Below are 56,608 nucleotides of genomic sequence, written 5' to 3' on the forward strand. Positions count from 1 at the left end.
GCATCGGTGCGCCGGCGGTGGTGGTGAGACGCTTGCTCATCTTGGGTTCCCCTCGGTTACTGTCTGACCGGAAGATGATCGATTCCGACCATAATTTCCAATTGCAGTTTTATAAAATTGCGATAGGTAAAAGTTATGAACTTCACCCTGAAACAATTGGAATACTTTCGCGCGCTGGCGACTTTGGGCAACTTTGGCCGGGCGGCAGAGGCGAGCAATATCTCTCAGCCCGCGCTGTCGGTGCAGATCCGCACCTTGGAGGAAACGCTCGGCGGGCGGCTGATCGAACGGCAAAGCCGGGCGTCGGTGCTCACGCCCTTGGGCCGCGAAGTGCTGACTCGCGCCGAGGATATCCTGCGCGGTGCCAAGCTGCTGGAGGCCACGGCGCGAGAGCAAGTCGGGCTGGCAGGCACGCTGAACCTTGGGCTGATCCCGACCGTGGCGCCCTATCTGTTGCCGGGCGTGTTGGCCGCGCTGCGGGCGCAGGATATTTCGCTTCGGGTCGAGGTGCGCGAGGCGCAGACGGATCAACTGCTGGCTGATCTGCGCGCCGGGGCGCTGGATGCGGCGGTGATGGCGGTGCCCTCGGGCGAAACGGGTCTCGCCGAGGTGCCGCTTTTCGAGGATCGCTTTCTGCTGGCGGGATCCGCCGACCGGATGGCGGGCGCGGATGTCGCCCGCCCGACCGATCTGGCCCGCACGCCGCTGATGCTGCTGGAGGATGGCCACTGCCTCACTGATCAGGCGCTGGAGGTTTGCCAGCGCGACCGCACGCAGGCGGGCATTCACACTGGCGCCTCCTCACTCGCCACCCTGTCGCGGCTGGTGGAGGCGGGGTTTGGCATGACCCTGATGCCGGAAATTGCCGCCAAGACCGAGCTTGACGCCGCGCCGGGGCTGCGGCTGCACCGTTTCGGCGCGCCGGAACCTGCGCGGCAAATCGGGCTCGTCCGCCGGGCGGGCACGCCGGGCAGCGGTTGGGCGGCGCAATTGGCCGAGACGCTGAAAGAAGTGGGGGAGGGGCTGACCGGAGAACTGCGCGCAAGATACTAGGCGCGGTGGGGCGTGATGGGTCAAAAGGATCGGGCCGATGGGCCCGATCCGATCCTGCAATGGGCGCTTAGGCCGCTTCGGTTTGCTTTTGGTTCTGGAGGTATTCCAGCAGGGTCTCAGGGCTGGAAACGCCATAGGGGTCTTCGTCGTGGTTGTCACGGATGCCGGGCTCTTCGAACCATGCTTCGATTTGACCATCGTTGATGATCGCCGCATAGCGCCAGCTGCGCGGGCCAAAGCCGAGGTTGTCTTTGGCAACCAACATGCCCATGCGGCGGGTGAATTCGCCAGAACCGTCGGGGATCACGTCGATGTTCTGGACGCCTTGCATCTCTTTCCACTTGTTCATGACAAAGCTGTCGTTGACCGACAGGCAATAGATCGCGTCGATGCCATGCTCTTGGAAAGCGGCGAAATTGTCTTCGAACCCGGGCAGTTGGTAGGTGCTGCAGGTCGGGGTGAAGGCACCGGGGAGGGAGAACAGCACAACGCGCTTGCCCTTGAAGAAATCATCGCTGGTCTTGTCTTCCCAGCGGAAGGGGTTGGACCCTTCGATGCTTTCGTCGCGCACGCGCGTCTTGAAGGTGACATTGGGGACATTGATACCGGGTTTCATCGCGTCTCTCTTTCTCGGATTGGAATCTTTGTGGCTTGGTAGCCCATATAGGAAGGCTCGGCAACTCTCGCAATGCTGCAACTGCACTGTAATTTTCCAGTTATATATCAACGCGCTAAATCAAGTATTCAGGGCGATGCCGCTGATGCATGGCTGCCTTGTCGCGGGGGCGTATGCAGTAGGTGGTCATCGGGTTAAGGACTGTGATAAACAAGGCGCGACACAATGATCAGAGGCCCCCGATGCGCGATCTGAAGATACCCGAACAGCGCCACCCCGAAAAGGCGCGCAAGCCCGACAACGCCCAGCCGAAAAAACCGAGCTGGATCAGGGTCAAAGCGCCCGGCGGCAAGGGCTATGCCGAAACCGCGCGGATCATGCGCGACAACAAGCTGACCACGGTCTGCGAAGAGGCGGGCTGCCCCAATGTCGGTGAATGCTGGTCTCAGGGCCACGCCACGATGATGATCATGGGCGAGGTTTGTACCCGCGCCTGTACCTTCTGCAACATCGCCACGGGCAAGCCGCCCGAAGCGCTCGACGTGTTCGAGCCGGGCCGCGTGGCCGATGCGGTTGCCAAATTGGGGCTGAACCATGTGGTCATCACAAGCGTTGATCGCGACGATATCGAAGACGGCGGGGCAGAGCATTTCGCCCAGACGATCCGCGCCGTGCGTCACCGCAGCCCCGACACGACGATCGAAATCCTGACGCCGGATTTCATCCGCTGCGGCCCCGAAGCTCTTGAAAAGGTTGTCGAAGCGCGGCCGGATGTGTTCAACCACAACCTTGAAACCGTGCCGGGCCTCTACCCGGAAGTGCGCCCCGGCGCGCGCTACTTTCATTCGCTCCGCCTGCTTCAGCGGGTCAAGGAGTTGGACCCGTCGATGTTCACCAAATCGGGCATCATGGTGGGCTTGGGCGAAGACCGCCAAGCGGTCATTCAGGTCATGGAAGACATGCGCGCCGCCGACATTGATTTCCTGACCATCGGCCAGTACCTACAGCCGACGCCCAAGCACCATGCGCTGGATCGGTTCGTCACCCCCGAAGAGTTCACCTCTTATGAAAAGGCGGCCTACGGCAAGGGCTTCCTCATGGTCTCGGCCACGCCGCTGACGCGGTCGAGCTACCACGCGGGCGACGATTTTGCGCGTCTGCGCGAGGCGCGGAACCGCAAGCTGGGTATCGCCTGATCGAAAAGACGCGCCCGGCGTTAACCGCCGGGCAGGGCTTTGAGGTAGGCCGCAATCGCTTCGCGGTCACTCTCGGGGAGCTGCGCGAGGTTGCTGACCACTTCGGCCATCTCTCCGCCCGCGCTGTCGTATTCCGGCGTGAAGCCGGAGGTGAAATAGGCCACGAGATCGGCCTTGGACCAATCAAGCTGATCCGGTGTGATGCCGGGAATGCGCCCCTTGCCCGAAGGGTTCGGCGCGCCGGTCAGCCAAGCGCCCCGATCGAGCGCGCCCAAGGCATTGCGCGGCGTATGACATTCGCCGCAATGGGCAAGCCCTTCGACCAGATAGCGCCCGCGTTCGACCTCAGCATCGGGCGCGTCGCTCATCACGAAATCATCATGTGAAAACAGCGCCTTCCATGCGCCAAGCCCGCGACGGATGTTGAAGGGGAATCTCACCTCATGCGGCAGGCTCGGCGTATCCGAGGCAGGCAAGGTCTGCATATAGGCGAAGAGGTCCAGCACATCCTGCGGGGCGAGGTGTTGGTAGGCGGTGTAGGGGAAGGCGGGGTAATAATGCTGCCCCTCGGGCGATACGCCGCGCGTCACGGCGCGGGCGAACTCCGGCAGGGTCCAGTCACCGATGCCATGATCTGGTTCGGGGGAAATATTGGGCGCGTGGAAGGTGCCGAAATCACTGGCGAAGGGCAGCCCCCCGGCCAGCACCAGCTTCTCATCCTCTTCACCTTCGGGCGCAGCGTGGCAGGACACGCAGCCGCCGGCGGCGAAGACCAGCGCGCCCGCCTCGGGGTCCGGTGTCAGACCGGCCCCATAGGACGGCTCAAGCGTATCGGGCCGGGTAAGCGCCCAGCCGAGGGCCGCGCCGAGGGCGGCACAGCCCAGCAGTACAGGAAGGATCCGTCGCAAGGATCAGTTCTTGGGGCCGCGGTAATCGTCATGGCAAGCGCCGCAAGCCTTGCCGATTGCGCCCATCCCCGCTTTGAGCGCGTCAAGATCGGTGCCCGCGGCGTCGATCATATCCGCGCTGGCGGTTTCCAACGCCATCATGGCGTCGTTGAACCCTTCGGAATCGCTCCAGATTTCGGCCTTGGCACGGGAACCTTCGACGGCGCCTTGCTCGGTCCCTTCAAGCCAGAGGGTGCCCGGCGCGAAACCGGCGGCGGCGTTCAGGTTGGTCGCGGCAGCGGTGGCCATCTCGGCGTTATACTCCGTCTCGCCCTTGGCCATGCCGCCCAGAATGCCGGTATGATAGGCAATCAGCTGCATCTGCGCGTGGCGCGCGTTCACGGCGGCACTGGCGGCTTTCTCACTATGGCTGGCGGCGAAGCCTGCGGTGGCAATCAAGGCGGCGCTGATACCAATGGCGGTAATGCTTTTGGTCAAATGCATGGTCATCTCCCTTTTCTTGCCGTAGCGTAACATGGCAGAGGCAGGTCGCAAAAAACAAAAATGTGATCAGCGGGATAAGGCTGCGGGCAGGGTCAGAACCGGCGGGGGAGACGTTCGGCCGTGGCCCAGTCGGGCCAATAGCCCAGCCATTCGACAAGCCCCACGGCCAAGGCCGCAGCGATGATCGCAAAGACCAAGATCACCCGTTTGCCCGAAGGTGGATGGCGCGCCCATTGGGACATGCGCAGCAGCCACCGCGGGTCCATCACGTAAAGCGGACCTTCCCGATGAAGGGCAGGTTGCGGTTGCGTTGGGCAAAATCGATGCCATAGCCCACGACGAATTCATCGGGGATTTCAAAGCCGGTCCAATCCGCCTTGAGGTCGACCTCACGCCGGGTGGGTTTGTCGAGCAGGGCGATGGATTTCAACCGCGCAGGCTCACGCGAGCGCAGCAGGTTGGTGACATGGTGCAGCGTGTGGCCGGTGTCGACGATGTCTTCGACAACCAGCACGTCGCGCCCTTCGATGGCACCGCGCAAGTCTTTAAGAATGCGCACCTCTCGGCTGCTTTCCATGCCGTCGCCATAGCTGGAGGCTTCGAGGAAATCGACTTCGATGGGCAGGTCCAGCTCGCGCACCAGATCGGCGATAAAGACGAAAGAGCCGCGCAGCAGGCCGACCACGACCAATTTGTCGGTGCCGTCAAATTCACCGTGAATCTCACGGCAGAGATCTTCGATCCGCGCCGCGATGGCCTTGGCCGAAATCATTTCGTCGATGACATAAGGCCCGTGTGCCATGGTTTTGCCCTTGAATCTGCGGGGTTGAGACGTGAAATAGGGGGTTAACCCGCAACGCTACGGAACGCAATGCCTACGCACTCAGAGACCCGCCAACTGCCCTATAGCGCGCAACAGATGTATGATCTTGTCGCCGATGTGGGCCGCTACCCTGAATTCCTGCCTTGGACCGCCGCCGCGCGCATTCGCAGCGACGAGGACCGCGGCGACCATCGGGTGATGGACGCCGATCTGGTGATCTCGTTCAAAGTCTTTCGAGAGCGGTTCACAAGCCGCGTCGTGCTTTGGCCCGAGGCCAAGAAGATCGACACGGAATATCTGGACGGCCCTTTCAAGTACATGAAATCAAACTGGCATTTCGAGGATAATCTCGAAGGCTGTCAGGTGCATTTCTTTGTCGATTTCGAATTCCGCAACGCCATCCTGCAAAAGGTCATCGGCGTGGTTTTCAATGAGGCGATGCAGCGTATCGTGCGCGCTTTTGAGAACCGAGCGAAAGAGCTTTACGGCCCCAAGGGTTAAAGCGCCGCATAGCCTTGCAGCAAGAGGCCGAGCGCGTGGTCGCGGGCGGCCAAACGCACGGCATCACGGCCCTTGGCGCCAAATTCCACCGTTTCGGTCCGAACCCCGGCTGCCGTGGCAAGTCCGAAACAGACGCGGCCCTCGGGCTTGTGCTCTGATCCGCCGGGGCCTGCGATGCCGGTGATGGAGACGGCGATCCGCGCCTCGGACCGCGCCAGAGCGCCCGCCGCCATTTCTTTTGCGACCTGTTCCGAGACCGCACCCCAGTCCGCGAGCGTCTCTTCCGACACGCCCAGCATCGCCATCTTCGCCGCATTGGTATAGGTGACGAAACCCCGGTCCAGCAGCGCCGAGGAGCCCGGCAGATCGGTCAGCGCGGCGGCGAGCATGCCCCCGGTACAGCTTTCCGCACAGGCGACCATCGCGCCGGTTTCGCGGGCCTTTTCCAAGAGTTGCGCGGCAAGGCTCATTTACAGGACCCCGTGATAAAGTGCGGCCAGCGCCATGACGCCGAGCGCCGCGAAAACCCCGGCAAAGATATCGTCGAGCATCACGCCCCAAGGCCCGCCCAAACGGTCGGCCCAACCGATGATCAGCGGTTTGGTGATGTCGAACAGCCGGAACAGCGCGAAGGCGGCGATCCAACCGGGCCACATAGCAAGGATCGGGATTTGCATCGACCAAGCGGCATAGGACAGCGGCAACAGCGCGATCCACTGGCCGACCAATTCATCGACCACCACCTCTCCGGGGTCATGATCCGGCCCGCCTGCGGTGTAGCGCCCGGTGGCCCACCAGCCCAAGGGGATCGCTATGACGATCCCGATCACAAGCAGCGGAAAGCCCCCCAACACATGCAAGAGCCAAGCATAGGGCAGGGCGATGAGCGACCCCCAAGTGCCCGGCGCGGGGCGGATGTGGCCAACGCCCAGAAGTGTCGCGATCAGATGTGCTGGGGTCATGATTTCACCAATGTTGCCGTGGCCATACAAGCGATGCCTTCGCCCCGCCCGGTAAAGCCGAGGCGCTCGCTCGTAGTGGCTTTGACGGAGACGCGGTCGATCTCAATCCCCAGCATCTCGGCCATCGCGGCGCGCATCGGCTGCACATGAGGGCCGATCTTCGGGGTCTCACAAATGAGCGTGCAGTCGACATGGGTGAGGGTGAAGCCCATGTCGCGCGCCAGTTCTACGGCATGACGCAGGAAGATATCGCTGCGCGCGCCTTTCCACTGTGGATCGCTCGGCGGGAAATGCTGGCCGATGTCGCCGCGTGCCAGCGCGCCGTAGATGGCATCGGTCACCGTGTGCAGCGCCACGTCGGCGTCGGAATGGCCGACCAGCCCGTTGCTATGTGGGATGTCGATGCCGCAAAGGGTCACGTGATCTCCGGGGCCGAAAGCGTGCACGTCAAATCCATTGCCGGTGCGAATGTCCATGCGGGTCTCCAATATGCGGGCGGCGCGGGCGAAATCCTCGGGCCGGGTGATTTTCAGGTTATCGGCGCTGCCTTGCGTGATGGCAACGGTCAGACCAGCGGCGCGGGCGACTTCGACATCATCCGCCGCTTGGCCGTCATAGGCGGCATGGGCCGCGCGGATCGCGGTAAGGTCAAAGCCCTGCGGTGTCTGCGCGGCGAAAAGGGCGCTGCGGTCTTGGGTGCCGGTGACGCGGCCCTCGTGCCCCTGCCAAAGCGCGTCACTCACCGGCAGCCCCGGCGCGGCGGCTTGATGGTAGTCGAGCGCGTCGATCACGCCCGAGATGATCTGCGCCGAAACGCAGGGCCGTGCCGCATCATGGATCAGCACCTTCGTCGCCTGCCGGATCGCCGCAAGCCCGCGTTGGACCGAAGCCGCGCGCTCCGCCCCGCCGGTGGTGACGGTGATGCCATCCGCCGAAAATGCCGCTGCCTGATCCATGTCGTCCGCGTTCAGCACCAGCACGATCTCGGTGATCTGGGGCAGGGCGCGAAAGGCGGCGAGCGTGTGGTCGATCACCCGTGCCCCTGCCAGTGCCTGCCACTGTTTCGGCTGCGGACCGCCGGCGCGGCTGCCGCGTCCTGCGGCAACGATCAGAGCTGCGATACTCATTTGGGCAATCCGGAAAAGCTGGCGAACATGACCCTGTCTAGGCAATGCGGCGGCGGGGTGCAATCTGGGGTGGCTGCCTAAAAAATGGGCAGCGGCTTGGCGCATAGCTGCTTTTCCGGGTAGTTTTATTGAGGTCACCCCGTGGCAGAGCTACACAGCAAGGGACCGCACAAGGATTAAGCATGTGACCGCCGACCCCCTGACATTCGACCCGCCGGTATTCCTCGCCCCGATGGCCGGGATCACCGATCTGCCCTATCGCAGCCTCGTGGCGCGATTCGGGGCCGGATTGGTCGTGTCCGAGATGGTCGCCAGCCAAGAATTGCTCAGCCGCCGCCCCGGCACGCGAGAGAAGGCGGAACTGGGGCTCGATGTCATCGGCACCTCGGTTCAGCTTGCGGGGCGTGAGGCCGAACCGATGGCCGAAGCCGCCCGCATGGTCGAGGCAATGGGCGCGCGGATCATCGACATCAACATGGGCTGCCCGGCCAAGAAGGTGACCCAAGGCGCCTCCGGCTCGGCATTGATGAAAACGCCGGACCACGCGCTGCGGCTGATCGAAGCGGTGGTCGGCGCGGTCAAGGTGCCGGTGACGCTGAAGACCCGGTTGGGCTGGGACGACAATATGCTCAACGCCGCTCCAATCGCCAAACGGGCCGAGGACGTGGGCGTGCAGATGATCACCATCCACGGGCGCACGCGCTGTCAGTTCTACAAGGGCCGCGCCGATTGGGCCGCGATCCGGGCGGTGAAAGAGGCCGTGAATGTCCCCGTCATCGCCAATGGCGACATTATCGGCAGTGACGCCGCGCGCACGGCGCTGCGGCTGTCGGGGGCGGATGGCGTGATGGTGGGGCGCGGTGCGCAAGGAAAGCCCTGGCTGCTGGCGCAGATCGCTCATGATCTGCACAGACGGCCCATGCCGGTGATCCCGCGAGGGCAGGCGATGGCCGAGATGGTGGCCGAACATTACGACGAGATGCTGCGTTTCTACGGCACAGACCTGGGGGCCAAGGTCGCGCGGAAACATCTGGGCTGGTATATGGATCACTGCGCCACCCCTGCCAATCTGCGCCGCGCGCTGCTCACGGCGCGGGAGGTGAAAACCACCTTCAATCTCATCGCGGAGGCCATGCACTATGACGCCGCCACCGCCCAACCCCGGGCCGCAGCATGAGAGGCGAGACCCCGGAGCGGCAGGTTTGGACCTCTCTGCCGGTGCCTGCCTTCATCGTCGGTGCCGATGACCGGGTCGTCGATCTGAACCCCTCAGCCGAAGGCTTCCTCAATGCCTCCGCCCGCGCCACCATCGGCCAGTCGATCTGGCAGTTGATCGCGGTGGATCACCCGCTTGAGGCTGCATTCGCCCGTGCACGGCTGCAAGGCACGCCGCTTTTCGTCAATGACGTGGATGTGGGCGCGATGCAGCGCGCGCCTTTGCAATGCGGGCTGCAAATCGCTCCGCTGGTGGGCGGCGCAGGCGAGATGGTCTTGATGATCACCCCGCGCGAACTGGCCGGGCGCATCACCCAAGATCACAGCGTGAAATCCGCCGCCAAATCCGCCATCGGCATGGCCGAGATGCTGGCCCATGAGATCAAGAACCCGCTGGCCGGGATCACCGGCGCGGCGCAGCTTTTGTCGATGAACCTTTCCAAGGCTGATTTGGAATTGACCGACCTGATCGTCGCCGAAAGCCGGCGCATCGTGAAACTGCTGGAGCAGGTCGAACAATTCGGCAATCTGACCGCGCCCGAGCGCAGGCCGGTGAACCTGCATGACGTGTTGGATCGCGCCCGCCGGTCGGCTCTGCTGGGCTTCGGCTCGCACATGAAAATCACCGAGGATTACGACCCCTCACTGCCGCCCGCGCTTGGCGACAAGGACCAGCTTTTGCAGGTCTTGCTCAACCTCATTCGCAACGCGGCTGAGGCGGCGGGCGAGGCGGGGGGCACCATCCGGCTGCGCAGTTTCTATGAACACGGCTTTCAGCTGCGCCGCGCCGATGGGGATGGCCAGCCGCTGCCCCTCCAGATCGAAGTGATCGACGATGGCCCCGGCCTGCCGGACCATATCCGCGCCGATGTTTTCGATCCCTTCGTCTCGGGCCGCGAGAATGGCACCGGGCTGGGCCTCGCCTTGGTGAGCAAGATCATCTCAGACCATGGTGGCTGGATTTCCGTCAGTTCCGCCCCCGGTCGAACCGCATTCCGCATTTCGCTGCCGCGCGCAGGCGCCGCTGCCCTCAAGGAGAATTGACATGGATGGCACCATCCTCGTCGCCGATGACGACCGCACGATCCGCACCGTTCTGACCCAAGCGCTGACCCGCGCGGGCTGCAAGGTACACGCCACGTCAAGCCTGACCACCCTGATGCGATGGGTCAGCGAGGGCAAGGGCGACGCGGTGATCTCGGACGTGGTCATGCCTGACGGAAACGGGTTGGAAATGCTCCCGAAAATCGCGCAGGACCGACCCGGCCTGCCGGTGATCGTGATCTCGGCGCAGAACACCATCATGACGGCAATCAAGGCGGCAGAGGCCGAAGCCTTTGACTATCTGCCCAAACCCTTCGACCTGCCGGACCTGATGAAACGCACCGCCCGCGCCTTGGAACAGCGCACGACGCTTAGCCGTAAGGCCGCCGCCGATGACAGCGCTGAGATCGACGCAGAGCGTGACGATCTGCCGATGATTGGCCGCACCCCGGTGATGCAAGCGCTCTACCGCACCGTGGCGCGGGTGATGAACACCGACCTGCCGGTGCTGATCTGGGGCGAGAGCGGTTCGGGCAAGTCATTGATCGCGCGGGCGATACACGACTTTTCGGACCGGCGTAGCCTGCCGTTCGTGACGGTGACGGATGCCGATCTTGCCGATATCGAAGGCCCCTCGCGGGTGTTGGCGCGGGTCGGCGGCGGCACCCTGATGATCGACGAAATCGCGGATTTCCCCCAAGAAATCCAAGCCCGTTTGGTGCGGATGATGGATGCGCCGGGCGATGACGCGCCGCGCTTCATGGCCACCAGCCAAAGCGATCTGGACGCCGCGATGCAAGAGGGCAAGCTGCGCCGCGATCTCTATTACCGTCTGTCGGGGGCAACCCTCGAAGTGCCTGCGCTGCGGGATCGGGTCGAAGACATCCCGCTTTTGGCCGACCATTTTCTGGCCCGCGCCAATCCCGGCCCAGCCTCGCCGCGCAAACTGTCGGACAAGGCCGCGCAGATCCTGCTGAAATTCCCGTGGCCCGGCAATGTGCGCCAGTTGGAACATGCGATGCGACAACTCGCGCTCGCCAGCCAAGCGGCCGAGATCACGGCGAGCGAGGCCGAGCAACTGCTGGGCGCGCAAAGCGGTCCGGCACCGATGCAGACCGAGGCCGACACCGAACGCCTGGGCGCCTCGGTCGAGCGGCATTTGCAACGCTATTTCGATCTGCACGGCTCCATGCTGCCGCCGCCGGGCCTCTACGCGCGGATTCTGCGTGAGGTTGAGCTGCCGATGATCGAAATTGCCCTTGCCGCGACGGCAGGGAACCAAGCTAAATGTGCCGCTTTGCTGGGAATTAACCGAAATACTTTGCGTAAGAAGATCACCGACCTCGATATTGAGGTGACACGGGGCCGCAAGATGATGTAAAAGAGCCACATAACCGTGGCCATCGGGGAACTCCCCTGTTCAGGACCACATAATATGGCGGTTGATGCAGCGATGCATCACAACATCGGTGAGGTATGCGGGTGGCAACCCGGTCACGCAGGTTCAAGCTCGAGCGGTTGGGGCGTCTCAGGCGGGTCAAACGGCTGCGCAATTGGTCCACCTTCGGGCTGGTGGTGCTGGGGCCGGTCTTGGCGCTGGCCACCTATTTGGCACTCGGGCCGTTAGGGCAGGGGGCGGATACGCTCAACCTGCGGCTCATTCTTTTGACCGATCTGGTTTATGTGCTGCTGGTGGCGGCGCTGGTGCTTATCCAGGTCGGGCGGCTGATCTCGGCGCGGCGCGCCAAATCGGCAGGCTCGCGGTTGCACCTGCGGTTGACGGGGGTCTTTGCGCTGATGGCGCTGATCCCCACGGTCACGGTGGCGATTTTTGCAGGGCTGACGGTGAATGTCGGGCTCGAAGGCTGGTTCTCTGACCGGGTGAGCGGCGTGGTCGGCTCATCCCTCGCGGCGGCAGAGGCCTATGAGGCCGAGCAGCGCGAAGCGCTGATCTTGGACGCGCAGACCCTTGCCCGCAGCATCGACAACGCCCGCGCGCAGGGCATCAACCTGAGCGACAGCGAGCTTTTGGGCGAGGGCCAGCGGCAAATCCAACGGGGGCTGCGCGAGGCCTTTCTGATCGACAGCACCGCGCAGATCCGGGCGCGGGGGGATCGGTCCTATCTCTTTGATTTCGAGGCCCCCACCGAGGCGCAGCTTGAAGCTGCCAGCGACGAGGGGCTTTTGGTCATCGAGGACTGGCCCAACAACGAATTTCGCGCACTGGTGCCGATGGACGCCTATGTTGATCGTTTCCTCTATGTCTCCCGCGCGGTGGATGGCGAGATTCTGGCGCTGCTGGACGAAACCAAAGAGACGGTGCGCCTCTACCAACAGCTTGAATCCGAACGCGGGCGGCTGCTGTTCGAATTCGCCCTTGTCTATCTGGGCTTTGCGGTGATCCTAATTCTGGCCGCCGTCTGGCTGGGCCTATGGTTCGCCGAGCGTCTTTCCGGGCCGGTCGGGCGGCTCACGGGGGCCGCGCAGCAGGTGGGCGCAGGCGATTTGAACGTGCAGGTCCGCGAGGAAGAGGGCGATGACGAGATCGCCATGCTGGGCCGTTACTTCAACCAAATGACCCGGCAGTTGAAGGGCCAGCGCGAGACGCTGTTGGAGAATACTGATCAGATCGAGCGCCGCCGCCGCCTGTTTGATTCCGTGCTAAGCTCGGTGACTTCGGGCGTGGTGGGGCTTGACCCCGAGGGGCGCGTGACCTTCGTCAACCGCTCTGCCATGCGGCTGCTGGATTGGTCGGAAGATCAGCAAAGCCTGCCGCTGACCCTTGCCGTGCCGGAGTTTGGCCCGCTGTTCGAGACGGTCAAGGCTGCCTCGGACGAGGTCGCGCAGGCCGAGGTCAAGGTCTCGCGCCAAGGGGCGATGGAGAACCTGCTGGTCCGTATGGCGACCCGCCGGTCCAAGGACGGCGATCTAGAGGGCTATGTGGTGGCCTTTGACGATGTGACCGATCTGGTCTCGGCGCAGCGCATGGCCGCATGGGGTGATGTCGCACGGCGCATCGCGCATGAGATCAAGAACCCGCTGACGCCCATCCAGCTAAGCGCCGAACGCATCCGCCGCAAGTTTGGCCCCAAGATGGCCGAGGGCGATGACGACGCGCTGGAGCAGATGACCGGTGTGATTATCCGCCAGACGGGCGACCTGCGGCGCATCGTCGACGAATTCTCGAAATTCGCGCGGATGCCCGAGCCGGAAACCAGCCGTCAGGACATCCGCCAGTTGCTGCGCGACGCGGTGTTGCTTCAGCAAAGCCGGCAGGAAGAGGTGGCGATCAAGCTCGACCTGCCCGCAGAGCCGGTCATGGCCAATATTGACGGCACCATGATTTCGCAGGCGCTGACCAATCTGATCAAGAACGCAGGCGAAGCCATTGAAAGCCTGAAGAATGAAGGCCCGCCCGCAGGGCATGTGCCGCAGATCCGCGTGACGCTGACGCCCGAGAATCGGCTTTTGCGGCTGACCATCGCCGACAATGGCATTGGCCTGCCCGAAGACCGCGCGCGGCTCTTCGAGCCCTATGTGACCACGCGCAGCGAAGGCACGGGGCTGGGCCTGCCGATCGTCAAAAAGATTATCGAGGAACACGGCGGCAGCCTGACGCTCGAAACCGCGCCTGCATTCGACGGGCAAGACCATCACGGTGCCATGGCAGTCATTTCGCTGCCATTGGCCATCGACGCAACGACAGACCAAGGGGATAAGGCAGATGAGTGACATTCTGATTGTAGACGACGAACGCGACATCCGTGAGTTGATCTCGGATATCCTTGAGGATGAGGGTTTCGCCACGCGATTGGCCAGCAATTCGGATGAGACGATGGCCGAGATCAATACCGAGGCACCGGCCCTGATCATCCTTGATATCTGGCTGAAAGACAGCCGCATGGACGGGATCGACATTCTCAAAACGGTCAAGCGCGACAACCCGGATGTGCCGGTGGTGATCATTTCGGGCCACGGCAATATCGAGATTGCCGTGGCGGCGATCAAACAGGGCGCTTACGACTTCATCGAAAAGCCGTTCAACATCGACCAGTTGCTGGTGGTGATCCGCCGCGCGATGGAAACCTCGCGCCTGCGCCGGGAAAACCAGAACCTCAAGCGCCGCGATGTGGCGACCTCCGAGATGATCGGCACCTCGGCGCCCTATCGGGCGCTGCTGGGCCAGCTTGACAAGGTGACCAAATCCAATGGCCGCGTGATGCTGACCGGCCCCGCCGGATCGGGCAAGGAGGTGGCCGCGCGCTATATCCATGCCCATTCCGCCCGCGCCTCGGCGCCCTTCGTCACCGTCAACTGCGCCGGGGTGGCGCCCGACCGGATGGAAGAGGTGCTCTTTGGCCGCGAGACGCCTGATCGCGGGGTCGAGCCGGGGTTGCTCGAGCAGGCCCATGGCGGGGTGATCTATTTCGATGAGGTCGCCGACATGCCGCTTGGCACCCAGTCCAAGATCCTGCGGGTCTTGGTCGATCAACAATTCACCCGCGTTGGCGGGACGGATAAGGTCCGGGTCGATCTGCGGGTGATCTCTTCGACGAACCGCGATCTGGATCAGGCGATCAAGGCCGAAACCTTCCGGCAGGAACTCTATCATCGTCTGAACGTCGTGCCGATCGCCGTGCCCTCGCTTGAAGAGCGTCGCGAGGATATCCCGCTGCTGGCCGAACATTTCATCGCCGAATTCAACGCCTCTCAAGGGCTGCCGCAGCGCGCGCTGACTGAAGACGCCGTGGCGCTGATGCAAACGATGGTCTGGCCGGGCAATGTGCGCCAGCTCAAGAACCTTGTCGAACGGGTGCTGATCCTCGGAGATGGGACCGGCCCGATCGAAGCGCGGGAACTGCCGGGCGAGGAAGAGAACGGCGGCGATGAGGGGCGCGTGGTGCTCTCAGGCGCCTTGGCGACGCTGCCGCTGCGCGAAGCGCGCGAGGCATTCGAGCGGGAATATCTGCTGACCCAGATCAACCGTTTCGGCGGCAACATCAGCCGCACCGCGAATTTTGTGGGGATGGAGCGCAGCGCCCTGCACCGCAAGCTGAAATCGCTCGGCGTCGTGACCTCGGCCAAAGCGGGCGTGCGCGTGGCCCATGTGGACGAGGAAGTCGAAGCGGCGGGCTAAGCGCCGCCGGTCGCGCGCGGGGGGCTGCGCCCCGCGCGTCCGCGTCACCCTTGGGTGACGATCTGGAACGACCCGTCGTTGTTGCGGATCACGCAGGACTTGGGGTTGAGCGTGGGCAGGGTGGTCGTTGCCCGCGTCGGTGCCGCACGGGCCACATTGCCGGGGCAAGCGGGGATCGACACGGGCGCAAAGCCCTGGTCGGCCATACATTGCGCCTCGACCCGGTTGCGCAGGTCTTCGTTCGGGTCAAAGGTCACCAATTCCCCCGGCACGTAAAAACCGCCCCGCGTGGTGCAATTGTTATCGGCATCGCAGAGGCGGCGCGCGGGCACGTAGCGCGGCGGCTCGCGGCGGATTTGTGTTGAGATCGGCACGTCGCGCAGGGCCTGAACCTCGCAAGCGGTGGTGGCGCGGTTGACCTGCGCGACACTCGCGCCCGGTTTGTAATAGGTGTTGAGCGGCGCACAGGCCGCCGCGGCCAAGCCGACAAAGGTCAGGGCGACAGCGGCGCGGGAGGGGCGAGGGAATATCGGTTTCATGGCCCCATCATGCCGCCGTTGCGGGGTAAAGACAATTGATTTGACCCTTGCCAACCCATCTGTCATGCCCTCTAACCGACCTAAGACAACCCTCACACGATCTTTGCTCAGGGTAAGGAAGCCTTCATGAAAATCATCATTTGCGGCGCAGGGCAGGTGGGTTGGCAGATTGCCCGGCACCTTAGCGGAGAGCGCAACGATGTGACCGTGGTCGACAGCAATGCCGAATTGATCCGCCGCGCCACCGATACGCTGGATGTTCAGGGCATCGCCGGATTTGCGAGCTACCCGGACGTGCTGGACCGGGCGGGCGCGCGCGACGCCGAGATGATCATCGCCGCGACCCATTCCGATGAGGTCAATATGGTGACCTGTCAGGTGGCGCATTCGGTCTTTGGCATCAACCGCAAGATCGCGCGGCTGCGCAGCCAATCCTATCTCGATGCGATCTACTCTGACCTCTACCGCCGCGATCACATGCCGATCGACGTGGTGATCTCGCCCGAGAAGGAGGTCGCGACCGCAGCGCTTCAGCGACTCAGTGCGCCCGCCGCTTTCGACACCGAGATTTTCATGGACGGGCAGGCGCAGCTGTTGGGCATCTCGATCGACAGCGATTGCCCGGTGGTGAATACGCCGCTGCGGCAGCTGACCGATCTCTTCTCGACCCTGCGCGCCGTGGTCGTGGGCGTGCGCCGCGACGGCACGCTGTTCGCGCCCGAGGCGAAGGACCAGCTTTTCGTCGGGGATGATTGCTATGTCTTCTCGCATCGCGACGACATCGCCCGCACGATGGAGATTTTCGGCAAGCAAACCACCAAGCAAGAGCGTGTCGTGCTGGTGGGCGGGGGCAATGTCGGGCTGACCGTGGCGCAGCATCTGGAAAGCGGGCCTCTGCGCGTGCGCACCAAGATGATCGAGAAGAACCGCAAATGCGCCGAACGCGCCGCCGAAGGGTTGGAGCGGACCATCGTGCTCAATGGTGACGGGCTCGATGCGGCCCTGCTGGCCGAGGCAGGCATCAGTCGCGCCGATGCGATGCTGGCGGTGACCGATGATGACAAGACCAACATGCTGTCTTGCGTCCGCGCCAAGGCCGAGGGCTGCCCCTATGTCATCGCGCTGATCAACGACCCGACGCTGGTGCCGCTGATGACCCACCTCGGCATCGACGCCTATATCAACCCGCGCGCCACCACCGTGAGTTCGATCCTGCGCCATATCCGTCATGGCCGGGTGCGGGCGGTCTATTCCATCGGTGATGCCGAAGCCGAGGTGATCGAGGCCGAAGTGCTCTCGACCTCGCCCCTCGCCGGTAAGAAAGTCTCGGAAATCGACTTCCCCGAGGGCGTTTTGATAGGCATGCTGCGCAAGGAAGGCAAGGTCATTCGTCCCCTGGGCAGCACGCGGATCGACGAGGGCGATGTGGTCGCCCTCTTTGCTCTGGCCGAGGATGTGCCGCGGGTCGAACAGCTTTTGCAGGTCTCGATCGACTTTTTCTAACCGCAGGAGCGCCTTTGTGACGCAACCGACCCGCATAGGCCCGACCGGCATCCGCCGAGAGATCGTGCAGCTGCCGTTGTTCTTGCAGTTGTTCGGTGTCTCCGCCCTGTCGATGATCCTGCCGTCGATCCACGGGTTGGTGATGAACGATCATTTGGCCAGCCGCGCCTTTCTCTATGCGGGGCTTCTGGGGCTTGTGGCCTTTACGCTCATCGCCATCGCCCATGCCGGGCGCAAACCCTTGGACGGGGCGCTTGGGCCGCTTTTGTCGCTGCTCTCGGCCTTTGTGCTGCTGCCGGTCTTCTTTGCGGTGCCTTTTCTTGAGGCACTGCCGACGACGCGTTTCGTGAATGTCTATTTCGAGATGGTCAGCGCCCTGACCACCACCGGGGCCACCATGTTCAACCCCGAACGGCTTAGCGACACGCTGCACCTGTGGCGTGCGCAGGTTGGCTGGATGGGCGGGCTGCTCATGTGGGTCACGGCCTCGGCCATTCTGGCCCCGCTGCATTTGGGCGGCTTCGAGGTCACGGCGCAGGCTGAGCCGGGGCGGCCTGATGACCGGATCAACACGCGGATGGGCCGGATCACCCCGCGCCAACGGCTGCTGCGCACCACGCAGGCGCTGCTGCCGATCTACTTCGGGCTGACACTGCTGCTGTGGCTCTTGCTGGTCATCGGGGGAGAGACGGCCTTGGTGGCGCTTTGTCACGCGATGTCGGTCATGGCGACGTCGGGTATTTCGCCCATCGGCGGCGTGGCCGAGGCGCAGGTCGGGGTGACGGGCGAGGCGGTGATGATGCTCTTCATGCTCTTCGCCCTGTCGCGGCTGACCTTTTCCAAGGATACCGTCACGGCGACCCAAGGCGGGCTGATGACCGACCCTGAGTTTCGCATCGGTATTCTGGTGGTGATCGGCGTGCCGCTGCTGCTGTTCGCGCGCCATTGGATCGGCGCTTTTGAGGTTGAGGTCGAGGTTGACGGCACCCGCGCCTTGCACGCGCTTTGGGGCGGGCTGTTCACGGTGCTGTCCTTCCTGTCGACCACCGGTTTCGTCTCTGAGCATTGGGCCGAGGCGCAGAATTGGTCGGGGCTGCGCACGCCGGGGCTGGTGCTCATGGGGCTTGCGCTGATCGGCGGCGGGGTGGCCACCACGGCGGGCGGGGTGAAACTGCTGCGGGTCTTCGCCCTGTATCAGAACGGGGTGCGTGAGATGGACCGGCTGGTCTATCCCAACTCCGTCAGCGGGGCGGGGGCGGCCGGGCGGCGTTTGCAAAGCAACGGGGCTTTCATCGCTTGGATCTTCTTCATGCTCTTTGCCATGTCACTGGCTGGGGTGACTCTGTTGCTGACCCTGACAGGCGCGTCCTTCGATGCGGCGGTGGTCATGTCGGTGGCCACGCTCTCCACCACCGGGCCGCTGATCGAACATGCCGCCGACAAGCCCATTCACCTGATCGAACTGGGTTTGGCGGCCAAAGTCATCCTTAGCGGTGCTATGGTGCTGGGGCGGCTGGAAACCTTGGCGATTATTGCGCTGATGACCCCGAATTTGTGGCGCGCTTGACACGTTTAGCGCTAGAACCGCTCTAGTCCTCTGATATTGGGGCTGGAAACTCACGCTTTCGCACTCCATACTTGAGGCAATGGGGGGGTCCGGTACGCGGACGCCAGCAAGAACAAAAGGCGAGACTACCATGGCGTCAGACAGACAGAACCTTCAGGATGCGTTCCTCAACCACGTGCGCAAGACCAAAGTACCGGTGACAATTTTCCTGATCAATGGCGTCAAATTGCAGGGCGTCATTACGTGGTTTGACAACTTCTGCGTTCTGCTGCGCCGCGACGGTCAATCGCAACTTGTGTACAAACACGCGATTTCGACCATCATGCCAAGCCAGCCGATCAGCCTATATGAGGGCGAAGACGCTTCTTGAGCCGTCCAGCATTTCAGATCGACAACAGCGACGGGCCCCGCGTGACGCGCGCTTGGGTGCTGCATCCTGATATCAAGTCCGACAACGACCGGCGCGCGCCCGAGCCCGCGCTGGCCGAAGCCGTGGCGCTGGCCGAGGCGCTGCCCGAGTTGCAGGTCGTCGGCTCCGAAGTCGTGCCTCTGCGCACGGTGCATGCGGGTATGCTGTTCGGCAAGGGCAAGATCGAAGAGCTTGAGCAGCGCATGAAGGGGGCAGAGGTCGACCTCGTGCTGGTCGATGGCCCTGTGACCCCGGTGCAGCAGCGCAACCTTGAGAAGGCATGGGGGGTCAAACTGCTCGATCGGACCGGCCTGATTCTGGAAATTTTCAGTGATCGTGCGGCGACCCGCGAGGGGGTGCTTCAGGTTGAGATGGCCGCGCTGAACTATCAGCGCACGCGGCTTGTCCGGGCATGGACCCACCTTGAGCGGCAGCGGGGCGGTTTGGGCTTTGTCGGCGGGCCGGGTGAGACCCAGATCGAGGCCGACCGCCGTGCCATCGACGACCAATTGGTGCGCCTGCGCCGCCAGTTGGAAAAGGTCGTGAAAACCCGCGCCCTGCACCGTGCCGCACGGGCCAAGGTGCCGTTCCCGATCGTGGCACTTGTGGGCTATACCAACGCCGGGAAATCCACGCTTTTCAACCGTTTGACCGGGGCCGAGGTCATGGCGAAGGACATGCTCTTTGCCACGCTCGACCCGACCATGCGCAGCCTCGTGCTGCCCGATGGGCCTGAGATCATCCTCAGCGACACGGTGGGTTTCATCAGCGATCTGCCCACGGAACTCGTCGCCGCCTTCCGCGCCACGCTGGAAGAGGTTTTGGCCGCCGATATCATCTGCCACGTGCGCGATGTCTCTCATGCCGAGACCGAGGAGCAGGCCCAGAACGTGCGCGATATTCTCGCCTCTCTCGGTGTGCCGAAAGAGACCCGCAGTTTCGAGGTTTGGAACAAGCTCGACCTGCTGCCCGAAGACCGGGCCGAGGCCATGCGCGCCCGTGCTGCGCGCAACGATGACGTGCTGGCGATCTCGGCCATCACCGGCGAAGGGCTTGAGACGCTGCAAGAAACCATTGCCGAGGCGCTGCAAGGTGCCGTGCGCGAGGCTATGTTGACCCTTGGTTTCGCCGACGGCAAGAAACGCGCCTGGCTGTTTGCGCAGGACGTGGTCGAAGGCGAGCGCCAGACCGATGACGGGTTCGAGATCACCGTGCGCTGGTCCGCGCGGCAGGAGGCTGAATTCCAGCAAATTTGACGGGTTTGCCATGGGCGGTGAAATTTTGCCGCCCCCGGCATCGAATTCCGCGCCGCGCGCCGCATATGGTCCTATGACCAGAAACGGAGCGCGCCACATGACCCTCGTTATCCTTTACCTCTCAACCGTCGTCATCTTCCTCGGGCTGGATTATCTCGGGCTGACCTATCTCATCAAACCTGCGTTCGAGCGCGATATCGGCGACTGGCTGCTTGATGAATTCCGCATCGCCCCGGCGCTGATCTTCTATGCCTTCTTCGTGGCCGTGGTGCTGTGGTTCGTGTCTTGGCCCGCGATGGTGCAGGATCATTCGCTGCTGTGGGTCTTTGGCAATGCGCTGCTGATCGGGGCGATGGGCTATGGCACCTATGAGTTCACCAATCTGGCGACGCTTAAGGATTGGACATGGCCCATGGTCGCGCGCGACTTCACTTGGGGATCGGTCCTGACCGGGACGGCGGCGACGGCGGGTGTGGCGATCACCCGCGCCTTCACCTAACGGCCCGTTTCGGTCGACCAGCGCCAAGCGCCGGGTTGCAGCCCGGCGAGTGTCCAATCGCCCACGCTTTCGCGGATCAGCCGCAGCGTGGGCAAGCCGACATGAGCCGTCATGCGCCGCACTTGCCGGTTGCGCCCCTCGCGGATGGTGATGCGCAGCCAAGCGTCGGGCACCGTCTTGCGAAAACGCACCGGCGGGTCGCGGGGCCAAAGCGGATCAGGCGCGTCGATCTGATGCACTTGGGCGGGTTTCGTCAGGCCGTCCTTCAGTTCGACACCTTTGCGCAGCGCGTCGAGCGCTGCGGCATCCGGTATCCCTTCGACCTGCACCAGATAGCTTTTGGGCCGTTTGTATTTCGGATGTGCGATACGGGCCTGCAACGGGCCGTGATCGGTCAGCACCAAAAGCCCTTCGCTGTCGCGGTCAAGCCGCCCTGCGGGATAGAACCCCTTTTCATCGACATAGGCCGAGAGGGTGGGCCGCGTGCTGCCTTCGGTGCCCTTGTCGGTGAATTGCGACAGCACGCCGTAGGGTTTGTTCAGCAGGATCACGCGGGCGGTCATTGGGCAGGCTCCAATCGGGTCACGCCCACGGCGGCGGCGCGGGCCAGTTCGGCGTCCAGCGACATCGGAATATACTCGCCCCGCCGCCAAAGCTGCGCCATATCATCGTAATGCCGCGACAGGAAATGCCCCGATTGCCCGGTGGAGGTGACAAAGACCGAACTGTCGGGATCGGCGAAATCGTAAACGCCGCGATAGCCTGCGCCATGCACATTATAAAACGGGTCTTTGCCGGTGCCGCGCGTCAGCCCGCGTTGCAGGGTGTTATCCCCGCCCGAGGTCGACTGGCGGATGTTCACGAAGTAGCGCAAAAGCGGCACTTCGCCTAGCACGGGGTGGTCATGGGTCGCCTGATGCGCATCACCCCAGCGGAGCGATTCAAGCTGCGTGCCCCATGTCTCTTTGATCCAGAGCAGCGCGTCGTCCAGCGCCAGCCGCGCCATGTCGTGGCAGGTCTCCACCGGGGCGGATTGGCGCACGTCACACCATTTCGCAGCGCCCTGCACATCGCGAAAGGCGCGTTCGATAAAGAGCGGCTGGATATGGGTGAACTCCTCGGCCAGCGGTCCAAGTTCGTCGCGGATCAGCCGGTCCTGTAACGCGCGGATCCACGCGGCATAGATCAGCGGCTCGGGCAGGTGTTCGTTCATCTCACCCGACCAACCGGCGAGCAGATCGAGCGCGCGCTGGCGCTGGCGCTCGGGCGTGCCGTCTGGGGCGGCTTCTCCGGTGAACCACAGCTCGGCGCCGATGAGCGGCAGCAGCGACCGGGCCGTGGGGCTGACGGTATCAAGCTGCGCTTCGATGAAACTGTCGCGGGTGTGGACCTCGCGGTTCTGCATCAGCCGCTGCCAGCGTTGCACCCGCTGCGTGTCGCCCCAGACAAAGGAGACGTGGTTAGGAAAGGGGCGGTCGACGGTTTTGTTGTTCGTATTGCCGAGGATGCCGCCCGCGGGGGCGACGAACTCGGGGTTCGCGGTATAGGGTAGCATCCCGTCCCAACGGTTGGCGGCGATCCAACCGGGGCTGGGCATGCGCCCTTCGCTTTGGTGATTGGCATCGCGGCGCGGCATGGCGCCGATGGTCTTCATCGCGATGGTGTCGCGGTCGACCAGCGTGAGGTTTTGGGCGGGCGCCACATAGTCCGTCGCGGCATTGATCGCCTGCTGCACCGATTTCGCGCGCATCACCTTCATCGCGGCGGCAAGCGAGGTGTCTTCTTCGGTCAGGAGGGTCGCGGCGACTGAGGCGACATGCCCCGGCGGGGTGATGCTGCCAAGGTTGTAATGGCTGCCGGGCAGCACCGGGCCATTGTCGGTCCAGCGCAGGGTGACGGTGATCGGATCGGCATCGGCGATGTTGATGATGGAGGAGCGTTTGCGGAATTTCTTGAACCCGTCGGGGGTGCGGTATTCCTCGGCATTATCGGGGTTCAACTCTTCGATATAGACGTCTTGATCGTCGACATAGGCGGTGGTCAGCCCCCAGCCCAGATCGGCGCTGCGGCCGGTGAGCACCACGGGCATGCCCGGGATGGTGCCACCGATCACGCCGCCGGTCTCAAGCTCCAACCGGGCGAGATACCAGATCGCGGGCGCGGTGAAGCCCAAATGTGGGTCATTGGCCAAAAGCGTGCCCCCCGCGGCAGAGCGCGAGGGCGCGGCGGCCCAAGCGTTAGAGGCCCCGGCAAAGGCCTGCCGTTTGAAGGGCGACAGCGGGTGGCTGTCTGCCGGCGCTGCGGCGGCGTGGCGGCGGGCGACCTCGGGGAAGAGGGCCGCATATTCGGGCAGGGCGGCAACCCCGCTGCCCGGCGCTTCGGGCAGGATGTCGCGCAGACGGTCTTGGTCGCTTAACTCAAGAGACACCCGTGCGCGCAGCACCTCGGCCTCCAGATGGCCCGACATTTGCAGGCCCATAAGCTTGGTCACCGCCAGTGAATCCGCGGGCCGCCACGGGGCCATGGGCGCGTTGAACAGCCACATCTCGGGCGCACCGCGGCCCAAGGCTTCGGTGTTGATCTGATCCAGCCGCGCATTGATCCCGGCGGAATAGGCCTCAAGCGCCGCTTCGGTTTCGGGGTCGAGCTTATCCGCCGCCGCCACGGCAAGGCGGTAGATGTCATAGCGCCGCATCAGCTTGTCGGTGGTGATGGTGGCGGTGCCGAAGACCTCGGACAGCCGCCCCTGCGCGGTGCGCCGCAGGGTGATCAATTGCCAGAGCCGGTCTTGGGCATGGGCGAAACCGAGGCCGAAAAAGACATCCTCATCGCTCTGCCCGAAGATATGCGGCACATTGGCGTTGTCGCGCACGATCTCGACCGGGGCGCTGACGCCTGCGACCTCGACCGTATCGTCATAGTCGGGCAGGGACCGCGCGGCGAACCAATAGACCAGCAGCAAGACCACGACGCTCAGCGTGACGAGAAACACCGCCAATCGGATAAGCCAGCGAAACATCAATGCCATCGGGGGATCCTCGACTGGCGCGCAGATTGACCGGAGCGCGCAGGGTGGTAGGTGTAATGACAGGGAATAACGCAACTGAATGATAAGGAAAAGCACATGGCAAAGCTCGCGTTTTTGGGACTGGGGGTCATGGGGGCTCCGATGGCGGGGCATCTGCAAAAGGCGGGCCACGATGTGACCGTCTACAACCGCACCGAAGCCAAGGCGGACGACTGGGTGAAAACCTATGGCGGTGCCATGGCCAAGACCCCGCGTGCGGCGGCAAAGGATGCGGATTTCGTGATCGCCTGCGTGGGCAATGACGACGATCTGCGCTCGGTCTGTTTGGGAGAAGACGGGGCCTTTGGCGGCATGACGGCAGGGGCGATCTTTGTCGATCACACCACCGTTTCGGCGGCTGTGACGCGCGAACTTTATGCCGCCGCAGATGACGCGCAGGTGAGCTTTGTGGACGCGCCGATCTCGGGCGGTCAGGCGGGGGCGGAGAACGGCCAATTGTCGATCATGTGCGGCGGCGACGAAGGCGCTTTCGACCGGGCACTGCCGATCATGGAGGTCTACGCGAAAATCTGCCGCCGCATTGGTGAAAGCGGCGCAGGCCAGATGACCAAGATGTGCAACCAGATCGCCATCGCGGGGCTGGTGCAGGGCCTGTCAGAGGCGCTGCATTTCGCTGAGAAGGCCGGTCTTGATGGCCGCGCGGTGGTCGAGGTGATCAGCCAAGGCGCGGCAGGCTCATGGCAGATGGCGAACCGCTATGAGACCATGCTCGATGACAAGTTCGATCACGGCTTCGCGGTGGATTGGATGCGCAAGGATTTGGGCATCTGTCTCGATGCGGCGGACGAGACGGGAGCGAGCCTGCCGGTGACCGCGCTGGTCGATCAGTTCTACAAGGACGTGCAGAAGATGGGCGGCGCGCGTTGGGATACGTCGAGCCTGTTCAAACGGTTGCAGAACCTCGGGTGACGCGCGACGGGCCGTTTTGGCCTTTGCCCCAAACAAAAACGCCCGGCTTAACGCCGGGCGTTTGCTTTTCGCGGGCATGGGCGTCCCTTAGGGAATGATCCGCGTGTATTTCGTGCCTTCCAGCGTCGCGCCGATGCGCAGGCCCGCGCGGCCAAAGACCGCCGCCAGCACCGGGGCCATGACGGTGGTGGTATCCGCGCTGACGCTGTCGCCCTTGTCCGAGATCACATATTCCAGACCGGCGCCCGCCGCCCAACCGGGCGAGCTGCGGAATTCGCGCAGGGCGGGTTCGGTCATGAAGAACAGCACATGCGCATATTGCTGCGCGCCGATCTGCAAACCGCCCGAGGCTTTGGTCACCGAATAATAGTCCACCGTCACGTCGTTGACGCGCAGCGCGCCGCGCCCGTAGGCACCGCCAAAGCCAAGGCCCGCTTCGGTCACCAGCGGCATGACCAACATGCCATTGGCCTTTTGCGCCAATTGGCGGGTGTTGGGATAGCCGCGGTACATCTCGGCCAGTGTCGCATCCACGCGCGCGTCGATCATCGCGCTGCCGCGTCCGCCCACGCCATTGCCGCAGGCCGCGGTCGCGCCGAGCGCCGTAAGGGCGCCCAATGTCACGAAGCGCCGGTTATATGTCTGTTTGGTCATCTTTTCTGCCTGTATATTCAAGATCGGTTGCCTGCTGCCGGTTTTCCCGACTTGCCCGCGAGATTACGCATAATCACGCGGTTTGTCATGTTCATTGGCCCCTGTGCGCAGATTTACGCCCTTAGGTCACGCGCTTTTGTGCAAAAGCCGGGCGACATCGGGGGCGAAATAGGTCAGCACGCCGTCGCAGCCTGCGCGTTTAAAGGCCAAAAGGCTCTCCATCATCGCGCGTTCGCCGTCGATCCAGCCTTGGTCCGCTGCGCCCTTGATCATGCTGTATTCACCCGATACCTGATAGGCAAAGGTCGGCGCGCCGAAGGCGTCTTTTACCCGGCGGCAGATATCAAGGTAGGGCATCCCCGGCTTCACCATGACCATATCCGCCCCTTCCGAGAGGTCGCGCGCCACCAGCCGCAGCGCCTCGTCACTATTGGCCGGATCCATCTGATAGGTCTTCTTATCGCCGGTCAGCGCCGAAGAGGCACCGACCGCGTCGCGGAACGGGCCGTAGAAAGCACTGGCGTATTTGGCGGCGTAGCTCAGGATCATCACGTCCTGATGTCCAGCCTCTTCGAGACCGGCGCGGATCGCGCCGATGCGCCCGTCCATCATATCCGACGGGCCGATGATATCCGCCCCCGCTTCGGCCTGTGCCAGCGCCATCTTGACCAGCGCCTCGACCGTGCGGTCGTTCACGATGATGCCGTCTTCGACGAAACCGTCATGGCCGTTGATGTTATAGGTATCGAGCGCCACATCGGTCATCACCACCATGTCCGGCACCGCCGCTTTGATCGCGGCGATGGCGCGGTTGGTGGCGTTCTGCGGATCCCATGCGCGGGCGCAATCCTCGGTCCGGTCCTCGGGCCCGGTATAGGGAAAGACGCAGACCGTGCCGATGCCCAAATCCGCCGCCGCGCGCACCGCCGGGACCAGCATGTCGACCGACCGGCGCATGACACCGGGCATCGAGGGGATCGGCTCTTCCACGCCTTGGCCTTCGCGCACGAAAACCGGCCAGATCAGATCGCCCAAGTGCAGGTCATTCTCGCGCACCAGCGCGCGGATACCGGCATTGGCACGGGTACGGCGCAGGCGTGTGGCGGGGAAGGGGGCGTGGACGGGTTGCATCAATTATACCTCAGAATGGCTCGGCAAGGGCTTGCCATGTATTTTTGAACGCCTCAACCCTATGAATTGTCGCGCCGGACCGCTAAGAGAACCGAACTCAATATTCGGACGAGCACGCCTTGGACTGGTATCAAACCCTTTTCGAAATGATCGACATGCGCTCTTTCTCGAACCTTTGGTTCTGGATCGCGCTGGCTGTGATGTGGTCGACGGCAAGTCACTGGGTGCTGGGCGTGCCCTTCGACATGGTCCTGCGCGCCCGGCGCTATGGCGGAGAGGCCGAGGCCGATCTGGAAGACATCGTGCGGATCAACGTGAACCGGATGCTCTATATCTCGCAGGTCTCGGGGCTGTGGCTCTTGGGGCTGGGGTTCTTCGCGTTGACCTCTCTGGTGCTCCTGGGCTTCGTCTATGGCATCGAATTCGCGCAAGCCCTGCTGCTCTTGGGTTTCCCGATGTCGCTTGTAGGGCTTTTGAGCCTGTCGACGGCGCGGCTCATTCGCATCGAAGGTTCAACCGGCGAGGTGTTGCGGCGGCGCTTGATGCGGCACCGGCTTTACACCCAGATCATCGGCATGATCTCGATCTTCGTGACCGCGCTTTGGGGAATGTATCAAAATCTAAGCATCGGCCCGCTGGCGGGTTGACAGCCCCCCTCCGAGGGCCAATTGAGACCCGATGAACGATCCGCGCAATATCACCCTCTCCGGCGTTCCCGAAGGCTATGATGCCCGCGCCATCCTCGATGAAATCGCCAAGGGCGGCCAGCCGGTGGTCCATGTGGCGCGCGATGACAAGCGCATGGCGGCGATGCAGGCTGCCTTGCGGTTCTACGCCCCCGACATGCCGGTCGTCACCTTCCCGGGGTGGGACTGCCTGCCCTATGACCGGGTGTCGCCCAATGCCGACATCTCGGCCCGGCGGATGGCGACGCTGGCGGCATTGGTGCATGGGATGCCCGATCAGTTCGTCCTGCTGACGACCTTGAACGCGGCCAGCCAACGCATCCCCGCCCGCGACACCCTGCGCGATGCGGCCTTTGCCGCCCGCGTCGGCAGCCGGATCGACGAAAAGGCGCTGCGCGCGTTTCTGGTGCGCATGGGCTTTGTGCAAAGCCCCACGGTGATGGAGCCGGGCGATTACGCGGTGCGCGGCGGCATCATCGACATCTACCCGCCCGGCGATCTTGGCCCGGTGCGGCTCGACCTTTTCGGCGATGTGCTGGATGGCGCGCGGCGGTTTGATCCGGCGACGCAGCGGACCACAGAAAAGCTCGATCTGGTGGAACTTGCCCCGGTGAGCGAGGTCATTCTCGACGAGGCGGCGATCACCCGCTTTCGGCAGAACTACCGCATCGAGTTCGGCGCCGCAGGCACCGACGATCCGCTTTACGAGGCGATCAGCGCGGGCCGCAAACATCAGGGCGCGGAGCATTGGCTCGCGTTTTTCCACGACGATCTGGAAACGCTTTTCGACTATCTGCCCAAGGCGACGGTCACATTAGACGATCAACTGACCCCGATGCGGATTGCGCGGTGGGAAACAATCGCCGACCAATATGAGACCCGCAAACTGGCGATGAAGACGCGCTCGAAAATGGACAGCGTCTATAAGCCCGCGCCGCCGGAGGGGCTGTACCTGACCGATGACGCCTGGACCCAAGCGTTGCTGGACCACCGCGTCATCCAGTTCAACCCGCTGCCACAGCCCACGGGGCCGGGAGTGCTGGACGCGGGCGCGCGGCTCGGGCGCAATTTCGCCCCTGAGCGCCAGCAGGAATCCATCAGCCTTTTCGGTGCTTTGGCCGCACATATTAAAGCAAAGCTTGAAGTTGGGCCGGTGCTGATCGCCAGCTACTCCGAAGGCGCGCGGGAGCGCCTGACTGGGCTGATCGAAGACGAGGGTCTGGCCGAAGCGATCCCGGTGATGGATGCCACCCGCATCGGCAAGCGGGGCTTGCATCTGGCGGTCTGGGCGCTGGAGCACGGGTTCGAGGCGCCGGGGATGACGGTGATCTCTGAGCAGGACGTGCTGGGCGACCGGCTCATCCGCGCGCCGAAACGCAAGCGCCGGGCCGAGAATTTCCTGACCGAGGCGCAAAGCCTCAGCCCCGGCGATCTGGTGGTTCATGTCGACCACGGCATCGGGCGCTATCACGGGCTTGAGGTCGTCACCGCCGCAGGGGCTGCGCATGAGTGCCTTGTGCTGGAATATGCTGAACAGTCAAAGCTTTACCTGCCGGTGGAGAATATCGAACTGCTGTCGCGCTACGGGCACGAGGAAGGGCTTCTCGACAAGCTCGGCGGTGGCGCGTGGCAGTCGAAAAAGGCCAAGCTGAAAGAGCGCATTCGCGAGATGGCGGATAAGCTCATCCGGATCGCCGCCGAACGCAGCCTGCGCAAAGCGCCCGTGCTCGACCCGCCGCCGGGCATGTGGGATGCCTTCTCGGCCCGGTTCCCTTACACGGAGACGGACGACCAGCTTCGCGCCATCGGCGATGTGATCGACGATTTGACCAGCGGCAATCCGATGGACCGTCTGGTCTGCGGCGATGTGGGGTTCGGCAAGACCGAGGTGGCGATGCGCGCGGCCTTCGTCGCGGCCATGTCGGGCGTGCAGGTGGCGGTGATCGCGCCGACGACCCTGCTGGCTCGGCAGCACTACAAAAGCTTTGCCGAACGCTTTCGCGGCTTCCCGATCAACGTGCGCCAACTCAGCCGCTTCGTCTCGGCCAAGGAGGCGGCGGCGACGCGCGAAGGGATGGCCAAGGGCACGGTCGATATCGTCATCGGCACCCATGCGCTGCTGGCCAAGGGCATTCGTTTCAATGACCTTGGCCTTTTGATTATCGATGAAGAACAACACTTTGGCGTCACCCATAAGGAGCGGTTGAAGGCGCTGCGCACGGACATCCACGTGCTGACCCTCACCGCCACGCCGATCCCGCGCACCTTGCAACTGTCGCTTACCGGCGTGCGCGACCTGTCGATCATTGGCACGCCGCCAGTCGACCGCCTGTCGATCCGCACCTATGTCAGCGAATTCGACGCGGTGACGATCCGCGAGGCGCTTTTGCGCGAACATTACCGTGGCGGGCAGAGCTTCTACGTGGTGCCGCGCGTCAGCGACCTGCGCGAGATCGAGGAGTTCCTGAAGGCGCAACTGCCCGAGCTTTCTTACGTCATCGCTCACGGCCAGATGGCGCCGGGTGAGCTCGACGACCGGATGAACGCCTTCTACGACGGCAAGTTCGACATTCTGTTGGCCACGACAATCGTCGAATCCGGTCTCGACATTCCCACGGCCAATACAATGGTGGTGCACCGTGCCGACATGTTCGGTCTGGCGCAGCTTTACCAGATCCGGGGCCGTGTGGGCCGCTCAAAAACGCGCGCCTATGCCTATCTCACGACCAAGCCGCGCGCCAAGCTGACCGACACGGCGCAGAAGCGCCTCCGGGTGCTGGGCAGCCTCGACACGCTCGGCGCGGGCTTCACGCTGGCGTCCCAAGACCTCGACATTCGCGGCGCGGGCAACCTGCTGGGCGAAGAACAGTCCGGCCAGATGCGCGACGTGGGTTTCGAGCTTTATCAGTCCATGCTGGAAGAGGCGATTGCCAAGATCAAGGCGGGCGAGCTTGAAGGGCTGTCCGAGGCCGATGAGCAATGGGCGCCGCAGATCAACCTTGGCGTGCCGGTGCTGATCCCGGATGACTATGTGCCGGACCTCGACGTGCGCCTCGGCCTCTACCGTCGCCTCAGCGAACTGTCGACCAAGGTCGAGTTGGAAGGCTTCGCCGCCGAGCTGATCGACCGTTTCGGCAAGCTGCCGAAGGAGGTCAACACACTGATGCTGGTGGTGCGGATCAAGGCGATGTGCAAACGCGCCGGGATCGCCAAGCTCGACGGGGGGCCGAAAGGCGCGACGATCCAGTTCCATAACGACAAATTCGCCTCCCCCGAAGGGCTGGTGAAATTCATTCAGGATCAACGCGGGCTGGCCAAGGTCAAGGACAACAAGATTGTCGTGCGGCGCGATTGGAAGACGGATGCCGATAAGATCAAGGGCGCCTTTGCCATTGCTCGTGACTTGGCCGAACATGTGATCGCCAAGGAAAAGACCGCGAAAAAGGCGAAGGCAAAGGGCTAAGCCCTTCGAAAGGCGGCGGTTATTCCGCCGCCGCCGGCTGCCGGTTTTCCACCCGACCCATGTAGAGCATCAGCGCATAGGCCGCGATTGCCATCAGCAGCATGGCCAGCGCCAGCGGCTTGGTGGTGCCGTCGAACATCAACCCCACCGGGGAGGCGATGAGCGCCGCCAGCACGGTGGAAATCGCCCCCACGACCGAGGCTGCCATGCCCGCGATATGGCCCATCGGCTCCATCGCGATGGCGTTGAGGTTGCCCAGTGTCAGCCCCGCTTGGAAGAACAGGCAAGTCTGGAAGAACACGAAAGCGGCGAAGCCGTATGGGTCGGGCAGGGCGCCGAGGTTGAGGAAATACATGGCCCCCGACAGCAGGATTTGCACGCCCAAGGCGATGGTCACCAGCCGCCGCATACCGTAGCGGACCACCAAAAGCGCGTTGATCAGGCTGGCGCTGGCCGCCACCACGGCGATGCCGCCGAACCACAACGGGAAGCTTTCGCCCCGGCCATAGACGGTGTCATAGATCGGCTGCACCAGCATCAGCATCGAAAAGAGCATCGCCATGGCAAGCGACTGCACAAGGATCGACAGGCGCACCGTCGGGTGGCCGACCAACTCGCGCACCGCGCCAATGATCAGCCGTGCGCGCAGCGGGCGGCGGTCTTCGGGGGCGAGGGTTTCGGGCAGGCGCAGGGCCATCCAGATGACCGAAATGAGCGAAAAGGCAATGAAGGCGACAAAAATCGCCCGCCAGCCCGCCGTCAGAATGATCCCCGCGCCCAGCATCGGGGCCAAGGCGGGCACCAGCGCGAAGACCATCATCACCACCGACATGATCCGCGCCATCTCGCGCCCCGCATAGAGGTCACGGATGATCGCCACGGCCACCACACGCGGGCCAGAGGCGCCGAGCCCTTGGAAGACGCGCGCCACCAGCATGACTTCGAGAGAGTTGCTCATCCAAGCGACGAAGGCCGAAAGGCAATAAAGCGCGGCCCCGCCGAAGACCACGTTGCGGCGGCCGAATGCATCCGACAGCGCGCCGCTAAAGAAAGTGCCCAGCCCCATGCCAAGCACGAAGGCCGTCAGGATCAGCGGGGCGCGGTGGGCGATCTCTGGCGACAGTTCCGCCGCAATTTCGGGCAGGGCGGGCAGCATCGCGTCGATGGAAAAGGCGATGGTGGCGATCATCATCGCGATAAGGCCGACGAATTCGATCCGCCCCATAGAGAATTTCGGATTTTCGGTGGTCACGAAGGCGCACTCCGGCGATTGTCCCGAACGGCGGATCCGTTTGGGCAGGATTCAGGGAATAACTTGTGGTTGCGCTTTCGATAGTCGATAACGCTTAACTTGGCAATGATTGCCGCCCTGTTTAGTCTTGCCGATTGGTCAGATCGGCAATGACCTGCGCCCATAGCTCGGGCGGCTGCGCGCCGGGCACGGCATGGGTGTTGGCCACGATGAAGGTCGGCACCGAATTCACCCCCATCTTGCGGCTGTGCGCGTCGCGGTCGCGGATGTCCTGCGCATCGACATCGGATTTCAGCAGGCGGGTGACCACGGCGGCGTCCATCTCGATACTGTCGGCGATATCGGCCAGCACTTCGGCGTCGCCGATGTCGCGGGCATCGACGAAATAGGCTTTGAAAAGGGCAGAGACGGCGGCGGTCTGGCGGCCTTCGATCCCGGCCCAATGGATCAGGCGGTGCGCATCCAGCGTGTTGGGCGTGCGCTGCATGGCCTCGAAGTTGATCTTCAGCCCGGCCTTTTCGGCATGTTCCACAACCGGTGCATAGGCGCGCACGGCCCCCTCTTTGCCGCCGAACTTAGCCTCAAGATAGGCGCGGCGGTCCATGCCTTCGCGCGGCATCTCGGGGTTTAGCTGGAACGGGTGCCATTCGATGGCAAAGGGGTGGTCGGGGTGGTCTTGCAGCGCGCGGTCCAGATGCGCCTTGCCGATGTAGCACCACGGGCAGATCGGGTCGGACATGATATCGAGTTTGATTGCTTCGGCCATGCTGCGCCCCATCTATTGCTGCGCAATGGGCATAGCGGGCCGGGGCCGGTATCGCAAGCGGGCGGCGTTGCAAGCGCCCCGGGGCGCGGCTATAGCAGGTCCATGACAGATACACCGCCCCGTTCCATGATCCAGATCGCCCGCGAAAGCGGCGCGAGTGAGACTGCGCCGCCGGTCGACCTTGGTGCAAGGGTGCGCGAGTTGCGCAAGGCGCGCAATTGGACGCTGGAACAGGCGGCGCGGCAGGCGGGGCTGGCGCGCTCCACGCTGAGCAAGATCGAGAACGGGTTGATGTCGCCCACCTATGACGCGCTGAAAAAGCTCGCTGTGGGGCTGGAGATCACCGTGCCGCAGCTTTTCACCCCGCCCGCGGGCGAAAAGATCACGGGCCGCATGGCGGTGACCCGCGCCGAGGAAGGCGCGCCCAAGGCCACGGGCACCTACGAGCATGTGCTGCTGGCCGATGCCCTGCGCAAAAAGCAGATGCTGCCCTACCGCGCCCGCATTCGCGCCCGCCGGATGGAGGAATTCGACGGCTGGGTGCGCCACGACGGGGAAGAGTTCCTCTATGTGCTGACCGGTATGGTGCGGCTCTTCACCGAGTTCTACGAGCCCGTCGACATGCGCCGGGGCGATAGCGCCTATTACGACGCTACCATGGGGCATAACGTGGTCTCGCTCAGCGATGAGGATGCGACGATCCTCTGGGTGACCTCACTGGTCTGACCCCTCCGCCGGTTCCCACCACCAGACCTCGGGCATGAAGTTCGGCCCATCGCCGTAAAGCGGGATCGTCTCGGGGTAGGCCATGCGCGCGTCATGGGCGATCAGCCCCTCGTCGAATTGCCAGAAGGGAATGACATAGCGGCCTGCCGTCAGGATCCGGTCGAGCGCGCGGGTGGCGGCCACAAAATCCGCCGTTTCGCGGGCCTGCAGCATCCGGTCGATCATCGCATCCACTGCCGGAGAGCGCACACCCATGAGGTTGCGCGTGCCGGGCAGATCGGCGGCCTCCGACCCCCAGTAGAAACGCTGCTCCGTACCGGGGCTGAGCGACAGGGCGCGGCGGAAAGTCGTCATGTCGAAATCATAGCTGTTCTGCCGCGCGACGAATTGCGCATCATCCACGGTTTCGATCTCGGCCGTGATGCCAAGCCGCTTGAGAGCCTGCGTGTAAAGCTCTGCAATTGCTAGGTTTTCACGGCTCCCCTTAGACAGGAGAATGGTAAAGGTCAGCGGCGTGCCGTCGCCCCGGCGCATGACGCCACCTTCGGCCTCATAGCCTGCGGCATTCAGCTGCTGCATCGCGGCGCGAATGCCTGCGCGATTGCGGGCAGAGCCGTCGCCCACCGGCAGCCGATAGCCATCCACCGTCCCGGGCGGCAGCGTGTCGGCGTAATCGGCCAGCAAATCGAACACCCGCCCCGACGCCGGACCGTCGCGCATGGCAAGATCGGAGTTCGAGAAATAAGAGGTGATCCGGGGCAGGGTGCCGCCGGTCAAGGTCTCGTTGATATACTCGAAATTGAAGGCCGAGATCAGCGCATCGCGCACCCGCCAATCGTCGAAAGGCGCGCGGCGGGCGTTCATGACAAAACCGGTCATGCCGGAAGGTTTGCTATGCGGGAAGGTCGATTTCATCACCTCGCCCCGGGTGATCGCGGGGAAGTCGTATTGCCTGGCCCAAGTCTCGGCGTTGAATTCGCGCACGGCTGAGATTTGACCGGCCTTGAAGGCTTCGAACAGCACATTGGCATCGCCGTAGAAGTCGATCTTCACCTGATCGTAGTTATGCGTGCCTTGGCGAAAGGGCACCTCTGCGCCCCAGTAATCGGGGTTGCGCGTCAGCGTAACATGGCGACCCGCCTGATAGTCGGTGATGGTATAAGGGCCGCTGCCCAAGGGGATTTCGGACAGGGGGGCATTGGCAAAGTCCTGCCCCTCCCATTGCGCTTTGCTGAGGATGGGGCGCATCCCGGCGAGCAGGGCAAGCTCGCGGTTGTCGCTGTTGAAAGTCATCCGCAGGCTGCGCGGGCCGGTCTGTTCGATGCTGTCGATCTGCTGGCGCAGCCCGTGGTAGCGGGGATGGCCTTCGGTGCCGAGCAGATCGAAAGAAAAGATCACATCCTCGACGGTGACGGGCGTGCCATCGGAAAACCGCGCCTCTTCGCGCAGGGTGAATGCCACCCAAGAGCGGTCCTCGGGCACTTCGATCGTTTCGGCCAGCAGACCGTAAAGCGCGAAGGGTTCATCCCAGGACCGCCCCATCAAAGTCTCATGGGTGAAATGCGGCAATTGCCAAGGCGCGGTGCCCTTGCGGACAAAAGGGTTGAGGCTGTCGAATCCCCCGGTATTGCCCAGAACGATCTCGCCCCCCTTGGGGGCATCGGGGTTCACGTAAGGAAGGGCGTCAAAATCGGCCGGCAGAGCAGGTTCGCCATACATGGCGATTCCATGTTGCGGGGCGGCCCATGCCGCGCCCGAGAGCAGAATCAGTGAAGAAAGGGCCGCAACGCCCCGTGCTTTCGAGAAAAATTCCCAGCTCATTTTTGAAACAATCACGATCTGCCCTTATTTTGTTGGAGTTATTCCATACCCGCGGATTCTCGCCTTATCAAACTTTTAGCTTGGATTGTGAGCGTGAAAGGCGTATACAGAGGTCACTGCTCGATAGGTTTCTTGCCTGTATGAAACCTGCCTCAATAACTTACGCCCGCCTCGCGCGGGCGTTTTTTTTGGCCAATTTTCACCGACCCTTAAGCTCCTTCGCGCAAACCCTTTCCCTTTGGCGCGCGCGCAGTACATGATGCAGGCGCAGCATGAACAAGGAGACGCGCCATGGCTTTCACCATCGACCTGTCCGGCAAGACAGCCGTCATCACGGGATCGAATTCTGGAATCGGACTTGGCATCGCCTGGGAATTGGGGCGGGCCGGGGCCGATATCGTGTTGAACTCTTTTACCGATGACGAGGCGGATCATGCGCTGGCGCAGGAGATTGCGCAGACATGCAACGTAACGGCCCGATACATCAAGGCCGACATGTCCAAGGGGGCGGACTGTCGGCGTTTGATTGCCGAAGCCGGGGTCTGCGATATCTTGGTGAACAATGCAGGCATCCAGCATGTCGCGCCAATCCCTGAGTTTCCAACCGAAAAATGGGACGCGATCATCGCGATCAACCTGTCGTCGGCCTTTCACACCACCGCCGAGGCGTTGCCAATGATGCGCGCGGCGGGCTGGGGCCGGGTGATCAATATCGCTTCGGCCCATGGTCTGACCGCATCGCCCTATAAATCCGCCTATATCGCCGCGAAACACGGGATTGTCGGCCTCAGCAAGACCACCGCGCTTGAGACGGCGAAAGACCCGATCACCTGCAACGCGATTTGCCCCGGCTATGTGCTGACCCCGATCGTCGAGAAACAGATTCCCGACACGATGAAGGAATATGGCATGAGCCGCGAAGAGGTGATCGAACAGGTCATGCTCACCCGGCAGCCGTCGCGCGAATTCGCCACTGTTGAGCAGATGGGCGGCACGGCGACCTTCCTATGCTCGGATGCAGCGGCCCAGATCACCGGCACGACGATCAGTGTCGATGGCGGCTGGACGGCGTTGTAAGCGCCGTGGCGGTCAAGAAACGCATTAACCTTGCCCTCCAAGGGGGCGGCGCCCATGGCGCTTTTACTTGGGGGGTGCTCGACCGGCTGTTGCAGCAGGACGATCTGGACATCTGCGGGATCTCGGGCACTTCGGCGGGGGCGCTGAACGGCGCGGCCTTGAAATCGGGGATGATCGCAGGCGGGCGCGAGGGCGCGCGCGAAAATCTTGATTGGCTATGGGCGCAGGTCTCGGGCATTTCGGACCTGCGGCTGTCGCATTGGCTGGCGCCCTTCGGTTTGGATAAGCTCAGTCAGGCGATGGAATATAGCCTGCCGATGGCGATATCGGATTCGCTGACGCGGGTTGTGTCGCCCTATGCCTACGGCCCGTTCTATCGCAATCCGCTCGAAGATGTCGTGGCGCGGTTCGACTATGGCAAGGTGGGCGCGCATAGGCCGCCGTTCTTTTTCGTCTGCGCCACACGGGTCCGCAACGGCAAGATCCGGGTCTTCGAGGGGGATGAGATCGGGCCAGATGCCTTGCTCGCCTCGGCCTGCCTGCCGACGATCTTTAAGGCGGTCGAGATTGACGATGCCCAGACCGGCCAGCGCGAGGCGTTTTGGGACGGGGGCTATACCGGCAACCCGGCGCTGTTTCCGCTGTTCCGAGACGATCTGCCCGAAGATATCGTGGTGGTGAACATCAATCCGCTTGACCGCGAAGACCTTCCGGTCACGCGCCAGCAAATCCAAAACCGCATCAATGAGATCAGTTTCAATTCTAGCCTTCTGCGCGAGATGCGGGCGATTGACTTCGTGCAAAGGCTAATTGCGGATGGCACCCTGCCGGAGGGGCGGATGAAGCGGGTGCACATGCATATGATCGCCGATGACGCGCTGATGGCGCAGTTGTCGGTGGCGACGAAGCTGATGCCCAACCCGGCGGTGATCCGCGCGCTGCATGAGGCAGGCGTGGCGGCGGCAGACCGGTTTCTTGAGGATCACTTCGACGACCTGAACCAGCGCAGCAGCGTCGATCTACCGGCGATGTTTGGCTGAGTTTTCAGGGTCCGACAGCGCCAGCGCCTCGGGCAGATCGGCACCGGGGCGCGGCGGATAGACCAGCCCAGCAGAGATCACCAGCTTCGCCGCGTCTTCGACGCTCATGTCGAGTTCGATCACATCCTCCCGCGGCAGGAACAGCAAAAAGCCCGAGGTTGGGTTCGGCGTGGTCGGCAGAAAGACCGAGAGCATCTCGCCGCCCGCGTTGGTGCGGGCCAAGACCTCTCCCTTCGCCTCGGTCGAGATGAAGCCAAGCGCCCAGATGCCGCGCCGGGGGTATTCGATTAGGCAGGCGGTCTCGAAGCTCCGCTCGGACTGGGCGAAGATTGTCTCGGAAATCTGTTTGATGCCGGAATAAATCGTCCGCACGACGGGGGTGCGTTCCACCAGACTTTCGGCGAAGCGGATCATCGAACGGCCGATCAACCCTTTCGCGGCCCAGCCCACCATGACGGTGAAGATCAGAAAGATCACCACCCCAAGGCCGCGCACGTTGAACTGCATCGACGGGTCGAGGCCCAAGAAATCCTGGAGCAGCCGGTCAGGATGGTAGGCTTTGGGCACCAATGGCAGCACGAAACCGTCGATCCAGCCGACCACGCTCCAGATCAGCCAGATGGTCAGCCCGACAGGCGCAATCACGACCAGACCGGTCAGGAAAGACGCGCGCAGCCTTGCGACAAGGCTGCGCCGAACCTGCGTTGGATCGGGATCAAAAGGTGTGTTCATCTGCGCCGTTTTCCGAAGAGTTAATCGCATCATAGCTAAGGCGTATGCCCCGGCCCGGCAATGGCTCCGCGGTGTTTTTCGCCTTTAACGCGGCAGGTTGACGAGGTTTGCGGCGATCTTTGCCCCCAGCCGGGCATTGTTGCGCACCAATGCGATATTGGCGGTGAGCGACCGGCCCTCGGTCAGCTCGAAGATGCGTTGCAACAAGAAGGGGGTCACGCCCTTGCCATGGACCCCTTGCGCATCCGCCTCGGACTGGGCCTGCGCGATGATCGGGGCGAGTTCGGCGGCGGGGATTTCCTCTGCTGCGGGGATCGGGTTGGCCACCAACTGGCCGCCGGGCAGCCCCATGGCAGCGCGGGTGCGGTGGGCTTTGGCGAGGGCTGCGGCGTCATCGAGGCGCAGCGGCGATTGCAGGTCAGAGCCTGCGCTCCAGAAGGCGGGGAAGCTGTCTTGGCCCACGGTGATGACCGGCACGCCTTGGGTTTCCAGCACCTCCAGCGTCTTCGGCACGTCAAGGATCGCCTTGGCCCCTGCTGCGATGACGGTGACGGGGGTTTGGGCCAGTTCCATGAGATCGGCGGAGATGTCAAAGCTGTCTTCCGCGCCCTTATGCACGCCGCCGATGCCGCCGGTGGCAAAGACTTCGATGCCCGCAAGATTGGCGGCGATCATGGTGGCGGCGACGGTGGTGGCACCTGTCCCGCCCGAGGCGATGCAGACGGCCATATCGGCGCGGGAGAGTTTGGCCACGTCCTTGGCTTGAGCCAGATCGCTCAGTTGGTCATCGTCCAGACCGATGTGCAGCGCGCCGCGGATCACGGCGATTGTGGCGGGCACGGCGCCTGCGTCGCGGATGTCCTGTTCGACCTGCCGCGCCACTTCGAGGTTTTGCGGATAGGGCATGCCATGGGTGATGATGGTGCTTTCCAAGGCCACGATCGGCGCGCCGCTTTCGCGGGCCTTGGCCACCTCGGCGCTGAAGGTGAGGGGCAGGGCGGATGTGGCGGTGGTCATATCTTGGTCTCTCCGGAAACGTAAAGGGCGGCGGCATCGAGTGCTGCCTTGAGGGCGGATTGCGCAATAGCACCGCCAAGTTCAGCAGCCACATGGGCCGCCATGAATGTATCGCCTGCACCCGTGACCCGCGCGACATGGACCTGTGGCGGGGTAAGGGTGATGATCTCGTCGCCTTGGCCCACGGTGGCGGGATTGCCGCCGTCGGTCACCACGGCGCGGCGCGCGCCACGGGCCAGCAGGGCGCGGGCGGCGGTGGGGGAATCGTCAAAGCTTGATTGGCAGAGCAACCCTGCCTCTTCGAGGTTCACATAAAGCGTGCCGCGCCCCGCCTTTAGGAAGGGCGTCAGCCGTAGCGCCTTGCCGGGAGAGGCGGGCGCGACGCGCAGGTCGGCCTTTGCCAAGAGCGGGCTTTGGGCCATGCGGGCCAGCAGTTCGACGGTCAGGTTGCCATCGAGCGCCACAGCCCCTTCGTAGGGGCTGGGCAGGCTGCCATCCTCCAGCGGGCGCAAGATCTTGTCGCCCGCAGCCTCCAGCGAATGGGCATCGGCAATCGCGGCGATCAACCCGTTGGAGCCTTCGACGGCCATGTAACGGTCGGTCGGCAGATCGTCAGAGCGGTAGACGTGATCGGTGACCAGCCCGCGCAGGGCGCAGGCGGCGATCAACTCATCCCCTTCGGCATCGCGCCCCACAGCGGAAAGCAGCGCGGGCGTCAGCCCAAAGCGCGCCAGCGCCATGCCGATGTTCAGCGCCACGCCGCCGGGCAGGCGGGTGATCCGCCCCGGCATGTCGGAGCCTTGGCGCATGGCGTTTTCAGAGCGGCCGATCACGTCCCACAGGACGGAGCCGATGCAAAGGATGTCAGCTGTCTTGGTCATGCGGCGCTTCTAGCCGCCAAATCTCCCCCCGCGCAAGCGGCGTTATTGTAGTACCGCGAATGTCAGCGCCGCCCAGAGCGTTTCCCAGACCGGTTGATCGGGGTCGTAGCCCGCGCCGGTCTGCGCTTCTGCCGCCGGGCGCAGCACCACCGCGTCAAAAAGGTATTCATGGCCCGCAGTGACCGGAACCAGTGCTTCCCCCGCCGCATCGGTGCGGTGGCGGGTGATGGTCACGCTGTTATCCGGCGCGCGGTCGAACACTTCGATCTGGGCGTTGGAGCGGGGGGCGCCTTGATAGAGGAGTGCCACTTTCATCTCACCCGCGAAATCTGCGTCATAGGGATTCGTCAGCGCCACGAACTCGGTCGCCATGCCGGTGGGCGCATCCTGCCCCGTGCCCGCGCCGAGGGCGATCAGTGTTTTCACGTGGCGGGTGTAGCTTTCGACGACCTTCTCGGTCGACCAGCCGTTCGCGCGGTGATCGCTCTCGGCCTTGGGGAAGTCCTTATGCGCCGCGAAACGGAGGAACTTGTCGAAGTCCTCATAGGTCACTTTGGACGGTGTCGTTTCGGCCACCGCCACGATCAGCGCATCACCTTCGGGCGCGGGGAGCGTCAGGGCAGGGTTGTCGCCCGCGCGCGGCGAGAGCGCGACCTCTCGCCCGCCGATCTTGACCTCGAAACGCGTGAGCCGGTTGGGCAGATAGGGAAAGGCCGTGCCGATAAACTCCTCACCATTGCGAAAATGCGCCGCGATCTTTTCACCGCTTTCCACTTGATAGTTCACCGGCGACAGCCAGTATTCATGTGCAAAGGCAGGCGCTGCCGATAAGATACTGAAAATAATAGCGGACAACTGGGACAGTTTCATGAAGAGAACTTTCATTTTGTTGAGATCCAAGCTGGCGTTGCTGTGGCTGTTGTCAAGCGCGTTGCTGCTTTCCTTGGGCGCGGCAGCGCAGGCGCATGAGGTCAAACCCACGATCGCGGATTTGACCGTGGCCGATGGGCGGGCGGTGCTGACGCTGAACATCAACCTCGAAGCGCTCTTGGCGGGCATCGACCTCGATACCGTCGAAGACACCGACAATGCCGAGAATGCAGGCGATTACGATGCCCTGCGCAGTCTGCCCGCCGGGCGCATCGCCGCCCGCGCGGCCGGGCTTTTGCCGAAGTGGAACAGCCTGCCGCTGCTCAGCGTAGATGGCACCGCCGTCCCGTTAAAGAGTGTGACGGTCGAGGTGCCCGAAGGGGTCGACGGCGAACTGCCGCGCGACAGCCAGTGGCGGCTGGAGGGCGCGGTGCCTGCGGGGGCGGCACAGGTTCAGGTGACATGGCCGGATGGCGCGGGCGCGCTGGTCCTGCGCCAGCAAGGGGTGGAGGATCCCTATACCGGCTATCTCTCGGGCGGTGAAACCAGCCCCGAAATCGCCCTTGCGGGCGGTGATGCCGAAACTGGCTGGCAGGCCTTCGTCAGCTACATCCCGGTCGGTTTCGATCACATCCTGCCCAAAGGGTTGGATCACATCCTATTCGTTTTGGGCCTGTTCTTTCTGTCGACCCGTCTGCGGCCTTTGATCTGGCAGGTCAGCGCCTTCACGCTGGCCCATACGGTCACGCTGGCGCTTGGGGCTTTGGGCTGGGTCAACGTGCCCGGTGCCATCGTCGAGCCGCTGATCGCCGCCTCGATCACCTATGTCGCGGTCGAGAATATCTTTCACTCCGCCTTAAACCGCTGGCGCCCCTTGGTGATCTTTGGCTTTGGGCTGTTGCACGGGCTTGGGTTTGCCTCGGTGCTGGGGGACTTCGGCCTGCCTGCGGGGCAATTCGTGCCCGCGCTCATCGGCTTCAATATTGGGGTGGAACTGGGCCAGCTGGCAGTAATCGCCATCGCCTTCGTATTGGTCGGCTGGGCGATGAATCGCGACTGGTATCGCCGCGCCATCGCGGTCCCCGCCTCTTGCATCATCGCGGCGGTCGGGGCCTATTGGTTCATCGAACGGGTGTTTCTGTAAGCGAGCGGGCAGCCCTTGAGCGGGCTGCCCCAAGGGCCGCTTAGCCCTGCATGGCGGCGATCAGGGTGGCGAGTTCGGCCACCGGATCGTCCTTGTCCCAAATCTCGGTGCCGATGCCGAAAAAGTCGGTCCGGGAGGCGAGATCGCGGATCATGTTGATGTCGAGTGCGCCTTCGGCGACGACGGGCACTTCGATCACTTCGGACCACCACTGAAACAAGTCGGCCTCGGCAAAGCTTCCATCGCCAAGGGCGCTGGCTTGGGTCGGGCCGAAGCTGATGTAGTCCGCCCCGGCTTCGCCTGCCGCCATCCCCTCATGCCGCGATGTGCCGCAAAAGGCGCCGACGATGGCATCTTCGCCCAGTTCTTTGCGGGCATGGCGCACGGTGCGGGCGGCATCGCTCAGGTGCACGCCGTCAAGGCCGAGCTTCTCGACCAGCAGCAGGTGATCCGTGATCACCAAGGCCACATCGCGCGCATGGGTCACCTCGCGCAGCGCGTCACCGGCGCGGGCAAGGCGGTCTTCGTCGCGGGTCGAAAGTGCCATGCGCACACAGGCGACCGGATGGGCGTCGAGCACGGCGGCGAGTTGCGCGGGGAATTGGCTCAGCTCAACTTCGGGTGGGGTGATAAGGTAAATCTGCGGCTGTTCTGGCGCGTCCATGGTCACTGTCCTTAATCGGGTCTGCGGCCCTGCTCGGGTCTGGAGGTCTGACTAGCGCAAGGCGCTGCAAAAGAAAACGGATATGCGTGTGTCGCGCGGGCTTTCTTGCGGTGCTGCGGCGCAGGGGCTATGAGGCGCGCATGACAGAGACATCCTCCTCCCCCGTTCAGCCCGCGCCGATCCCGGCCATCGTGCTGGTCCGCCCCCAGATGGGCGAGAACATCGGCGCCGCGGCGCGTGCCATGTGGAATTTCGGCCTTGATCACATGCGGGTCGTGGCCCCGCGCGACGGGTGGCCGAGCCAATCCGCCGTGGCCATGGCCTCGGGCGCGGGGCGGCTGTTGGACGAGGCGCAGCATTGCGCCGATCTGCCCGAAGCGCTCGGCGATTGCGATTTCACCTTTGCCACCACGGCGCGCAGCCGAGACCTGACCAAACCAGTCTACAGCCCCGAAGCCGCGATGCGGCTGGCGGCAGAGAAAATCGCGGCGGGCCAACGGGTTGCAGTGCTGTTCGGGCCGGAACGGGCAGGGCTTGAGAATGAGGACATCGCACAGGCCAATGCCATCGTCTCGGTCCCGGTGAACCCCAAGTTCGCCTCTCTCAACCTCGCGCAATGCGTTTTGTTGATGTCCTATGAATGGATGCGGGCACAGGGCGAGGTGACCCATGAGGTGGTCGAGATGGCGGGCACCGATTGGGCCAAGGGGGCCGAGGTCGACCATCTGGCGCGGCATTACGAGGAGCAGTTGACCGAGGCCGGGTTCTTCTTCCCCGAGCATAAGGTCGCCTCGATGAAGCTTAACCTGCGCAACATGTGGTCGCGGATGCCGCTCACGCGGGCGGATGTGCAGATGCTGCATGGCATCCTGCGGCAAATGGTCCGTTGGAAGGAGAAAGGCTGAGCGACGGAGGGCCAGCGCCTGCCCGTGGGGTGGCGACCCTGAAGGTTTTTCAGCCACTTTATGGTGCAGCATCAATGCTTTGCCGCAGTGTTGCGCCTGTCCTTGCCAAATCGCCTCCCCGTGGGGCGGGCAGGCGATGGCCCGGCGCCTTCGGCTTGATTCCGGGCCGGGGTTGGCGGCGCATCCGGCAACATAACCCACCCCGCTAGACCTTTCCCCGCCCATGTCATACCACTCTGTCCAAACGGAAAAAGAGGCGCGCCATGGCGGAGAAACGCAAACTGTTCGAAGAGGTCGGAGCCGACCAACCCAGCCGTCCCCCGGTGCAAACCGGCACGATCGACAAGGGCCGGGGCGGGGCGCGCGGGCCGATCCGGGTCTGGCTGATGATCCTCTTTGCGCTGGTCTTTGTCATGATCGCCGTAGGCGGGCTGACGCGGCTGACCGACTCCGGCCTTAGCATTACGGAATGGCGCCCGGTGACCGGAGCCCTGCCGCCAATGAACGAGGCCGATTGGCAAGCGGAATTCGAAAAATACCAACAGATTGATGAGTTTCAGGTCCAGAATTCTTGGATGGAACTCTCTGATTTCAAAAGCATTTACTGGTGGGAATGGGGGCATCGGCAGCTTGGCCGGGTGATCGGCCTTGTCTGGGTCTTGGGCTTTTTCTATTTCCTCCTGCGCCGCCAAATACCTGTCGGCTGGACCAAACGGCTGCTCTTTATCGGCGCATTGGGTGGCGCGCAGGGGGCGATTGGCTGGTGGATGGTCGCCTCGGGCGTGACCAGCGGGCAGGGGGTGACGGACGTGGCCTCTTACCGTTTGGCGACGCATCTGGGGCTGGCCTTTGTCATCCTCGGTTTCATCACTTGGTATGTGCTCTTGCTGGGCCGCAGCGAACGCGATCTAATGCAAGCCCGCCGCGCCAAGGAGGCCAAGCAATTCGGCATGGCTACGGGTCTGTTGCATTTCGCCGCAGTGCAAATCCTGCTGGGCGCCCTGGTCGCAGGGATTGACGCGGGGCGTTATTTCGTCGACTGGCCGCTGATGCAGGGGCAGTTCTTCCCGCCCGAGGCATTCGACATCACGCCGACATGGCGGAATTTCTTTGAGAATCCGGGACTGGTGCAATTCATGCACCGGATGGCGGGCTATCTGCTTTTCGCTTTCGGGGTCGTCGTCTGGCTGCGCGGTCGCCGCTCGGCCCATGCCCGGACGCGTTTTGCTTTCAACGCCGTGATGGCGGCACTGTTTTTGCAGGTGGTTCTGGGCATCACCACCGTGCTTTATGCCGCGCCCGTGCATCTGGCGCTCGCGCATCAGGCGCTGGCCGTACTGCTCTGGGTGCTGATCCTGCGTGCGCGTTTCCTTGCGGCCTATCCTGTCGCCACATCGCTGAGAGGCTGAGACATGACTGCATATGACGATTTGATGGCTTTTCAGCACGACACCGAGGCGCTGGCGCAGGTCGCGGGCCGTTTGGGCTGGGATCAGGAAACGGTCATGCCCCGGGGTGCGGCCCCGCAGCGGGCCGAGGAGATGGCGGCGATGGAAAGCGTTCTGCACGCCCGCCGCATCGACCCACGCATCGCGGATTGGCTGGCCCAGATCGAGCCCGCGGCGTTGGATGCGGTCGGGCAGGCGAACCTGCGCCACATCAAGCGCGACTTTGATCGTGCCACCCGCGTGCCCGCCGATCTGGCGGCGCGCATCGCCCGCGTCACCTCCGCCGCCCAAGGCACTTGGGCCGAGGCCCGCGCCGCCGATGATTTCGCGGCTTTCGCTCCTACTTTGAAAGAAGTGATCGCGCTTAAACGCGAAGAGGGGGCCGCGTTGGCCGAAGGGCGCGAAATCGGGATTTACGACGCCATGCTTGAGGATTACGAGCCCGGCACCACGGCGGCGGACCTTGAAGCCATGTTTGGCGCGTTGCGGCCAAAACTCTCCGAACTGCGCGCCGCCGTCCGCGATGCCGAAGCGCCGCCGGTGTTGGATGGGGTCTTTGACGAAGCAGCACAGATGACCCTCACCGCCAAACTGGCGCGGCGTTTTGGCTATGATCTGGCCACCGGACGCATCGACAAGGCGGTGCATCCCTTCTCCTCCGGGTCGGGGCTGGACGTGCGGATCACCACGCGAACCAATGCTCTCGACCCGTTCAATTGCTTCTACTCCACCGTGCATGAGGTCGGCCATGCGGCCTATGAGCAGGGGATCGACAGCGCCTATCTGCTGACGCCTTTGGGCCGGGGCGTGTCGATGGGGGTGCATGAAAGCCAAAGCCGCATCTACGAAAACCAGATCGGCCGCAGCCGCGCCTTCACCGGGTGGCTCTATGGTGAGATGACGGCGGTCTATGGCGATTTCGGCGTGCCGGATGCCGAGACCTTCTACCGGATCGTCAACCGCGTGTCGGATGGTTTCATTCGGACCGAGGCGGATGAGCTTCAGTATAATCTTCATGTTCTGCTGCGTTTCGATCTTGAGCGGGCGCTGATGTCGGGCAACCTCCAGGTCGATGGGTTGGAAGCGGCATGGAACGATCGCTTTGAGGCTGATTTCGGCTATCCGGTCGACCGCCCTTCAAACGGCGTATTGCAGGACGTGCATTGGTCCGTCGGGCTTCTGGGCTATTTCCCGACCTATAGCCTCGGCAATGTCTATGCCGGTTGCCTTCACGAGGCATTGCGGGAGGCCGTACCCGATCTCGACGAGGCTTTGGCGAGAGGGGACACGAGCGCGGCCACAGGTTGGCTGCGTGAAAACGTGCAAAAGCATGGGGGACTCTATGAGCCCCGTGAGGTAATCACCCGCGCTTGCGGAAAGCCGCCGACTGAAGCGCCGTTGCTGACCTATCTGGAAAATAAGTTCAAGGAACTGTATGGAATTTAGGCAGCTAAGGTGGGGAACAATTGCCCTATCACGGTGTTGCTTAAACGAAGGGCATCGCTATAATTCCTAACCATAGCTTAATATTTCGCCTTTGCGCCGGATAAGATTATATGCGATGCTGCGGTGAGTTTAATTTTTGACGAGATATAGGAGTACCTAGACATGAAAATTCTTGCAACGGTGGCGGCAACTATCGCTCTTTCGGGTGCTGCTTTCGCCCAAACTACGTCTCAAGCGGCGGTTCTTGGGGCGTCTGACGATCCGGTCTATTCGCTTCAGGTTCAGGGCGCCAACGGCGTGATCTACAACTGCAAGCCTAACCCCGTCATGGTTGACGGCAACACTGCGCGTGTTTGCAAGCCTGCCGCAGCGGGCGCTGGTCTTTTCGCAGCGGGTGCTGGCCTTGGTGGTGGTGCAGCAGCCGCTGGTGCCGCGCTGGTTCTGGTTGCGGTTGCAGCCGCAGGGTCGTCTTCTTCGACCACGACTACCAACTAATTTCCTAACGGAAGTTTAAGATTGGAAAATCCCCCGCGCGGATGGCGCGGGGGATTTTTTATGGTTCAAGGATATCTCGAAAAACATCCCCCCCAAAGCATATGCAGGGGGCGGGCGCGGGGGGGGCGCCGATCACCCGGCGGCGCTGTCACCCTCGGCTTCATCCTCTTCGTTGCCTTGATCGGCGATCCAGGCCACGCTGACGACTTCTTCGTTCTTGCCGGTGCTGAACACTTTCACACCCCCTGCGCTGCGTGAGCGGAAAGAGATGCCTTCGACCGGCACGCGGATCGACTGGCCTTTGGAGGTTGCCAGCATCACCTGGTCGGACATTTCCACCGGGAAACAGGCGACGATGGGGCCGTGGGCCATGGCCTTGGTCCATGCGGTCACGCCCATGCCTCCGCGGCCCCTCACGGGGTAGTCATGGGCGGAGGAAACCTTGCCCGCGCCCTTGGCGGTGATCGTCAGGATCAGATCTTCGGCGGCGGACATTTCGGCATAACGCTCGGTGCTGAGCTGTCCGGCTTGAACCTGCTCTTCCTCGTCATCGCTGCTGTCGTCGTCGGTCAGCCCCGCCATCAGACGGCGCTGTTTGAGATAGGCGACACGCTCTTCCGAACTCGCTTCGAAATGGCGGATCACAGACATGGAGACAAGGTTGTCGCCTTCGCCCAGACGGATGCCGCGTACACCGACGGAGTTGCGCGAGTTGAACACCCGCACATCGGTCGCCGGGAAGCGGATCGCACGGCCCGCGTCGGTGACCAGCATCACGTCATCATCGTTCGAGGCGATGCGCGCGTTGATCAGCGTGGTGCCCTCATGCTCGCCTTCGAATTTCATGGCGATCTTGCCGTTCGCCTTCACATTGGTGAAGTCCGACAGTTTGTTGCGCCGCACCGTTCCGGCAGAGGTGGCAAAGATCACCTGAAGATCGTCCCATTCCTTTTCGTCCCGGTCCACGGGCATGATTGCGGCGATGGAGACGCCGGTGGGGATGGGCAGGATGTTGACGATGGCCTTGCCCTTGGCGGTGCGCGCGCCCTGCGGCAGGCGCCATGTCTTCAGTTTGTAGACCATCCCGTCGGTGGTGAAGAACAAAAGCTGCGTATGTGTGTTGGCGACGAAAAGGTTGGTGACGACATCCTCTTCCTTGGTTTGCATGCCCGAAACACCCTTGCCGCCGCGGCGCTGCGCGCGGAAATCGGCCAAGGGCGTGCGCTTGATATAGCCGCCGGAGGTGACGGTCACGACCATCTCCTCGCGGGCGATCAGGTCTTCGTCGTCCATGTCGCCCGACCAGTCAACGATCTCGGTCCGGCGCGGCACGGCGAATTGGTCGCGCACCTCGCGCAGTTCGTCGGAAATAATGCCGAGGATACGCTCGCGGCTCCCGAGGATCTCGAGGTATTCTTTGATCTTACCCGCCAGTTCTTCCAGCTCGTCGGTCACTTCCTTGACGCCGATCTGCGTGAGGCGCTGTAGCCGCAGTTCCAGAATGGCGCGGGCCTGTGCTTCGGAAAGGTTGTAGGTGCCGTCATCGTTCGCCGTATGGGTCGGGTCGTCGATGAGCGCGATATAGGGCAGGATGTCCTCGGCGGGCCAGCGCCGGGTCATCAACTTCTCGCGCGCCTCGGCGGCATCGGCAGAAGAACGGATGGTGGCCACGACCTCATCGATATTGGTGACGGCGACCGCGAGACCGCAGAGGATATGGCTGCGCTCGCGCGCCTTGCGCAGCAGGTAAGCGGTGCGGCGCGCCACGACATCTTCGCGGAAGTCGATGAAGTAGCTGAGGAATTTCCGCAAGGTCAGCTGTTCGGGCCGGCCGCCGTTGAGCGCCAGCATGTTGCAGCCGAAATAGGTCTGCATCGGCGTGAAGCGGTAAAGCTGGTTCATCACCACTTCGGCGGTGGCGTCGCGTTTGAGTTCGATCACCACGCGTACGCCGTTGCGGTCGCTTTCGTCCTGAACGTGGGCGATGCCTTCGATCTTCTTCTCGCGAACCTGTTCGGCGATCTTTTCGATCATCGTGGCTTTGTTGACCTGATAGGGAATCTCGTCGATGACGATGGCCCAGCGGTCTTTGCGGATTTCCTCGACCCGGGTCTTGGCGCGGATCACCACGCTGCCGCGGCCCTCGAGATAGGCTTTGCGCGCGCCGGAGCGGCCCAGCATGATGCCGCCCGTCGGAAAGTCGGGGCCGGGGACATAGTCGATAAGTTGTTCCGAGGTCAGGTCCGGATCGTCGATCAGCGCGAGGCAGGCATCCACCACCTCGCCGAGGTTGTGCGGCGGGATGTTGGTCGCCATGCCGACGGCGATGCCGCCCGCGCCATTGACCAGCATGTTGGGAAAGCGCGCGGGCAGAACCGTGGGTTCCTGCTGCTTGCCGTCGTAGTTGTCTTGAAAATCGACGGTTTCCTTGTCGATATCGGCCAGCAGGTAGGCGGCGGGCTTGTCCATGCGCACTTCGGTGTAGCGCATCGCCGCCGGGTTATCGCCGTCCATCGAGCCGAAGTTGCCCTGACCGTCCAAAAGCGGCAGCGACATGGAGAAGTCCTGCGCCATCCGCACCAGTGCGTCGTAGATCGCAGAGTCGCCGTGCGGGTGGTACTGGCCCATCACGTCGCCCACCGGACGGGCGGACTTGCGGTAGGGTTTTTCATGCGTGTTGCCGGTCTCATGCATTGCGTAGAGGATGCGGCGGTGAACCGGTTTCAGACCGTCGCGCAGGTCGGGAATCGCGCGGCTGACGATCACGGACATCGCGTAGTCCAGATAGGACGTGCGCATCTCGTGTTCGATGGTCACCGACGGCCCGTGAAAGATGGGTTTTTCGTCTGCGTTTTCAGGGGTATCCGGCGTATCGGTCACGTATCTTGCCCACCATTTTTATGGTTCTATATCTTGGGGTTTTCTATAGCAGACGGGGCATATCAGGTGCAATGGCTGTGGCCGAAACGCACTGGCAGCACTCGGAGTGAAGTGCCAACACACTGTTTTCATTGAAAAGTAATTCCGACCGCGCAAACTTGTTCTACAGAGGCAGCAAGGGAGGCGCAACATGCCCCGCAGTGAAACCGAATTGATGCTGAAAGGTTACGGGCTGACCACGGCAGAGTTCTTTTACCACATGCCCGATTATAGCCATGTGCTGAACAGTTATATCTGGCAGGAATACGACATCGCACCGGACCATCCGCGTCTGTTCGAATTCGTCGAATTCTGGCGCGCGGAGTTGGACGGCCCGCTGCATTCGGTCCGTTTCACCCACCGCAAGCTGATCGGCCCCGGCGAATGGCAAAACCAAGTGGGTGAATTCACGCTACATTGAGTCTGCAGGCCGAAGGGCAGGGGCGTCAGCCCGAACAGCTCGCCCCGCCCAAAACGCAGAACTTCGCGCAGTGCGGGTGGTTCAGAGCCACGTCGCGTTCCGCCTCTGCCAAGGTGGTGCCGAGTTCAAACTCAGGGTCGTAGGGCAGAAGCGTGCAGGCCAGCACGGCGGGCTTCTCGGCTCCCTTGCGTTTGATCACCATACGGGAGGAGGCACACATCACAGCGTCGGGGGACTTGTCCAAAATGCCCCAACAGGCGGTGGTGATTTCGGGCACCTCGACGGCCTCGTCCATCTCGGGGAAAAGGACGGTCATGGCCGGGTCTTGCGCGTCGATGTCAAAGCCGTGTTCGGCGTAGAAGGCGGCATAGCCCGCGCGGCTGTCGGCATCGCTGTCGGCAAAGATCGACCGCCCCGCCACGGCCATGCGAAAGCCGTTGTCGCGCAGCCATTCCATGCCGATCAGGGTCTTGTCGAAGGCACCTGTCCCACGTTCCGCATCATGCAGGTCGCGGCGGTAGTGGTCGACGGAGATGCGGAAGGTCATCTTGCCGGGATAGCTCTCCTGTAGCCGCAAAAGCCCCTTTTGCACCGATTTGCGCATCATCGGACGCATGGCATTGGTCAGGATCAGCACCTCATACCCGCGCTCTAGCGAGGCTTCGGTGATCTCGATCATCTGGGGGTTCATGAAGGGCTCGCCGCCGGTGAAGGCGATCTCGCGCACCGGCCAGTTTCGCTCCTCGATCTGGTCGAGATAGTCGCGCACCTCATCCGCGGTGATATAGACCAGCGCGTCGTTCTTGGGGCTGGAGGCGATATAGCAGTTCACGCATTCGATGTTGCACAGGGTGCCTGTGTTGAACCAAAGCGTTTCCGCCCCGCGCAGGGCCACGGTGGCGCGGGGTTCCCCCTTGGCGGTGACCGCCGGGTTCTGGAACTTGCCCTCGTTTGCTTGCGCAATATCTTTCATGATTGTTCCTTGCGTGATCCCGTGTGTTCCTGTTGTGGTAAGCTATTGCGGCGCACCCTAAAAGTCCAAGCACCGGGGCGCACAGTCTTGTGATGTAGGGAAAAATAAGTATGTTTGCGCTAACTCTGCCATTCTGCCCGGACAAGGAATAATTAATGGTTTCCCGTGTTATCCCTGTCGACCCCTTCGATCTTGTCATCTTTGGCGGCACTGGCGATCTGGCCCGGCGCAAGATTTTGCCGGGGCTATACCGGCGGTATTGCGCGGGGCAAATGCCCGAAGAGGCGCGGATCATTGGCGCTGCGCGTACCGAGATGGACGCCGCAGGCTACCGCGCGATGGTGGCTGAAGCGATCGAAGAGTTCGGCGGCAAGGACGCTTGCGACAACCTCGACGCCTTTCTGGCCAAGCTTCACTATGTCGCCATCGACGCACGCGGCGAGACCGGCTGGGCCGAGTTGCAAGAACTCATGTCCGGTAAGGACCGGATCGAGGTCTATTATTTCTCCGTCGCGCCGGGGCTTTTCGGCGATCTGGCCGAACGGTTGCAGCAATGGGGCATGGCGGGGGAGGAATGTCGCATTGTGGTGGAGAAACCCCTTGGCCGCGATCTGGAGAGTGCGCGCGCCCTCAACGCGACACTGGCGACCTTTTTCAAAGAACAGCAGATCTACCGGATCGACCACTACCTCGGCAAAGAGACGGTGCAGAACCTCATGGCGGTGCGCTTTGGCAATATGCTGTTCGAGCCATTGTGGAACCGCCAATACGTCGACCACATCCAGATCACCGTGGCCGAGACGGTGGGCGTAGGCGGGCGTGGCGAGTACTACGACAAATCCGGCGCGATGCGGGACATGGTGCAGAACCACCTGATGCAACTCTTGTGCCTGATCGCCATGGAGCCGCCCGCGCGTTTCGACCCCGATGCGGTGCGCGACGAAAAGCTGAAAGTGATCCGCGCGATCGACCCGGTGCTGCCGCATCATCTGGTGCGTGGGCAGTATGAGGCCGAAGAAGGCAATGAGGAAGACGCCCCCAGCTACCGCGATGCCGTCGGCAACCCGCGTTCGCGGACCGAGAGTTTCGTGGCGTTGAAGGCCCATATCAGCAACTGGCGCTGGCATGGAACGCCGTTCTATCTGCGCACCGGCAAGCGCATGGTGGCGCGGTCGAGCGAGATCACGGTGGTCTTCAAAGACACGCCGCATTCGATTTTTGCCGAAGATGCAGGCCGCCATCGCAACGTGCTGTCGATCCGTTTGCAGCCGAACGAGGGCATCACCCTTGGCGTGACGATCAAGGAACCGGGGCCGGGGGGCATGCGTCTGGTCGATGTGCCGCTCGACATGACATTTGCCGAAGCGCTTGGCCCCGATGGGGGCGATCAGGTCGATGCCTATGAGCGGCTTATCATGGACGTGATCCGGGGCAACCAGACATTGTTCATGCGCGACGACGAGGTCGAGGCCGCCTGGGCCTGGACCGATCCGATCATCCAAGGTTGGGAGGCCCGTCACGACGTGCCCAAACCCTATGACAGCGGCTCGGCCGGGCCCACGGATGCGACAGAAATGATGCGGCGCGATGGCCGTGAATGGCGAAAGGTATCCCCATGAACATCATCGAATATGCGGACCGCGAAATGCTGGTGATGAATGTCGCCAACAAACTGGCAGGCAAGCTGAAATCGGCGCTTTCGGGTAATGAGCGCGTCTCCTTTGCCGTGCCGGGGGGCTCTACGCCCGGGCCGATCTTTGAGATGCTCAGCGCCACCGATCTGGATTGGGACCGGGTGGATGTGATGCTGACGGACGAGCGTTGGGTCGATGAGCATGATCCCCTGTCGAACGCGCGTCTGGTGCGCGAGCATCTGCTGAACGACCGCGCTGCGGCGGCCCAGTTCATCCCCTTCTTTCGCCCCGGGCTTTCCCCGGGCGAGGGGGCAGAGGCGGTGGCCCCCAGTCTGACGGATCATGTGCCGATCTCTGTCCTGCTGCTTGGCATGGGCGACGACATGCACACCGCCTCGCTTTTTCCCGGCGACCCCAGCCTGCCTGACGCTTTGGCCGCCGATGCGCCGCTTCTGTGCCCGGTCTATCCCGAGGGCCAGCCCACTGCGCGGGTCACGCTGCCGGCGCATGTGCTCGACGGGGCGCTGAACAAACATCTCGTGATTTTCGGGGATGAGAAACGCGCCGCGCTTGAGCGCGCGCAGGGGCTTTCCCCCGAAGAGGCGCCGATCGCAGCGGTGCTTGATGAAATCGAAGTTTACTGGGCGGCATGATGAACATTTGGCAAGACCTTCAAGAGCGGCAGAATGCCGTGGCGGAGCGCAAGATCACGGCATTGTTCGATGACCCGAACCGGGCCGAGGACTTCTCGCTGCGCACGCAGCATATGCTGTTCGACTACGCCAAGACCAATATCGACACCGAGACCCGTGCGGCGCTGTTGCAACTGGTCGAAAACGCCAAGGTCACCGAGCGGCGCGACGCGATGTTCGAGGGCGCGCCGATCAATGAGACCGAGGGCCGCGCGGTGCTCCACACTGCGCTGCGCAATCTCGATGGCGGGCCGGTGGAGGTCGCGGGCGAAGATGTCATGCCGCAGGTGCGCGACACGCTGGCGCGGATGCGCAGCTTTGCCGATCAGGTGCGCGGTGGCGACATCACGGATGTGGTCAACATTGGCATCGGCGGTTCTGACCTTGGCCCCGCCATGGCGACCCGCGCGCTGACACCCTATCACGATGGGCCGCGCTGCCACTTCGTCTCGAACGTCGATGGCGCGCATATCGCGGATACGCTGCGCGGGCTGGATGCCAAGAAAACGCTTGTGATCGTGGCATCCAAGACTTTCACCACCATCGAAACCATGACCAATGCACGCACGGCGCGGGCTTGGATGCGCGACCACGGCGGCGATCCGGCGTCGCGATTCGCAGCCCTCAGCACCGCTGATGACAAGACCGCCGAATTCGGGATCGACCCGGCTCGCGTTTTCGGTTTCGAGGATTGGGTCGGCGGGCGCTATTCCGTCTGGGGGCCGATTGGGCTTTCGCTGATGATCGCCATTGGCCCCAAGTCTTTCGACAGCTTCCTGCGCGGCGCGCAGGAGATGGACCGCCATTTCTGCGCCGCTGATCCGGCGGAGAATATGCCGATCCTTCTGGCGCTGGTGGGCATCTGGCACAATCAAATCTGCGGCCATGCCACCCGCGCGGTGCTGCCCTATGACCAACGGCTTGAGATGCTGCCCGATTACCTGCAACAGCTTGAGATGGAATCGAACGGTAAGGGCGTGCAGATGGACGGCACCGACAGCCCGCGCCACACCGGCCCGGTGGTCTGGGGGGCGGCGGGCACCAATGGGCAACACGCGTTCTATCAGTTGATCCACCAAGGCACACGGGTGATCCCTTGCGAGTTTCTGGTGGCGGCCAAGGGGCATGAGCCGGAGTTGCAGCACCACCACGATCTGCTCATTGCCAATTGCCTTGCCCAAGCCGAGGCGCTGATGCGCGGGCGGTCTTTGGACGAAGCGCGCGCCATCATGCGCGACGCAGGGCTTTCGGGCGACGCGCTTGAGCGCCAAGCGCGCCACCGTGTTTTCCCCGGCAACCGGCCCTCGACCACGCTGGCCTATGAAACGCTTGATCCCTTCACGCTGGGACAGATCATCGCACTCTATGAGCATCGCGTGTTCGTCGAAGGGGTGATCCTTGGCATTAACTCATTCGATCAATGGGGCGTGGAACTGGGCAAGGAACTGGCCAAATCGCTCCAACCGCTGGTCGAAGGTGAGGCCTCTGCCGAGGGGAAAGACGGCTCTACCGCCGGGCTGATCAGCTATATCCACCAGCACCGCGGCTAGGGCTGCCCTGAGACCGGGAACGAGGCATTGCGCGGGAGGCAGCCGCCTGCGCGGCGCCGTTGACCTGTCCGCCTGCGCCATTACGACTTGCCGGAGGGGAAGGCTTGCAACTGCACTGACCTTTGGACAGTCTCGAAGCAAATGATTGGAGGATCCTCATTATGCTTGGCCAAATGATGTCGCAGCCGCTGCTGATCTCAAGCCTGATTTCCCATGCCGAACGCTATCACCCCGAGGGGGAGATCATCTCGGTCTCGACCACCGGCGGAGTCGAAGAGACGAACTGGGGTCAGGTGGCCGAGAATGCGCGGCGTTTGGGTGCGGCCTTGACCGATCTGGGCCTCTCTCCGCAGGCGCGCTGCGGGACCATCGCATGGAACAACCGGCGGCATCTAGAGATCTACTTCGGCACCTCCGGCGCGGGCTTTGTCTGTCATACGATCAACCCGCGACTCTTTGCCGATCAACTGATTTACATCCTCAACCATGCCGCGGATGAGGTGCTCTTTATTGACAAGACCTTCGTGCCGCTCGTCGCCGCGATCCGCGACAAGCTGGAGCATCTCAAGCACCTCGTGTTGATGTCCGGCCCTGATGCCGAGGCCGCCGAGGCGCTGCCGGGGCTGGTCTTCTACGACGAATTGGTGGCTTCGGGCGATGCTGGGTTTGATTGGCCCGATCTGGATGAGAACACGGCGTCAAGCCTGTGCTACACCTCTGGCACCACGGGCAACCCCAAGGGCGTGCTCTATTCTCACCGCTCGACCGTGTTGCATTCCTTTGGCATCAACATGGCCGACAGCATTGCGATCTCTGCGCGGGACATCGTGATGGCCGTGGTGCCGATGTTCCATGTCAATGCTTGGGGCTGCCCCTATGCCAGTGCGATGACCGGCGCGCGGATGGTGCTGCCGGGGCCGAACCTCGATGGGGCGTCATTGGTGGGTCTGATCGACACCTACCGCGTTTCCCTGGCACTTGGCGTGCCGACGATCTGGCAGGGGCTCTTGGCGGCGGCAAAGAAATCCGGCAGCGCACTCCCCAGCCTAGAGCGTACCGTGGTCGGCGGGTCGGCCTGTCCGCCGTCGATGATCAAGACCTTCCGCGAAGACTATGGGGTGGAGACCATCCACGCTTGGGGCATGACCGAAATGTCGCCGGTGGGCAGCGTCAACAAGCCCTTGGCGAAACACAGTGAATTGCCCGAAGACGCACAGCATAAACTGCGCGAGAACCAAGGCCGCCCGGTCTTTGGCGTTGAGCTTGAGATCTGGGACGACACAGGCAAGCCGCTGCCCAATGACGGAGAGACCCAAGGCGCGCTGGTCACCCGCGGGCATTGGATTTTGGATGCCTACTACCAATC

Annotated in this window: 53 protein-coding genes (2 of these 53 cut by a window edge); 29 read left to right on the plus strand and 24 right to left on the minus strand. The window is 63.0% G+C overall.

Going from position 1 to position 56,608, the window contains the following annotated elements; translation table 11 throughout:
• Positions 1–40, minus strand: the 5' portion of a protein-coding gene (locus tag ACGYLC_RS09525; protein WP_394402077.1) for a catalase. The gene continues 1,457 nt to the left of window position 1, outside the view; 40 of the gene's 1,497 nt are visible here — the first part of the coding sequence; it begins with the start codon at positions 38–40; its stop codon lies off the left edge, out of view.
• 95 nt (positions 41–135) lie between these two features.
• Between ACGYLC_RS09525 and ACGYLC_RS09530 the strand changes: the two genes are divergently transcribed.
• Entirely contained in the window at positions 136–1,053 is a 918-nt protein-coding gene (locus tag ACGYLC_RS09530) for a LysR substrate-binding domain-containing protein (protein WP_394422780.1), read from the plus strand.
• Between the two features lie 67 nt (positions 1,054–1,120).
• Here the strand turns inward: ACGYLC_RS09530 and ACGYLC_RS09535 are convergent, their stop codons facing one another.
• Complete coding sequence (locus tag ACGYLC_RS09535; RefSeq protein WP_394402071.1) at positions 1,121–1,669, minus strand: peroxiredoxin; 549 nt, start codon at positions 1,667–1,669, stop codon at positions 1,121–1,123.
• 242 nt (positions 1,670–1,911) lie between these two features.
• Here ACGYLC_RS09535 and lipA point away from each other — a divergent pair, with 242 nt between their 5' ends.
• Complete coding sequence (gene lipA / locus ACGYLC_RS09540; RefSeq protein ID WP_271687409.1) at positions 1,912–2,865, plus strand: lipoyl synthase; 954 nt, start codon at positions 1,912–1,914, stop codon at positions 2,863–2,865.
• A 20-nt stretch (positions 2,866–2,885) separates the two neighbouring features.
• On the opposite strand, the gene ACGYLC_RS09545 is transcribed toward lipA, so the two are convergent.
• The 4 genes from ACGYLC_RS09545 to hpt form a co-directional block, all read right to left on the minus strand.
• A complete protein-coding gene (locus ACGYLC_RS09545; protein ID WP_394422781.1) occupies positions 2,886–3,773 on the minus strand; it encodes a c-type cytochrome in 888 nt (295 codons plus the stop codon).
• Positions 3,774–3,776: 3 nt separating this feature from the next.
• Positions 3,777–4,256 carry a c-type cytochrome gene (locus ACGYLC_RS09550; protein ID WP_394402063.1) on the minus strand — a complete coding sequence of 160 codons (480 nt, stop codon included), beginning with the start codon at positions 4,254–4,256 and terminating at the stop codon, positions 3,777–3,779.
• A gap of 92 nt (positions 4,257–4,348) precedes the next feature.
• The gene (locus ACGYLC_RS09555; RefSeq protein WP_394402187.1) at positions 4,349–4,525 is read right to left on the minus strand and encodes a hypothetical protein; all 177 of its coding nucleotides are present in this window, start codon (positions 4,523–4,525) and stop codon (positions 4,349–4,351) included.
• The gene (gene hpt / locus ACGYLC_RS09560) at positions 4,522–5,058 is read right to left on the minus strand and encodes a hypoxanthine phosphoribosyltransferase (RefSeq protein WP_394402061.1); all 537 of its coding nucleotides are present in this window, start codon (positions 5,056–5,058) and stop codon (positions 4,522–4,524) included. Before hpt ends, ACGYLC_RS09555 begins: the two co-directional genes overlap by 4 nt.
• 69 nt (positions 5,059–5,127) lie before the next feature.
• Between hpt and ACGYLC_RS09565 the strand changes: the two genes are divergently transcribed.
• A complete protein-coding gene (locus ACGYLC_RS09565) occupies positions 5,128–5,580 on the plus strand; it encodes a type II toxin-antitoxin system RatA family toxin (protein ID WP_168613460.1) in 453 nt (150 codons plus the stop codon).
• Here ACGYLC_RS09565 and ACGYLC_RS09570 read toward each other — a convergent pair.
• The 3 genes from ACGYLC_RS09570 to ACGYLC_RS09580 are packed head-to-tail and all read right to left on the minus strand — an operon-like array spanning position 5,577 to position 7,669.
• The gene (locus ACGYLC_RS09570) at positions 5,577–6,050 is read right to left on the minus strand and encodes a CinA family protein (protein ID WP_394422782.1); all 474 of its coding nucleotides are present in this window, start codon (positions 6,048–6,050) and stop codon (positions 5,577–5,579) included. The genes ACGYLC_RS09565 and ACGYLC_RS09570 overlap by 4 nt on opposite strands.
• A complete protein-coding gene (locus ACGYLC_RS09575) occupies positions 6,051–6,542 on the minus strand; it encodes a phosphatidylglycerophosphatase A (protein WP_394402057.1) in 492 nt (163 codons plus the stop codon).
• A complete protein-coding gene (locus ACGYLC_RS09580) occupies positions 6,539–7,669 on the minus strand; it encodes a bifunctional 2-C-methyl-D-erythritol 4-phosphate cytidylyltransferase/2-C-methyl-D-erythritol 2,4-cyclodiphosphate synthase (protein WP_394422783.1) in 1,131 nt (376 codons plus the stop codon). Before ACGYLC_RS09580 ends, ACGYLC_RS09575 begins: the two co-directional genes overlap by 4 nt.
• A 184-nt stretch (positions 7,670–7,853) precedes the next feature.
• Here ACGYLC_RS09580 and dusB point away from each other — a divergent pair, with 184 nt between their 5' ends.
• The 5 genes from dusB (at position 7,854) to ACGYLC_RS09605 (ending at position 15,065) form a co-directional block, all read left to right on the plus strand.
• Positions 7,854–8,846: a tRNA dihydrouridine synthase DusB gene (gene dusB / locus ACGYLC_RS09585; protein WP_394422784.1), complete on the plus strand. Its 993-nt coding sequence runs from the start codon at positions 7,854–7,856 to the stop codon at positions 8,844–8,846.
• On the plus strand, positions 8,843–9,928 hold the full coding sequence (locus ACGYLC_RS09590) for a nitrogen regulation protein NR(II) (RefSeq protein ID WP_394422785.1): 1,086 nt from the start codon (positions 8,843–8,845) through the stop codon (positions 9,926–9,928). The genes dusB and ACGYLC_RS09590 overlap by 4 nt, the downstream gene beginning before the upstream one ends.
• Before the next feature lies 1 nt (position 9,929).
• Positions 9,930–11,309, plus strand: a complete 1,380-nt coding sequence (locus tag ACGYLC_RS09595) for a response regulator (protein ID WP_394402047.1) — start codon at positions 9,930–9,932, stop codon at positions 11,307–11,309.
• A gap of 95 nt (positions 11,310–11,404) precedes the next feature.
• The gene (locus ACGYLC_RS09600; protein WP_394422786.1) at positions 11,405–13,660 is read left to right on the plus strand and encodes an ATP-binding protein; all 2,256 of its coding nucleotides are present in this window, start codon (positions 11,405–11,407) and stop codon (positions 13,658–13,660) included.
• The gene (locus tag ACGYLC_RS09605; protein ID WP_394422787.1) at positions 13,653–15,065 is read left to right on the plus strand and encodes a sigma-54-dependent transcriptional regulator; all 1,413 of its coding nucleotides are present in this window, start codon (positions 13,653–13,655) and stop codon (positions 15,063–15,065) included. Before ACGYLC_RS09600 ends, ACGYLC_RS09605 begins: the two co-directional genes overlap by 8 nt.
• A gap of 44 nt (positions 15,066–15,109) precedes the next feature.
• On the opposite strand, the gene ACGYLC_RS09610 is transcribed toward ACGYLC_RS09605, so the two are convergent.
• Positions 15,110–15,604 (minus strand): hypothetical protein, encoded by a 495-nt coding sequence (locus ACGYLC_RS09610; RefSeq protein WP_394402039.1) that lies wholly within the window; start codon positions 15,602–15,604, stop codon positions 15,110–15,112.
• Positions 15,605–15,730: 126 nt separating this feature from the next.
• On the opposite strand from ACGYLC_RS09610, the gene trkA reads away from it, so the two are divergent.
• The 5 genes from trkA (at position 15,731) to ACGYLC_RS09635 (ending at position 20,838) form a co-directional block, all read left to right on the plus strand.
• Positions 15,731–17,107: a Trk system potassium transporter TrkA gene (gene trkA, locus ACGYLC_RS09615; RefSeq protein ID WP_394402037.1), complete on the plus strand. Its 1,377-nt coding sequence runs from the start codon at positions 15,731–15,733 to the stop codon at positions 17,105–17,107.
• 16 nt (positions 17,108–17,123) lie between these two features.
• Positions 17,124–18,674 carry a TrkH family potassium uptake protein gene (locus tag ACGYLC_RS09620; RefSeq protein ID WP_394422788.1) on the plus strand — a complete coding sequence of 517 codons (1,551 nt, stop codon included), beginning with the start codon at positions 17,124–17,126 and terminating at the stop codon, positions 18,672–18,674.
• A 130-nt stretch (positions 18,675–18,804) separates the two neighbouring features.
• Positions 18,805–19,044: an RNA chaperone Hfq gene (gene hfq, locus ACGYLC_RS09625; protein ID WP_007119530.1), complete on the plus strand. Its 240-nt coding sequence runs from the start codon at positions 18,805–18,807 to the stop codon at positions 19,042–19,044.
• Entirely contained in the window at positions 19,041–20,339 is a 1,299-nt protein-coding gene (gene hflX / locus ACGYLC_RS09630) for a GTPase HflX (RefSeq protein ID WP_394422789.1), read from the plus strand. The genes hfq and hflX overlap by 4 nt, the downstream gene beginning before the upstream one ends.
• A gap of 97 nt (positions 20,340–20,436) precedes the next feature.
• Entirely contained in the window at positions 20,437–20,838 is a 402-nt protein-coding gene (locus ACGYLC_RS09635; protein ID WP_394402031.1) for a DUF2177 family protein, read from the plus strand.
• Here ACGYLC_RS09635 and ACGYLC_RS09640 read toward each other — a convergent pair.
• Both ACGYLC_RS09640 and ACGYLC_RS09645 read right to left on the minus strand, forming a co-directional pair.
• Positions 20,835–21,401 carry a pseudouridine synthase gene (locus ACGYLC_RS09640; RefSeq protein ID WP_394422790.1) on the minus strand — a complete coding sequence of 189 codons (567 nt, stop codon included), beginning with the start codon at positions 21,399–21,401 and terminating at the stop codon, positions 20,835–20,837. The two genes, ACGYLC_RS09635 and ACGYLC_RS09640, sit on opposite strands and share 4 nt — an antisense overlap.
• A complete protein-coding gene (locus tag ACGYLC_RS09645; protein WP_394422791.1) occupies positions 21,398–23,866 on the minus strand; it encodes a penicillin acylase family protein in 2,469 nt (822 codons plus the stop codon). Before ACGYLC_RS09645 ends, ACGYLC_RS09640 begins: the two co-directional genes overlap by 4 nt.
• Before the next feature lie 96 nt (positions 23,867–23,962).
• On the opposite strand from ACGYLC_RS09645, the gene ACGYLC_RS09650 reads away from it, so the two are divergent.
• The gene (locus ACGYLC_RS09650; protein ID WP_394402022.1) at positions 23,963–24,835 is read left to right on the plus strand and encodes an NAD(P)-dependent oxidoreductase; all 873 of its coding nucleotides are present in this window, start codon (positions 23,963–23,965) and stop codon (positions 24,833–24,835) included.
• An 87-nt stretch (positions 24,836–24,922) separates the two neighbouring features.
• Here the strand turns inward: ACGYLC_RS09650 and ACGYLC_RS09655 are convergent, their stop codons facing one another.
• Positions 24,923–25,489, minus strand: a complete 567-nt coding sequence (locus tag ACGYLC_RS09655; protein ID WP_394402020.1) for a YSC84-related protein — start codon at positions 25,487–25,489, stop codon at positions 24,923–24,925.
• A 126-nt stretch (positions 25,490–25,615) separates the two neighbouring features.
• Complete coding sequence (hemB, locus tag ACGYLC_RS09660) at positions 25,616–26,620, minus strand: porphobilinogen synthase (protein WP_394422792.1); 1,005 nt, start codon at positions 26,618–26,620, stop codon at positions 25,616–25,618.
• 119 nt (positions 26,621–26,739) lie between these two features.
• Here hemB and ACGYLC_RS09665 point away from each other — a divergent pair, with 119 nt between their 5' ends.
• Both ACGYLC_RS09665 and mfd read left to right on the plus strand, forming a co-directional pair.
• Positions 26,740–27,267: a component of SufBCD complex gene (locus tag ACGYLC_RS09665; RefSeq protein WP_394402016.1), complete on the plus strand. Its 528-nt coding sequence runs from the start codon at positions 26,740–26,742 to the stop codon at positions 27,265–27,267.
• Between the two features lie 31 nt (positions 27,268–27,298).
• On the plus strand, positions 27,299–30,769 hold the full coding sequence (gene mfd, locus ACGYLC_RS09670; protein WP_394422793.1) for a transcription-repair coupling factor: 3,471 nt from the start codon (positions 27,299–27,301) through the stop codon (positions 30,767–30,769).
• Positions 30,770–30,788: 19 nt separating this feature from the next.
• Here the strand turns inward: mfd and ACGYLC_RS09675 are convergent, their stop codons facing one another.
• Positions 30,789–31,994, minus strand: a complete 1,206-nt coding sequence (locus ACGYLC_RS09675) for a multidrug effflux MFS transporter (RefSeq protein ID WP_394402177.1) — start codon at positions 31,992–31,994, stop codon at positions 30,789–30,791.
• Between the two features lie 148 nt (positions 31,995–32,142).
• Positions 32,143–32,787, minus strand: a complete 645-nt coding sequence (locus ACGYLC_RS09680) for a DsbA family oxidoreductase (RefSeq protein WP_394422794.1) — start codon at positions 32,785–32,787, stop codon at positions 32,143–32,145.
• A gap of 102 nt (positions 32,788–32,889) precedes the next feature.
• On the opposite strand from ACGYLC_RS09680, the gene ACGYLC_RS09685 reads away from it, so the two are divergent.
• The gene (locus tag ACGYLC_RS09685; RefSeq protein ID WP_394402008.1) at positions 32,890–33,513 is read left to right on the plus strand and encodes a helix-turn-helix domain-containing protein; all 624 of its coding nucleotides are present in this window, start codon (positions 32,890–32,892) and stop codon (positions 33,511–33,513) included.
• Here the strand turns inward: ACGYLC_RS09685 and ACGYLC_RS09690 are convergent.
• On the minus strand, positions 33,502–35,232 hold the full coding sequence (locus tag ACGYLC_RS09690) for an extracellular solute-binding protein (protein WP_394422795.1): 1,731 nt from the start codon (positions 35,230–35,232) through the stop codon (positions 33,502–33,504). The two genes, ACGYLC_RS09685 and ACGYLC_RS09690, sit on opposite strands and share 12 nt — an antisense overlap.
• 393 nt (positions 35,233–35,625) lie before the next feature.
• Between ACGYLC_RS09690 and ACGYLC_RS09695 the strand changes: the two genes are divergently transcribed.
• On the plus strand, positions 35,626–36,411 hold the full coding sequence (locus ACGYLC_RS09695; protein WP_394422796.1) for a 3-hydroxybutyrate dehydrogenase: 786 nt from the start codon (positions 35,626–35,628) through the stop codon (positions 36,409–36,411).
• Between the two features lie 5 nt (positions 36,412–36,416).
• The gene (locus ACGYLC_RS09700; RefSeq protein WP_394422797.1) at positions 36,417–37,451 is read left to right on the plus strand and encodes a patatin-like phospholipase family protein; all 1,035 of its coding nucleotides are present in this window, start codon (positions 36,417–36,419) and stop codon (positions 37,449–37,451) included.
• Here ACGYLC_RS09700 and ACGYLC_RS09705 read toward each other — a convergent pair.
• The 4 genes from ACGYLC_RS09705 to ACGYLC_RS09720 form a co-directional block, all read right to left on the minus strand.
• Entirely contained in the window at positions 37,431–38,183 is a 753-nt protein-coding gene (locus ACGYLC_RS09705; RefSeq protein ID WP_394401999.1) for a DUF502 domain-containing protein, read from the minus strand. The genes ACGYLC_RS09700 and ACGYLC_RS09705 overlap by 21 nt on opposite strands.
• A gap of 84 nt (positions 38,184–38,267) precedes the next feature.
• Complete coding sequence (locus ACGYLC_RS09710; protein WP_394401997.1) at positions 38,268–39,200, minus strand: pseudouridine-5'-phosphate glycosidase; 933 nt, start codon at positions 39,198–39,200, stop codon at positions 38,268–38,270.
• Complete coding sequence (locus ACGYLC_RS09715; RefSeq protein ID WP_394422798.1) at positions 39,197–40,081, minus strand: PfkB family carbohydrate kinase; 885 nt, start codon at positions 40,079–40,081, stop codon at positions 39,197–39,199. Before ACGYLC_RS09715 ends, ACGYLC_RS09710 begins: the two co-directional genes overlap by 4 nt.
• Positions 40,082–40,123: 42 nt before the next feature.
• Positions 40,124–40,966, minus strand: a complete 843-nt coding sequence (locus tag ACGYLC_RS09720; RefSeq protein WP_394422799.1) for a DUF4198 domain-containing protein — start codon at positions 40,964–40,966, stop codon at positions 40,124–40,126.
• Here ACGYLC_RS09720 and ACGYLC_RS09725 point away from each other — a divergent pair.
• Positions 40,950–42,095, plus strand: a complete 1,146-nt coding sequence (locus ACGYLC_RS09725; protein ID WP_394422800.1) for a HupE/UreJ family protein — start codon at positions 40,950–40,952, stop codon at positions 42,093–42,095. The genes ACGYLC_RS09720 and ACGYLC_RS09725 overlap by 17 nt on opposite strands.
• 40 nt (positions 42,096–42,135) lie before the next feature.
• On the opposite strand, the gene ACGYLC_RS09730 is transcribed toward ACGYLC_RS09725, so the two are convergent.
• Positions 42,136–42,759: a thiamine phosphate synthase gene (locus ACGYLC_RS09730; protein WP_394422801.1), complete on the minus strand. Its 624-nt coding sequence runs from the start codon at positions 42,757–42,759 to the stop codon at positions 42,136–42,138.
• A gap of 140 nt (positions 42,760–42,899) precedes the next feature.
• Here ACGYLC_RS09730 and ACGYLC_RS09735 point away from each other — a divergent pair, with 140 nt between their 5' ends.
• From ACGYLC_RS09735 to ACGYLC_RS09750, 4 genes are all read left to right on the plus strand, one after another.
• A complete protein-coding gene (locus tag ACGYLC_RS09735) occupies positions 42,900–43,664 on the plus strand; it encodes an RNA methyltransferase (RefSeq protein ID WP_322327805.1) in 765 nt (254 codons plus the stop codon).
• A gap of 263 nt (positions 43,665–43,927) precedes the next feature.
• A complete protein-coding gene (gene ctaA / locus ACGYLC_RS09740) occupies positions 43,928–45,073 on the plus strand; it encodes a heme A synthase (RefSeq protein WP_394422802.1) in 1,146 nt (381 codons plus the stop codon).
• A gap of 3 nt (positions 45,074–45,076) precedes the next feature.
• A complete protein-coding gene (locus tag ACGYLC_RS09745; RefSeq protein WP_394422803.1) occupies positions 45,077–46,558 on the plus strand; it encodes a carboxypeptidase M32 in 1,482 nt (493 codons plus the stop codon).
• Between the two features lie 162 nt (positions 46,559–46,720).
• The gene (locus tag ACGYLC_RS09750) at positions 46,721–47,053 is read left to right on the plus strand and encodes a hypothetical protein (RefSeq protein WP_394401983.1); all 333 of its coding nucleotides are present in this window, start codon (positions 46,721–46,723) and stop codon (positions 47,051–47,053) included.
• A 132-nt stretch (positions 47,054–47,185) separates the two neighbouring features.
• On the opposite strand, the gene gyrA is transcribed toward ACGYLC_RS09750, so the two are convergent.
• Entirely contained in the window at positions 47,186–49,933 is a 2,748-nt protein-coding gene (gyrA, locus tag ACGYLC_RS09755) for a DNA gyrase subunit A (protein WP_394422804.1), read from the minus strand.
• 190 nt (positions 49,934–50,123) lie between these two features.
• On the opposite strand from gyrA, the gene ACGYLC_RS09760 reads away from it, so the two are divergent.
• Positions 50,124–50,393: an usg protein gene (locus ACGYLC_RS09760; protein ID WP_394401979.1), complete on the plus strand. Its 270-nt coding sequence runs from the start codon at positions 50,124–50,126 to the stop codon at positions 50,391–50,393.
• 25 nt (positions 50,394–50,418) lie between these two features.
• Here the strand turns inward: ACGYLC_RS09760 and ACGYLC_RS09765 are convergent, their stop codons facing one another.
• On the minus strand, positions 50,419–51,366 hold the full coding sequence (locus ACGYLC_RS09765) for a radical SAM protein (RefSeq protein WP_394401977.1): 948 nt from the start codon (positions 51,364–51,366) through the stop codon (positions 50,419–50,421).
• Positions 51,367–51,521: 155 nt separating this feature from the next.
• On the opposite strand from ACGYLC_RS09765, the gene zwf reads away from it, so the two are divergent.
• The 4 genes from zwf to ACGYLC_RS09785 form a co-directional block, all read left to right on the plus strand.
• Positions 51,522–52,985 carry a glucose-6-phosphate dehydrogenase gene (zwf, locus tag ACGYLC_RS09770; protein ID WP_394422805.1) on the plus strand — a complete coding sequence of 488 codons (1,464 nt, stop codon included), beginning with the start codon at positions 51,522–51,524 and terminating at the stop codon, positions 52,983–52,985.
• A complete protein-coding gene (gene pgl, locus ACGYLC_RS09775) occupies positions 52,982–53,653 on the plus strand; it encodes a 6-phosphogluconolactonase (protein WP_394422806.1) in 672 nt (223 codons plus the stop codon). Before zwf ends, pgl begins: the two co-directional genes overlap by 4 nt.
• Positions 53,650–55,242, plus strand: a complete 1,593-nt coding sequence (gene pgi / locus ACGYLC_RS09780; protein ID WP_394422807.1) for a glucose-6-phosphate isomerase — start codon at positions 53,650–53,652, stop codon at positions 55,240–55,242. Before pgl ends, pgi begins: the two co-directional genes overlap by 4 nt.
• A gap of 161 nt (positions 55,243–55,403) precedes the next feature.
• Positions 55,404–56,608, plus strand: partial view of a long-chain fatty acid--CoA ligase gene (locus ACGYLC_RS09785; RefSeq protein ID WP_394422808.1) — the 5' portion only. Its footprint extends 424 nt past the window's final position; only the first 1,205 of its 1,629 coding nucleotides appear in the window; it begins with the start codon at positions 55,404–55,406; its stop codon lies off the right edge, out of view.

The sequence above is a fragment of the Sulfitobacter sp. 1A12157 genome, assembly GCF_043557345.1.
Lineage (GTDB): Bacteria > Pseudomonadota > Alphaproteobacteria > Rhodobacterales > Rhodobacteraceae > Sulfitobacter.

Coding starts and splice junctions, on each gene's coding strand:
- ACGYLC_RS09710 (WP_394401997.1), bottom strand. CDS start 39,200: ATGACCACCGCCACATCCGCCCTGCCCCTCACCTTCAGCGCCGAGGTG.
- mfd (WP_394422793.1), top strand. CDS start 27,299: ATGAACGATCCGCGCAATATCACCCTCTCCGGCGTTCCCGAAGGCTAT.
- hemB (WP_394422792.1), bottom strand. CDS start 26,620: ATGCAACCCGTCCACGCCCCCTTCCCCGCCACACGCCTGCGCCGTACC.
- ACGYLC_RS09640 (WP_394422790.1), bottom strand. CDS start 21,401: ATGACCGCCCGCGTGATCCTGCTGAACAAACCCTACGGCGTGCTGTCG.
- ACGYLC_RS09695 (WP_394422796.1), top strand. CDS start 35,626: ATGGCTTTCACCATCGACCTGTCCGGCAAGACAGCCGTCATCACGGGA.
- ACGYLC_RS09575 (WP_394402057.1), bottom strand. CDS start 6,542: ATGACCCCAGCACATCTGATCGCGACACTTCTGGGCGTTGGCCACATC.
- ACGYLC_RS09600 (WP_394422786.1), top strand. CDS start 11,405: ATGCGGGTGGCAACCCGGTCACGCAGGTTCAAGCTCGAGCGGTTGGGG.
- trkA (WP_394402037.1), top strand. CDS start 15,731: ATGAAAATCATCATTTGCGGCGCAGGGCAGGTGGGTTGGCAGATTGCC.
- ACGYLC_RS09735 (WP_322327805.1), top strand. CDS start 42,900: ATGACAGAGACATCCTCCTCCCCCGTTCAGCCCGCGCCGATCCCGGCC.
- hfq (WP_007119530.1), top strand. CDS start 18,805: ATGGCGTCAGACAGACAGAACCTTCAGGATGCGTTCCTCAACCACGTG.
- ACGYLC_RS09565 (WP_168613460.1), top strand. CDS start 5,128: ATGCCTACGCACTCAGAGACCCGCCAACTGCCCTATAGCGCGCAACAG.
- hpt (WP_394402061.1), bottom strand. CDS start 5,058: ATGGCACACGGGCCTTATGTCATCGACGAAATGATTTCGGCCAAGGCC.
- ACGYLC_RS09745 (WP_394422803.1), top strand. CDS start 45,077: ATGACTGCATATGACGATTTGATGGCTTTTCAGCACGACACCGAGGCG.
- ACGYLC_RS09725 (WP_394422800.1), top strand. CDS start 40,950: ATGAAGAGAACTTTCATTTTGTTGAGATCCAAGCTGGCGTTGCTGTGG.
- ACGYLC_RS09590 (WP_394422785.1), top strand. CDS start 8,843: ATGAGAGGCGAGACCCCGGAGCGGCAGGTTTGGACCTCTCTGCCGGTG.
- ACGYLC_RS09760 (WP_394401979.1), top strand. CDS start 50,124: ATGCCCCGCAGTGAAACCGAATTGATGCTGAAAGGTTACGGGCTGACC.
- ACGYLC_RS09605 (WP_394422787.1), top strand. CDS start 13,653: ATGAGTGACATTCTGATTGTAGACGACGAACGCGACATCCGTGAGTTG.
- ACGYLC_RS09655 (WP_394402020.1), bottom strand. CDS start 25,489: ATGACCAAACAGACATATAACCGGCGCTTCGTGACATTGGGCGCCCTT.
- ACGYLC_RS09690 (WP_394422795.1), bottom strand. CDS start 35,232: ATGTATGGCGAACCTGCTCTGCCGGCCGATTTTGACGCCCTTCCTTAC.
- ACGYLC_RS09550 (WP_394402063.1), bottom strand. CDS start 4,256: ATGCATTTGACCAAAAGCATTACCGCCATTGGTATCAGCGCCGCCTTG.
- ACGYLC_RS09645 (WP_394422791.1), bottom strand. CDS start 23,866: ATGGCATTGATGTTTCGCTGGCTTATCCGATTGGCGGTGTTTCTCGTC.
- ACGYLC_RS09535 (WP_394402071.1), bottom strand. CDS start 1,669: ATGAAACCCGGTATCAATGTCCCCAATGTCACCTTCAAGACGCGCGTG.
- ACGYLC_RS09680 (WP_394422794.1), bottom strand. CDS start 32,787: ATGGCCGAAGCAATCAAACTCGATATCATGTCCGACCCGATCTGCCCG.
- pgi (WP_394422807.1), top strand. CDS start 53,650: ATGATGAACATTTGGCAAGACCTTCAAGAGCGGCAGAATGCCGTGGCG.
- ACGYLC_RS09610 (WP_394402039.1), bottom strand. CDS start 15,604: ATGAAACCGATATTCCCTCGCCCCTCCCGCGCCGCTGTCGCCCTGACC.
- pgl (WP_394422806.1), top strand. CDS start 52,982: ATGAACATCATCGAATATGCGGACCGCGAAATGCTGGTGATGAATGTC.
- ACGYLC_RS09650 (WP_394402022.1), top strand. CDS start 23,963: ATGGCAAAGCTCGCGTTTTTGGGACTGGGGGTCATGGGGGCTCCGATG.
- ACGYLC_RS09750 (WP_394401983.1), top strand. CDS start 46,721: ATGAAAATTCTTGCAACGGTGGCGGCAACTATCGCTCTTTCGGGTGCT.
- ACGYLC_RS09705 (WP_394401999.1), bottom strand. CDS start 38,183: ATGAACACACCTTTTGATCCCGATCCAACGCAGGTTCGGCGCAGCCTT.
- ACGYLC_RS09685 (WP_394402008.1), top strand. CDS start 32,890: ATGACAGATACACCGCCCCGTTCCATGATCCAGATCGCCCGCGAAAGC.
- ACGYLC_RS09720 (WP_394422799.1), bottom strand. CDS start 40,966: ATGAAAGTTCTCTTCATGAAACTGTCCCAGTTGTCCGCTATTATTTTC.
- ACGYLC_RS09675 (WP_394402177.1), bottom strand. CDS start 31,994: ATGGGGCGGATCGAATTCGTCGGCCTTATCGCGATGATGATCGCCACC.
- ACGYLC_RS09580 (WP_394422783.1), bottom strand. CDS start 7,669: ATGAGTATCGCAGCTCTGATCGTTGCCGCAGGACGCGGCAGCCGCGCC.
- ctaA (WP_394422802.1), top strand. CDS start 43,928: ATGGCGGAGAAACGCAAACTGTTCGAAGAGGTCGGAGCCGACCAACCC.
- ACGYLC_RS09730 (WP_394422801.1), bottom strand. CDS start 42,759: ATGGACGCGCCAGAACAGCCGCAGATTTACCTTATCACCCCACCCGAA.
- lipA (WP_271687409.1), top strand. CDS start 1,912: ATGCGCGATCTGAAGATACCCGAACAGCGCCACCCCGAAAAGGCGCGC.
- zwf (WP_394422805.1), top strand. CDS start 51,522: ATGGTTTCCCGTGTTATCCCTGTCGACCCCTTCGATCTTGTCATCTTT.
- ACGYLC_RS09595 (WP_394402047.1), top strand. CDS start 9,930: ATGGATGGCACCATCCTCGTCGCCGATGACGACCGCACGATCCGCACC.
- ACGYLC_RS09635 (WP_394402031.1), top strand. CDS start 20,437: ATGACCCTCGTTATCCTTTACCTCTCAACCGTCGTCATCTTCCTCGGG.
- ACGYLC_RS09765 (WP_394401977.1), bottom strand. CDS start 51,366: ATGAAAGATATTGCGCAAGCAAACGAGGGCAAGTTCCAGAACCCGGCG.
- ACGYLC_RS09570 (WP_394422782.1), bottom strand. CDS start 6,050: ATGAGCCTTGCCGCGCAACTCTTGGAAAAGGCCCGCGAAACCGGCGCG.
- ACGYLC_RS09530 (WP_394422780.1), top strand. CDS start 136: ATGAACTTCACCCTGAAACAATTGGAATACTTTCGCGCGCTGGCGACT.
- ACGYLC_RS09715 (WP_394422798.1), bottom strand. CDS start 40,081: ATGACCAAGACAGCTGACATCCTTTGCATCGGCTCCGTCCTGTGGGAC.